The following is a 55,323-nucleotide window of genomic DNA, read 5'->3' on the forward strand; positions in this document are numbered from 1 at the left end:
ATCCGCACGCACACCGGTCCTTCATCGCCCACGAACGCATGCCGTAACGCACGGCATCGCGCACGGCCGGCAGCCACGCCCGCCACCTCGCGCGTCACGCTTCACCGACTTTCCGCTCACGGCGACGCCGCCCGTCGCCGCGGCGTCGCACACCCTGAATTTTCGACAACAACCCCGGAGACAACCATGAAGCACTTCACCCCGACGTTCAAGCAAGGCATCGCGGCCGCCCTCCTCTGCATCGCGACCGCGACCTCGCACGCGGCTGACCTGCTCGACACCGTCAAGCAGGCCGGTGTGCTGAAGATCGCGCTGGAGGGCACCTACCCGCCGTTCGACTACCGCAATGCCGACGGCCAGCTCGAAGGCTTCGACGTCGACGTCGCGAAGGCGGTTGCCGCTCGTCTCGGCGTGAAGCCGCAGTTCGTGACGACCGAATGGAGCGGGATTCTTGCCGGCCTGCAGGCCGGAAAGTTCGACGTGATCGTCAACCAGGTCGCGATCACACCGTCGCGCCAGCAGGCGCTCGACTTCAGCGCGCCGTACGTGTATTCATCCGCGCAGCTGCTGCAACGGCAAAACGATGCGCGCGCATTCAAGTCGCTCGACGAACTGAAGGGCAAGAAGGTCGGCGTGACGATGGGCAGCAACTACGTCGATCTGGTCAAGACCGTGCCCGCGATCGACCTGCAGGTCTACCCCGGTACGCCGGAAAACCTGCGTGACCTCGCGGCCGGCCGGATCGACGCGGCGGTCAACGATCGCCTGATGCTCAGCTACCTGATCAAGAACTCGCACCTGCCGCTGCGCCCGGGCTCCGTGCTCCCGGGCGGCGAGGACCGGATGGGCATCCCGTTCCGCAAGGGCAATCCGAAATTCGCGAAGGCCATCGACGATGCAGTGGCATCGCTGCAGCAGGACGGCACGCTGAAGAAGATCTCGATGCAGTGGTTCGGCGCGGACACGACCAAGCCGGTGACGCAATAACGCAGCCCGCCCCGCGCCCGCGCGCACGGAATGCACGAACGCGCGGGCGGTCCGGCACACAATCAGGAGACACGCAATGGAAGCACTCCAACTGGTCGTACATACGCTGCCCGTGATGGTCAAGGGCGCCATGCTCACGCTGAAGTTCGCCGTCGCGTCGATGGCACTGGGTCTCGTCGTCGGGCTCGTGATCGCGATCATGCGCATCGGCAGCAACCGGCTTGCCGCCAGCCTCGCGCAGGGCTACGTGAGCCTGATGCGCGGCACCCCGCTGCTCGTGCAGATGTTCGTCGTCTACTACGGGCTGCCCGATCTCGGCATCACGCTCGATCCGACGACGGCCGGCATCTTCACGCTGACGCTCAACGCAGGCGCCTATCTGTCCGAGAGCATGCGCGGCGCGATTCTCGGCATCGGCCGCGGGCAATGGGCGGCCGCCCACAGTCTCGGTCTCACGCACGTGCAGACGCTGCGTTACGTCGTCTGCCCGCAAGCGCTGCGCCTCGCGGTGCCGAGTCTCGGCAACACGCTGATCAGCCTGATCAAGGACACGTCGCTGGTCTCCGTGATCACCGTCACCGAATTGCTGCGCTCGACGCAGGAGGTGATCGCCGCGACGTTCCAGCCGCTGCCGCTCTATCTCGCCGCCGCCGCGATCTACTGGGTGCTGAGCACGCTGCTCACGCGGCTGCAGGGTCGCGTCGAGACGCGCCTCGCGCTGCCGTCCACGCATTGAACGCGCACCCGACCTTCACATGAACTCCATCGACGGACAGAACATGATTACGCTCGACAACGTATCGAAATGGTATGGCAAGCACCAGGTGCTCTCGGCATGCAGCGCGGCAGTCTCGAAGGGCGAAGTGGTCGTCGTGTGCGGGCCGTCGGGCTCCGGAAAATCGACGCTGATCAAGACGATCAACGGTCTCGAACCATTCCAGAAAGGCAGCATCACCGTCGACGGTACGCGGCTCGGCGATCCCGCCGCGAAGCTTGCGCAATTGCGCGCCCGCGTCGGCATGGTGTTCCAGCATTTCGAGCTGTTTCCGCACCTGTCGATCACCGACAACCTGACGCTTGCGCAGATCAAGGTACTCGGCCGCCGCAAGGACGAGGCCGTCGAGAACGGCATGAAGCTGCTCGACCGTGTCGGCCTGAAAGCGCACGCACACAAGTATCCGGGGCAGTTGTCCGGCGGGCAGCAACAGCGCGTCGCGATCGCGCGCGCCCTGTCGATGAACCCGGTCGCGATGCTGTTCGACGAGCCGACTTCCGCGCTCGATCCCGAGATGATCAACGAGGTGCTCGACGTGATGGTCGAGCTCGCGCGCGACGGCATGACGATGGTCTGCGTGACGCATGAAATGGGCTTTGCGCGGAAGGTCGCGCATCGCGTGATCTTCATGGACCAGGGCGCGGTGGTCGAGGACGCGGCCAGCGACCGGTTCTTCGCGGCGCCGCATTCCGAACGCGCGCGCGACTTCCTCGACAAGATCCTGCATTGACCGCGCGACGGCCGCCCCGCCTCGATTGATCGACACTCAAAGGAGACATCTTGAACCACCTGCATTCGTCCGACACCGTTCTCGCCCATGAAGGCCGCTCGCACGGCCAGCCCGGCTCGCCGGTCAACCCGCCGGTCTATCGCCAGTCGACGCTGCTCTTTCACGGCACCGACGCGCTCGACGCCGTGCGCGGCACGCCGCTCGCGTACGGGCGTCATGGCAGCCCGACCACGCGCGCACTCGAGAAAGCGCTCGCCCGGCTCGAAGGCGCGCACGCCGCCTTGCTGACGCCGAGCGGCCTGAGTGCGATCACGACCGCACTGCTCGCGGTGCTGAATCCGGGCGACCATCTGCTGATGGCCGACTCGGTGTATGACCCGACCCGTTCGTTCTGCGACGAAACGCTGGCGCGCCTCGGCATCGCGACGACTTACTACGATCCGACGATCGGCGCGGACATCGCGTCGCTGATGCGGCCGAACACGCGCGCGGTATTCGCCGAATCGCCGGGCTCGCTGACCTTCGAAGTGCAGGATATTCCGGCCATCTGCCAGGTCGCGCACCGGCACGGCGCGGTCGTGCTGCTCGACAACACATGGGGCACGCCGCTGAATTTCCGCTCGTTTTCGCATGGCGTCGACGTGTCGATTCACGCCGCGACCAAGTACATCGCCGGGCACTCGGACGTGCTGATGGGGGCGATTCTGACGACCGAGGCGCTCGCGCCGAAAGTCACGCGCTTCTACCGGCAGCTCGGCATGACCGTCAGCGGCGACGACGCGTATCTCGCGCTGCGCGGCCTGCGTACGCTGTCGGTCCGGCTCGAACGGCATCAGCGCAACGCGCACGTGTTGACCGAGTGGTTGTCGCAGCAGCCGGAAGTCGCGCGGATCCTGTATCCGGCACGCCCCGGCGACGCCGGCCATGCGCTGTGGCAGCGCGATTTCACGGGCGCGTGCGGGCTGTTCGGTGTGGTGCTGCATCCGCAAGCCGACGAGGCCGTGCGCGCCCTGCTCGACGGCATGACGTGCTTTGGCATGGGGTATAGCTGGGGCGGCTTCGAAAGCCTGATCATCCCGTCCAATCCGGCGCGCCACCGCACCGCCACCCAATGGGCTGCGACCGGCCCGCTGCTGAGGATTCATGCGGGGCTCGAGCATCCCGACGACATGATTGCCGACCTGGCCGCCGGCTTCGCGAGAATGCGCGCCGCCGCGCTCGCGGAAGCGTGAAATCCGGCGACGTCACGTACCCCCCCACATCACGTTTTTTTCGACGTTTTTCCCTCTGTCATAGCGAGACCATCATGAAAGACACACTGTTCATTCTCCGCCCGGGCTTCTTCAAGGACTCCGAAGGTCCGTTCTACTGCGGCGATTCCGTTTCCGTCGAAGGGCTGCTGAGTTTCTATCCGCAGTTGCGCGACGCCGTCGACGTCGAATACATCGACGCCCCGCGTCCGCGCCAGCCGATCGTCACACTGATCGGTGCGGACAACCAGTCGGCCCCCGTGCTCGTGCTCGGCGACGGACAGGTGCCGGACGACGACACCCTTGCGATTCGGGAGCACAACGGCAGGCGCTTCATCGATTCGCCTGCCGATATCCGGCGGTACCTGTCGGCGCAATACGGCGTGGCGCACGTCGCCTGAGCGCAGCAATACGTGCGGTCGAGCGGCCGCACGGAACGGGGCGCGCGATGCGCGGCCCGTTTTCCGTCCCGCCGCCGGCCGCGCGCTACTTCACCGCCACGCGCACGTCGGCGCCCGCCGCGCGCCACGCCTTCAGCAACGCCGCGCGCCGCCGCGGATAGCGCACGTCCAGCGGTTCGAGCCCGACGATGCGATCCGTCCGGAAATGCCGGAAATCGTTCGGGCCTTCACACCATGCCGCCAGAATCCGCACGTCATTGAAATAGCCGAGCGCGAACGGCCACACGATCCGTTCGTCGGTCGCTTTCCGGCCCTCGCCCGTGTAGCGGATCCTGAGCTTGCCTTCGGTTCGGATTGCCGCGCGCACGACACTCATGTCGATGGTTTCCCGATCCACGATCGTGCGCGGGCCGACGAGCAGTGTCGTGCACTCCATCTCGCGGCGCAATTCGGCGGGCAGCACCGCGGAGATCTTCGCGAACGCATCGGCAGCAGCCGTCGTGAGCTGCGCATCCGCGAACTTCCCGACCCAGCGAAAGCCGAGCATCAGCGCTTCCAGTTCCGTTTGCGAAAACATCAGCGGCGGCAGCATGAACCCGGCGCGCAGCACATAGCCGACACCCGGCTCGCCATCGATGTCCGCCCCTTGCGCCTGCAGCGACGCGATATCGCGATAGACCGTACGGAGGCTGACGCCGAGTTCCCCGGCCAGCACGCGGCCGCTCACCGGGCGGCGGTAGCGCCGCAGCACCTGCAGCAGCGAGAGCAATCGTTCGGCACGCGTCATCGTTCCATGCTGCCACTTTCTGACAGCATCCATTCATAGAATGGGACGCATCTTAATCGATCCCAGGACGGCTCCGCATGACTTCCCCGAATCTCGTTCTTCTGTATGTCGAGGACCCCGCGCGCAGCGCGCAGTTCTACGAGCGCCTGTTCCAGCGTTCGCCCGTCGCGGTGTTTCCTACCTATGCGGCATTCACATTCGACAACGGGCTGCATCTGGGCCTGTGGTCGACCAGCGCGCGCGATTTCGTATCGGGCGGCGCCGGCCACCGCTCGGAGCTGGCCTTCATGGTCGACGACGACCGCGAAGTCCGGCGCCTGTACGAAGCGTGGCAGGCACTCGGCGTGCCGTTCGAGCAAGCGCCCATGACGGCGGTATTCGGCCTGACGTTCGTCGCGCTCGACCCGGACGGCCACCGCTTGCGCGTATGCACGCCGGACGACTGAGCGCGAGCGTGCCGACCTTCGACGGGTCGCGCCCGCGGCCCGTCGAAGGCGTGTGCGTCAGCTCGCACGCTGCGCGGGCACTATTTTCGAGAAATATTTCGCGCCCGCCACGCAGCCGACCACGACGACCGTCACCACCACCATCGATGGCGGCACCGTCTCGTGCAGCAGCCCGGCCGCCAGCAGCAAGCCGAAGAACGGCTGCAGCAGCTGCAACTGGCCGACGCCCGCGATCCCGCCGAGCGCCAGCCCGCGATACCAGAACACGAAGCCGATCAGCATGCTGAACAGCGACACGTACGCGAGGCCCCACAGCGCGGCGGCATCGACGCCGTCGAACGACGCGGGCCAGGTGAGCCACGTGAGCGGCAGCATCAACGGCAGCGACAGCACGAGCGCCCACGAGATCACCTGCCACCCGCCGAGCTCACGCGACAGGCGTGCGCCTTCCGCGTAACCGAGCCCGCATGCGACGATCGCGGCGAGCATCAGCGCATCGCCGACCACCGACGCTTCGCCACCGTTGCGCAGCGCAAACGCGGCCACCGCGCCACTGCCGATGATCGAGAAGATCCAGAACGGCAGCCGCGGCCGTTCGCCGCCGCGCCATACGCCGAACAGCGCGGTCGCGAGCGGCAGCAACCCGACGAACACGATCGCATGCGCGGAGGTCACGTGTTTCAGCGCAAGCGCCGTCAGCAACGGAAAGCCGATCACGACCCCGAGCGCGACGATGGCCAGCGACACGGCCTCGGCGCGCGTCGGCCGCCGCTGCTTCAGCACGACGAGCAGCAACAGGCCGAGCGCGCCGGCGATCGTCGCGCGCGCAAAGGTGAGGAACAGCGGGTCGAGCCCCTGCACCGCGATACGCGTCGCGGGCAGCGAGCCACTGAAGATGATCACGCCCAGCAAGCCGCTGAGCCATCCGTCGGTCGTCTTTTGCACGGGAAATCCTGAACGGGGTAAGTGGATGACCGATGATCCGCCGCCCGCGAAAAGCGCGTAAGCTACAGCCCAATACAATTCGGACAAACTGTACTGGACAACTGGCCGTACAGTTCATTCTTCGCCATGAGCCAGGCCACCCCGCTTCCCGTTCCGCCCACCCCGTCGCGCACACGCGTGGAAACCGTGATGGATACCTTGCGCGCACGAATCGCGAGCCGCGCACTCGTGCCCGGTGCGCGCGTGCCGTCGATCCGGATGATGGCGGACGCGCTCGGCGTGTCGAAATCGACCGTCGTCGATGCATACGAGCGGCTCGCGAGCGAAGGCGTGCTCGTCGCGCGCCGCGGCTCGGGTTTCTACGTGTCGGGGCACGCGCCGCCGCTCGCGCTCGCCGATCTCGGCCCGCAGCTCGATCGCGGGCTCGATCCGCTGTGGCTGTCGCGCCAGTCGCTCGAGGCGGCGCCGACGTCCATCAAGCCCGGTTGCGGTTGGCTGCCGCCGTCGTGGCTGCCGGACGAGAGCCTGCGCCGCGCGCTGCGCGCCGCGTCGCGCGACGAATCCGACGCGCTGACCGACTACGCGACGCCGCTCGGCCTGCCCGCGATGCGCCAGCAGCTCGCCTGGCGGCTCGCGCAGCACGGCGTCCAGGCCGAACCCGCGCAGATCATGCTGACCGACGGTGGCTCGCATGCGCTCGATCTCGTCTGCCGCCTGCTGCTGGAGCCGGGCGACACGGTCGTGCTCGACGATCCGTGCTACTTCAACTTCCAGGCGCTGCTGCGCGCGCACCGTGCGCGGATCGTCAGCGTCCCGTACACGCCGAACGGCCCCGATCTCGCGCGCTTCGAGCAGGTGCTCGCCGAGCACCGGCCGCGCCTGTACATCACCAACGCGGCGCTGCACAACCCGACCGGCGCGACACTCTCGGCGCCCGTCGCGCACCGGCTGCTGACGCTCGCGGCCGAGCATGGCCTGCTGATCGTCGAGGACGACATCTTCGCGGATTTCGAGAGCACGCCGGCCCCGCGTCTCGCGGCCTTCGACGGGCTGTCGCGCGTCGTGTCGATCGGCAGCTTCTCGAAGACGCTGTCGGCCGCGATCCGCTGCGGCTATGTCGCCGCGCGCCCGGAATGGATCGAGGCACTCGTCGACCTGAAGCTCGCGACGTCGTTCGGCCATGCGCAGATCGGCGCGAACGTCGTACACCGGCTGCTCGTCGACGGCACGTATCGGCGCCACGTCGACAGTCTGCGCGCGCGCCTCGCGGATGCGATGGGCGAAACGCTCCGACGCCTCACGCGCGCCGGGCTCCGGATCTGGACGGAGCCGCGCGGCGGCCTGTTCGTGTGGGCGGCGTTGCCCGACGGGCTCGACGCCGCGCGCGTCGCGCGCCATGCGCTCGATCACGATGTGGTACTCGCGCCTGGCAACGTGTTCAGCGCATCGCACAGCGCGACGTCGTACCTGCGCTTCAATGTGTCGCGCTGCAAGGGGCCGGCGGTGTTCGATGCGCTGGCGCGGGCGATGGAGGCGGTGCGGGCGGCGGACACGACCGCGCACGTGCTCGCCCGCGAATCGTGACGGCAGGCGAGCGCGCTAGCTACCGGCCGCCACGATCTCCGCGACGAAATCGACGAACGCCCGCACCTTCGCGGGCGGCAGGTGGCGCGACGGATAGTACGCGAACAGCGGGAACGCCTCGCCGCGCCAATCCGCGAGCAGCTCGACGAGCCGCCCCTGCTCGATCAGCCCCGCGACCCCGCTCGCCTTGAAGCGTGCAATCCCGACGCCGGCCAGGCATGCGCCGAGCATCGTGCCGGCCTCGTTGACGAGCAGCCTGCCTGTCGTCTTCACCGGCACGCGCTTGCGGCCGAGCTGATACACCCATTCAAGCGGCTGGCCGGTCAGCGTGTTGCGCATCTGGATGCACGCGTGGCCGACGAGGTCGGCAGGCGCTTCGGGACGCCCGTGCCGTTTCACATACGCGGGCGCGGCAACCGTCACCGCCCGTGTCTCCAGCAGCTTGCGCGCCACCAGCGACGACGATGGCGGCTCGCCGAACCGTACCGCGACGTCGAATCCTTCCGCGACCAGATCGCCGAGTTGCTCGCGCGCCGCCAGTTCGAGCGACAGATCGGGATGACGCGCCAGGAACGCGGGGAGATGCGGCGCCAGCACCCGCCGTGAAAAATACGCGTCGACATTCACGCGCAGCCTGCCGCGCACGGCCGCGGCCGAACCGGCAGCCAGCGTGACCGCGTCGCCGATGCCGGCGAGCAGCGGGCCGATGTCCTCGTACAGGCGACGCCCTTCGTCCGTCAGCGTGACCGACCGCGTCGTGCGATCGAGCAGCCGCACACCGACGCGCGCCTCCAGCCGGCCCACGGCCCGGCTGACACCGGACGGCGACAGGCCGAGCGCGTCGGCCGCGCGCGCGAAGCTGCCGCTTTCGACGATCGCGGCGAGCACGCCCACGTTCGCCAGGATCCGCCCGTCGATGCTCATGATTTCACTCATGACAAAAGATCACCAATCAAATGACATGGATTCGATTCCATCAGGAATCACTGGTCCCTATCATGCAACCCGATGCATCGCGACGGCAAGCCCGGTCGTGACACGCCGATCCGGCGCCCAATCGTTCCGGCAGGCGTCTTCTCCACTTCTCGATGAGGATTTCGAACCATGTACGCCATTACCGGCATCACTGGACAGGTCGGCGGCGCGCTCGCCCGGACGTTACTCACCGCCGGCCGGCCCGTACGGGCCGTCGCGCGCGACGCCAATCGCGCCGCGCCGTGGGCCGCGCGCGGCTGCGACGTCGCACTCGCCGATATGGCCGACACCGCCGCGCTGACGACGGCCTTCGCGAACACGGCCGGCGTATTCGTGCTGCTGCCGCCTTACTTCGATCCGTCGCCCGGATTCCCCGAGACGCGCGCGGTAATCGACGCCGTCGGCGCGGCGTTGCGCGCCGCGCGGCCGCGCAAGGTCGTCTGCCTGTCGACGGTCGGCGCGCAGGCGACGCAGATGAATCTGTTGACGCAATTGACGATGATCGAGCAGGCGTTCGGCGACCTGCCGATGCCCGTCGCGTTCCTGCGTCCCGCATGGTTCCTCGAAAACGCCGCATGGGACGTCGCGACCGCGCGCGACGCCGGCGTGATCCACAGCTTTCTCCAGCCGCTCGACCGGCCGGTGCCGATGGTCGCCACCGAAGACGTCGGCCGCACGGCGGCGGCGCTGCTGCAGGATGAATGGTCCGGCGCACGCGTCGTCGAACTCGAAGGGCCGGGGCGCGTCAGCCCGAACGACCTCGCCGCCGCGTTCGCCCGCGTGCTCGAGCGCCCCGTGCAAGCCGAAGCCGTCCCGCGTGACACGTGGGCCGGCCTGTTCGATGCGCAGCGGATGCGCTACCCCGAACCGCGCATGCGCATGCTCGACGGCTTCAATGAAGGCTGGATCGACTTCGCGTCGGCGCCTGCGGAGGTCCTGAAGGGGGACATCGATGCAGACGCCGTGCTGCGCACGCTCGTCACACGCGCCGCCTGAGCGCGAACGAGGCGGCGGGATGCCCCGCCGCTTGTGTCACACCTCCCCCGCGTGCGCCCTCGCCCGCACTTCCGCAAACGACGTATCGACGAGCAACCGTCCCGTATCGAACACCGTTACCAGCGCTTCCTCCCATTCGCCTTCCAGCATCCGGTCGTCCCACGCGGCGGGCAGCGTCGTCGTCCGATACTCACCGGTGCGGAAACTGCGCAGCAGCGTGAGCCGTCCCTTCTTCGAGCGCTTGCCCTGATCGGTGACCGGATCCTTGCGGACGTCGTGCCACACGCCGCCACGCCGGATCGCCGAGCACTTCATCGCGAAGCGCTGCGTATCGCGGTTCACCTGCTGCAGCAACCCGCCGCCCATGCCGAACACGACGTTGCCGGCCGCATAGCCCGCGTCGTCGAGCGCTGCCAGAATCGCTTCGATCGACAGTTCGTCGACGCCGTCGCCCTGGATCACGCGCACGCGATTCAACACGCGCCGCCCCTTGCCGTTCAAGGTCGAGCCGAACGATGCGTCGAGCGCACGCACGGTCTGCAGCACGATCGCCACCGGGTCGCCCGAATCGGGCCGCACGACCAGCGTCGCGCCCGAATCGAGTACGGCCTGCCGAAGCTCGCCGCCCCACAGATCGAGTGCGGCAAACAGATCGTAGGAGTCCGACACGACCGACACGATCGCTCCGGGCAGCCCAAAGCGGCGAATCATGTTCCGGTACGCATCGGCTTCGTGCTCACGCCCCCACGATGTAATCGTGCTGTGCTCGGCCGCCGGCACCGAGTATGCGGCCATCGGCTCGCGATAGAAGCGGTTCGCGGCCAGTACGCCGAGCACCGTGTCCGAACCCATGAAGTTCACGAGATGCGCGGCACCGCCGATCGCGGCCGATTCCGCGCTCGACACGCCGCGCGCGCCGAAGTCGTGCAGCTTGAACGGCAGTTGCGCAAGATCGTCGTCGGTCTTTTCGAGGAAGTGGCGGATCGTCTGCCGCAGGTGCCAGCTGCGCGTCGCGACCGTCACCGGATACCACACGCGCAGCAGCATCGTCTCGAGATACGACGCGAGCCAGAATACCTGCGGGTCTTCGCATTCGACCGTCATCAGCACGTTGTGCACCGGCACGACCGAGCCCTCGGGCACCGCGCGGATCTTCACCGGCAGGTAGCCGTCGTAGCGATCGACGATGGTGCGCCACCCCGCTTCGTTGAACGGCTCGCCGTGCACCGTGAAGAAATCGCGCGCCTCGTCGATCATCGCGTGCGTGATCGGCTTGCACAGATATTCCTTCAGCAGCATCTGCAGGCCGAAGAACACCGTGCGGTCGTAGCGGCCGCCGCGCGATTCGACGTACGAGAACATCGCCGATGCGTCGGGCGGATATTGCAGGAAGTGGGAAGCCTTGTACGAATCCGTGTTGAGGATCGGATTGGCGAGAACCGCGGCAAAGCCGCCGAGATCGTGTTGCATGGCTAGAGCTCCTCTAGGCCGTTGAAGTGCCGCCGCGTCTGTCGCGGCGGACCGTCATGCGGGGAATCAGCGAATCACAGCTTCCCCAGGAAGTGATACGCGATGTCGAAGTGATCCTCGAACATCACGTTGCGCATCTGCGCGAATTCGTTGAGCGGCACCCAGCGTGCCTTGTCGGCGTCGTCGCTGCCCTTCACGCGCGGCAGTTCGCCGGTCGGGAAGTTGAACAGGCACGCGTGCGTGATCGTGCGGCCGCGCAGCGAACGCGCCGGGTGATCGAACACCTGGCGATCCTTGATCGAGCCGCGCAGCACGGGCTCCGGCAGCTTCAGCCCGGTCTCCTCGCGCAGCTCGCGGATACAGGCCGCGTCGAGCCGCTCGTCCTGGTTCACGAACCCGCCCGGCAGCGCCCACAGGCCGCGGCCCGGTTCGCTGCGGCGGCGCACGAGCAGGATATGGCCCGAGTGCACGACCACCGCGTCGACCGTCACGAACGTGACGGGATACGGGGCGGCCGCCCACGCCTTGCGATACGCGGCGATGAATTCGGCTTCCGACTTCAGCTGCGCGAATTCCGGCTGCGTGCGGAAACGCTCGAGCCAGCCGAACACGGGTTCCGGCACGGCCCATTGCACGAAGCTGTTGGGGCGTTCGGCGAAATACTGGTCGCGGATCTCGGTGGCGGAAATGTCTTCCGTCGCGTCGACGTCGACGAGCTCCCATTGCGGGAACATCCGCAGGTAATACGACGTGGCGTCCTTCTCGTGGCCGATCAGCCCGACCTTGCGCTGCGCGATGTCGCCGAGCGCGGACGCGACGGCGTCCTGCACCCAGCGCACCCAGTCGCCGTCGTTGTAGGTCGAATCCTGCAACGGCGCGATCGTGACGCGGTCGCGCTCGGACGCGTCGAGCAGCGAAGCCAGCATCTGGCGGCGCTCGTCGAACGAGAACGGATCCTTGTTGGTGCGGGGCTTGTCGGTCGATCCGATCAGCACGCACACGCGCTCGGCCCGGCTCAGTGCCGACTTCAGCACATTCAGGTGACCACGATGCGGAGGCTGGAAACGACCAATGAAAACGAGCGCGTCGAAGCGCCGGTTCTGTTGCGTACTCATGAGGCTCCCTCAAGAGATTGAAACGCTTCGGGTCTTTCCCGAAGGGTTGAATCGAATCCTAGGGGAAATCCCGGAATGCGTCAATCGAGCCCATGCTCGACTTGACGAAGTCTGAAGAAATGCACGGCGTGGGCGGGGTACACTCGATTTCATCCCAATCCGCGCCATTGCGCCCGCCATCATGAGGATCTCAGTCAGCCGGACCGTCGGCGTCGATCGCAGACGCCTCTTCACGTGGTCGCAGGATTACGCGCGGCGGCTCGTGTGGGACAGCTTCCTCACCGACGCCTATCTGCTCGACGGCATGACGGCCGACGTCGGCGTCGACGCGTTCTGCCGCAGCCAGTCGGGCGCGACGATGGTGTCGCGCTACATCTCGTACCGTCCGCCGCAGGTCGCCGCCGTCGAAATGGTCGACGGGCCGAAAGTGCTCGAACGCTTCAGCGGCAGCTGGAACTTCACCGAGCGCACACCCGGCACGACCGAGGTGAAATTCACGTACCACTTCCGCGCCCAGCCGGCCTGGCTGCGCTGGCTGCTCGAACCGCTGATCGGCGCGTTCTATCTCGTGCAGACGCGCCGGCGCCTCGATTCGTTCAAGCGCTGGGCCGAAGCCGAAGCACTGCCGCGCTGACCGGCGGCCCCGGGCCGCATGGCCCGGCGTGTCCGCGCCATCTCCTCCCGAAAGTGTTCGAACACGCCACCGCCGCGCCATCGGGCATTCCCCGCGCATTTGCCAGATTCGCCGAACCCGGGGAAACTACGGGCGACCGCCATCCCGACGGCATGCCCCGACCGAGAGAACGGGGCACTCTCCCTGAAACGGCTTCGACACGAACCTAATCCGATGAGCCTGATATCCCGATTCTTTGGCCGCAAGGAAGCACCCGAAAACTCCGTCGAGCTGATCGCGGCACCCGACATCGAGAATCCGCTGAGCGTGACGGTCGTCTTCGACGGCCCGCTGAAAGTCGATATCGCCGCGCTGACGGCGGCGCTGCGCGCGTACCACCCGAGCATGAAGCAGGCGCGCGTCGAAACCGAGCCGACGCTGGAGCACGTATTCGGGCTCGCCGGCTGGGGCAACCACGTCGTCCAGCTGGTCGGCTTCGACGCGCCCTATCCGTCCGAAGCACTGGAAGCGTGCGTCGCGCCGGCCCACTACGGGCAGGACCTGAAGCAGCAGGTGCGCGCGAGCCGCAGCCACGTGATCCTCTACTACGCCGGGCACGAAGCGAATCCGCTCGAACAGTATGTCGCGCTGGCGGCCATCGCCGGTGCGCTGGCGGAACAGAACGGCCTCGCGGTGCTGAACGAGCACGCGCACACGTCGCTGCCGGCCGGCGTCTTCAATGCGAAGGAACTCGGCGACGAAAGCCTCGAAGTGCTGCGGGATTTCCCGCTGAACCTGTTCTTCTGCGGCTTCGTGAAATACGAAGTCGAAGGCACCAACGGCGTGTGGATGCGCACCTATGGCGCCGACGTGTTCGGCCTGCCCGATTTCGCCGCGCTCGCTGAAGGCCATCACGAAGGCGAACGCTACTCGGGCATCTTCAACGACGTGATGCACTACCTGCTGGAAAGCGGCGCGCGGATGCATGCGGGCGAAACGATGCAGATCGGCGCGGAAACGTTCATGAAGCTGCGCGAGCCGCTCGAGCACGAGTACTACCTGCAGGGGCCGGCACCGGTGCTGGTGGCCGAGCTGATCTCGGCGGACCAGATCAATCGCTGAGCGGCCCCCGTCACACCGCTTCGCACCGTGATGCACGGCGCGCGGGTTCGACGCTTCGCGAACCGCGTGCGCTGCTGCGTCACCTGACGGCGGCGTGACAGCCCCCGCTCGAACCCGATGAGGAGCCACCCGTGTTCGGTATTCGCCTGGGTCTCACGCTGGCCGCCATCGGCCTCTCGTTGTCGGCCCACGCCGACAGCATCGACTGCACACGGGAGAAGACGCGCACCGATCGCCTGATCTGCGCCGACACGGCGCTCTTGTCGGCCGACAGCGCATTGTCGAGCGCGTACGACGACGCAGTCGGCATCGCCGCCGACCAGCAGGCCGTGATCCGTTCGCAACGCGCGTGGCTCGTGCAGCGCGATGCCTGCACCGACGCCGCCTGCCTCGCCGCTGCCTACCGCGACCGTACCGAGGCGCTCAAGCAGGTGAAGCATGCTGGCTGGAAAACCTATCGCGACCCGGTGCTCGGCGTCTCGTTCGAATACCTCGCGAACCGGCAGGTGAAGAAGCCCTGCCCCGCAATCGGCGGCGACCGCTGCATCGCGATCGTCGGCCGCAACATGACCTACAGCACCGACCTCATCGCGTTCAAGATCGTCGACGGCGCGCTGGAGGCGGTCGCGGAGAAGGAAGCGGGATTCGAGAAGCGGGACGACGGCAAGTGGGTGACGTCATACGGCTCCGGCATCGCACAGGAAGTCGAGCGGATCTCCGGTGCCGGCTGGCGCGGCATGCAAGCGACGATCATGTGCCGCATCAACGATCCGAAAACCGGCTTCTACTCGGCGGCCGGCGAATGCTATTGGGCCGTGCTGAGCAACGGCAAGCGCGCGGTCGTCGCGACTACGCAGGGCTTCGTCGGCACCGACGACGCGACGTTGCACAGCGTGTCGTCGTTCCGGTTCGACCGTTAGCGGGAACGTCGCGACGTGCGATCGCCCGGGCATGAATCGACGTGCGATGCGTCATCGCAACGACGCCTCGGCAGCCTGTCGCCAACATCCGCAAGGGCAAAAGCGCACTGCCTGGCCCGATCCGCAACGGTCGCTCCACCAGCCGCGCCGTGCGAACCGCATCCGCACTAACGTGCGCCGTCCCCGCGCAACGGGAACGTTTCCGCGCCCGCATCGCGGCGCAACGTGACCTCCGTACCGGTCAGCCATCCTGACGATTTCAGGATCGGGCGCGCCACCGCATACAGCCGGTCGGCGCTGGCGCCATACAGGTACAGGTAACCGTCGTTGCCGTCGCGATGCAGTTCGGTCTCGCCCAGTTCGCCAGCCCCTGCCTGCTTCACCGCGCGATCCAGCCGTTGCTCCAGCGCGTGAAGGCGCGCGTTGTCCTTCTCGTAGTAATCGAAGTGAACCATCACGACCGGCCCGGGCGGCTTCGGCGGCGGTGGCATTGCCGGCGAGCAGCACCCAGCCAAGCCACGTAGCGAATCGGATTCTGTTACGCATATCGATAAAGGAAGTGAATCGCCCGCTCACGTCGACGCACCGCCGCGCGCAACCTGCTGCCGGACTTGCGCCTGCGTGCCGAGCGCGGCGGCGATCGCATCGACTGCATCGGCCGCGCGCGCCGCGCCGCACATGAATGCGTCGACGGCCGCGAAGCGATGCTCGGGCCACGTGTGGATCGTGATGTGCGACTCGGCGAGCAACACGACGCCCGTCACGCCGTGCTCGCCGCCGAAATGATGGAAATGCGCGCCGATCACGCGCGCGCCCGCCTGCTGCGCCGCTTCGGTGAGAAGCGCCTCGAGCCGAGCGGCGTCGCGCAGCAGCGCGGCGTCGATCCCGGCCAGGTCGGCCAGCACGTGCGAACCGAACGTCGCGCGCGGTGGCACGATCCCGTCGCGCGCGGTCATTTGTGCGACCCGTACGACGAGTAGCCGCTGCGGGCCGACGAACTGCCCCAGCCGCTGCCGCCTGAACCGCTGCCGCCGATCGACGCGCAGCTGAACAGCGTGACGACGATCAGGCCATAGATGCCGTAGAGGATGTACCGGATCACGCGTTGCCTCCGTCCGATGCAAAACTCTTCCACAGCCATTCAGGCAGCCACAGCACCAGCAGGCCGACCAGCACGTAGACGGAGCGGCCGCTGAACGAAAACAGCGAGCCCATGTTCAGGATCACGAGCAGCGCACTGAATACGAGCGGCAGCGGCGCGAAACTGTGCGGGCCTTTCCGGCCGAACAGGCCCGTCGACGCGGTGGTGGCGGTGGCCGCCGCCGCGGCCGTCGCGAGCGCCGGCGTGCCGAAGCGTTCGGCAAGCGTGCTGCCCGACAGCGGCCGCGCGCGCGACCAGACGATCTCCGCGTCGCTGCGCTCACGCGTCAGCTTGTCCTTCTGCCAGCCGTAGTCGATGATCGACGTGCGATCGCCGACCTGCACGCGCCAGTTGAACGCACCGACCACGTAGACGACCTCCGAGTCGTATTGCTCGCGCAGGCGGTAGGTCTTGCCGCCGTCGGTCACATCGGCATCGCTGCCGATCGTCGGCCATTGGTCAAGCACCTGCACGCGCTCCCAGCGCCCTTCGCTCTGTACGAGCCACAGAAACCCGCGCTTCGGGTTCAGCAGCAGGTATTCGTCCCACGTCTCTTCGTCGTCCGGCACGCGGCAACGCATCATCCCGATCACCGTGTACTTCACGCCGTCGAATGTGCCGATCGCGCCGAGCTCCAGCGCCCCCTTCACCGCTTCGAGCTTGCGCTGCGCCGCGAACACGGTCTGCTGCTCGGCCGTGCACTGCACGCCCGCGTGGCAACTGCCGCACACCACGTAGTCGGCGACGTTCGGCGCATACGACAGCGGCGCGCCACAGCTCGGGCACGCGAACGGCACCATCTCCGCCCCGCGCTTCTCGCGCGTATCGTGTTCGGTATCGCGCAACCCGGTGAACGCGAGCGCATCGAATTCGAGCGCTTCGCCCGTATAGACGGCCGGGCTCCCGCCGTTCGAATCGGCGTCGGAATAGTCGTAGGTTGCGAATGCGTTGCCGGTGCGCAGGTCGACGACGCGCGCCTCCCAGCCGGCATCGACGCGGAACGGCAGCTCGCCGTCGCCGCCCGTGCAGTGCGCGGTGCGCACGTCCGACACGAGAAACGCGCGGCCGCCGTGGTCGATCCGCATGCCCGGTTCCAGCGTGCCGAACGCCGGCCACGCGCCGCCGGACGCATCGTCGGGCTCGCGCACCGTGACCGCATACTGGCCCGACGCATCCGACAGCCAGCCGAACGCGCCGTCGTCGAACACGACATACCACTCGCTCCATGCGCCGGCGTCGTAGGTCATCTGGATGCGCCCGAGCACCGTGAACGCTCGCTTGCCGTAGCGCCCGGCCGTGCCGATCTGGATCGGTGACGCGTCGTCGAGCACCGTGGCCAGTTCGCCGATGCGTTCGACGTCGGTGCCGCGCTTGAGCAGCGTGCTGCGGCAGAACGCGCAGACGGCCATCACCGCCGCCGCCGAGCGAAACTCGACCGGCGCGCCGCACTGGGGGCACGAGGTACTGAACATGCGCGACGCTTACCGGGTGAGCTTCGCGAGGATCTCGGCCTTCGCGCGCGAATATTCGTCTTCGGTCACGAGGCCCTTGTCGAACAACGCCTTCAACTGTTCGAGGCGCTGCACGTAATCGGTCCCTTCCGCCGGCGCGGCAGGCTGCGCGGCGGCCACCGGCGCCGCGGCGGGCGCAGGCGGTGCAGCCGGCGCCGGTTGCGCGGCACCCGCGATCTGGCCAGCCATTGCCTGCCCGATTACCGCCCCGGCGGCGAGCCCCGCGCCGACGCCGGCGATGCCACCCGGGTTCTGCGCCGCGAGCGGAATCGCCTGCGCGGTCTGGTATTGCGTAGCCCGCGCGAGATCGCCGGCCATTCCCGCGCTGATCCGCAGGTCGAGCGCCTTCTGCAGTTCGGCCGGCAGCGACACGCTCTCGACCGCGAACGCGTCGAGCGCGAGGCCGTAGCGCGTGAACACCGGCACCAGCGCCTCGGCGACGCGCTGCGACAGCAGCGACTGGTTCGCCGCCATGTCGACGAACGGCACGTCGGCCGAGCCGAACGTCGTGCTCATCGCGGTGACGACCAGGTTGCGCAGCTGCTGTTCGAGATCGTCGACCGTGTACTGCGCGCGCGTGCCGCTGACCTCGCGATAGAACGCGCCCGCATCGACGATCCGGTACGAGTAGATGCCGAACGCGCGCACCTGCACGAAGCCGAACTCGCGGTCGCGGATCGTCAGCGGCTGCGCGGTGCCCCAACGGCGGCCAAGCTGCAGCCGCGTGCTGAAGAAATAGACGTCCGACTTGAAAGGCGACTGAAAGAGTTTGTCCCAGTTCTTCAGGTACGTGAGCACCGGCAGCGTGTTCGTTTCCAGCGTGTACAACCCTGCCTGGAAGATGTCGGCGACCTTGCCTTCGTTCACGAAGATCGCGACCTGCGTTTCGCGCACGGTCAGCTTGCCGCCGTACCGGATTTCCATGTCTTCCATCGGATAGCGCCAGGCCAGCACGCCGTCGGTGTCTTCGGTCCATTGCAGGACGTCGACGAACTGCTTGCGGATAAACGATCCCAGACTCATGTCGGTCTCCTCGAAACGCGTGGCGCGTCAGGTCAGGCAGGCGGCATTGATGATGCCGACGACGAGCGACGCGGTGCCCATCAGGCCGCCCATCGCGACGTTGCGATCTTCGATTGCATGATTCATGCCGGGCATCAGGCGTGTGAGCGCCGCATAGGTAATCAGTTGCACGGCCATCGCGCCGACGGCCCAGATCACGACTTCGCCGAGCGTGGAATTGTGCGCGATGCTGGATGCGAGCGTCAGGCAGAAGCCGATCAGCGCGCCGCCGAACGACAGCGTCGCGGCCGCGTTGCCGTCGCGGATCAGCGCCAGTTCGTCGAACGGGGTGACCTTCAGGTACACTGCCGCGAACACAAGAAGCAGCACGAACGCCGACAGTAAATGAACCGCATAGAGATAGGCACTATTCATTCTTTCCCTCGGATTTTGTGCTCGGTTCGCCGCCCCGTCGCCGGCCGGCCCGCGCAGGGCCAGCAGACAAAATTCCGCGCCAGTATATCCACATTGCCGACCGCTGCACAACGGACGCACCATGCTGCATAAGCGCGCGCTCGTCCTGTCGATTCTCGTGCTCGCGTCATGCGGGCTCGGCTACGAACTGATCAGCAGCGCGCTGTCCAGCTACCTGCTCGGCGATTCGATCCTGCAGTTCTCGTCGGTGATCGGCTGCTACCTGTTTGCGATGGGGATCGGCTCGTGGCTCGCGAAGTTCATCGAGGACGACGACGTGCTCGACCGCTTCGTCGATATCGAGCTGCTCGTCGGCCTGCTCGGTGGTGTGTCGGCCGCGCTGCTGTTCGCGGTGTTCGCTTGGCTCGCAGCGCCGTTCCGCGCGGCGCTCTATGCGTTGGTGCTGGCGCTCGGCATGCTGATCGGGATGGAGATCCCGCTCGTGATGCGCGCGTTCCAGCAGCGCCGCCAGGCGTTCCGCCATACCGTCAGCGAAGTGCTGACCTTCGACTATCTCGGCTCGCTCGCCGTGTCGCTGATCTTCCCGCTGGTGCTCGCGCCGCGGCTCGGCCTGCTGCGCACCAGCTTCCTGTTCGGGCTCCTGAACGCCTTCGTCGCGCTGTGGACGACGCACCTGTTCCGCGACGAGATCCGCAACGTGCGCGGCAAGCTGATGCGTGCGTCGCTCGTGATCGGGCTGCTCATCGCCGGCTTCGCGCTTTCGGATCGCATCACGCACTGGGCCGAACACGGCGTGTACGGCGACGAGACGATCTATTCGGAAACGACGCCGTACCAGCGCATCGTGCTCACGCAGTGGCACGACGACATGCGGCTGTACCTGAACGGCAACCTGCAGTTCTCGTCGCGCGATGAGCATCGCTATCACGAAGCGCTGATCCACCCGACGATCGAGGCGCTGCCGTGGGCGAAGCGCGTGCTCGTGCTCGGCGGCGGCGACGGCCTCGCGGTGCGCGAGCTGCTCAAGCACCGCAACCTCGAACAGATCACGCTCGTCGATCTCGATCCCGCGATGACGAAGCTGTTTTCCACGTCCGCGCCGCTCGTCAAGCTGAACCAGGGTTCGCTGAAGGACCCGCGCGTGCACGTGATCAACGACGACGCGGTGCGCTGGCTCGAATCGAACGCCGACGTGTACGACGCGATCGTCGTCGACTTCCCCGACCCGACCAACTTCGGGCTCGGCCGGCTGTATTCGGTGCCCGTGTTTCGGCTGCTCGCGCGCCACCTGTCGGAGAACGGCTATGCGGTGATCCAGTCGACGTCGCCGTACTTCGCGCCGCACGCGTACTGGACCATCATCGCGACGCTGCACGAGGCCGGGCTCAACACGTGGCCGTACCACTGCTACGTGCCGTCGTTCGGCGACTGGGGGTTCGTGATTGCCGGCAAGCGCCGCGACTTCACGGTGCCGACGCACTACTCGGTGCCCACGCGCTGGCTCGACGCGCAGACGGCCGTCGAGATGTTCCACTTCCCGGCCGACATGCCGGCGCTGCCGATGTCGCCGAACGAACTCAACGACCAGCCGCTCGTGCGCCGTTTCGACGACGACTGGAAACACGTGCTGCGCTGATGGACCGCCGCACGTTCCTCGTCGCGTCGGCGGCCGCGTCGCTCGCCGCCTGCGGGCGCACCGGCTGGGTCGAGACGACGCCGCAGGTCGGCTACCCCGGCATGCGCGAAGGCCATGCGCTGCGCGACCACGCGACGCTGCCGCCGCCTTCCGGCACGCTCGAGACCGACGTCGCGATCCTCGGCGCGGGTGCCGCCGGCCTGTCGTGCGCGTGGCAGCTCGCGCGCGCGGGGCACAAGCGCTTCACGGTGCTCGCGGGCCCCGAATTCGGCGGCAACGCGGCCGGCGGCCGCTTCGGCGATCTCGGCTATCCGAAAGGCGCGCACTACCTGCCGCTGCCGTCGCTCGAATCCACGCATCTGCGCGACATGCTCGCCGATCTCGGCGTGATCGAATCGGCGCCGTTCTCCGCACGCCCGGTGTATGACCAGCGCGTGCTCGTCCATGCGCCCGACGAACGGCTCTTCATCGCCGGACAGTGGCAGGACGGCATCGTGCCGACGGCCGGCCTCGGCACCGACGAGCTCGCGCAACAGTCACGCTTCTTCGCGTACACGGACACGCTGCGCACCGCACGCGGCGCCGACGGCCGCAAGGTGTTCTGCATCCCGATCGCGGAATCGTCGCGCGACCCGCGCTGGCGTGCGCTCGACCGGCGCTCGTTCCGCCAGTGGCTGCTCGACGAGGGTTACACCGCGAAGGCCCTGCACTGGTACCTGAACTATTGCTGCCGCGACGACTACGGCGCCGGGTACGAGCACGTGTCCGCGTGGGCCGGCCTGCACTATTTCTCGTCGCGCGGCGGCCACGCGGGCGACGCGAGCGACGGCGCGGTGCTGACCTGGCCCGACGGGCTGCACACGATGGTGACGAAGCTCACCGATTCGATCACCGCGCGCACCGGCTCGAACGCGTGGTCGCGCGACGGCTTCGCGGTGCGTGCGACCGAACGCGCGGGCGGCGTCGACGTGCTGTGTGCGCGCATCGGCAACGACGGCGCGCTGTCGACGTTCACGCTGAAGGCGCGGCGCGTCGTCTGCGCGATGCCGTTGTTCGTCGCGGCGCGCGTGTTTCCGCAGCTTGGCGCGTACGGCTTCGACTCCGCGCGCGACCTGCCGCCACGCGCGCCGTGGCTCGTGTCCAACTTCCTGCTCGACGGCATGCCGCCCGAAGCAGCGGGCGTGCCGCTCGCGTGGGACAACGTCGTCTACGACGGCGCGGGGCTCGGCTATGTCGTGTCGACGCACCAGCTGATCCGCATGTCGCCGCCGACGCGCTCGGTGTTCTCCGCGTACCAGGCGTTGAGCATGCAGTCGCCGGACGACACGCGCCGCTGGCTCGCGCAGGCGAAGCCCGATGCGTTGCGCGAACAGGCGGCGATCGACCTGCAGGCCGTCTACGGGCGTGAACTGTGGAAACACGCGACGGCGCTCGAGATCACCGTGCGCGGTCACGCCATGGCGACGCCCGACGTCGGCTTCCTGAGCCGGCCAGGCCTGCTCGCGCTGCGCGATGCCGACGGCCCCGTCGTGTTCGCGCATGCGGACCTGTCCGGGCTGTCGCTGTTCGAGGAAGCGTCGTACTGGGGCATGCTCGCCGCCCGGCGCGTGCTGGCCTGACGGTCGTCGTCCGTCATTGCGGCGGCGCCGCCACCCGCTATAATCGCGCGACATTCCGACTGCATTGAGCAGGCCGACGGTGCCGCGCGGTCCGACGCGCCGTATGCCCTCCTCGACAACAACAATGACGAACCGAACCATCCGACGCCTTCGCCCGTTCGCGCGCGCCGCCGCGCGCGTGCTCGCCTGCGCCCCGCTGCTCGGCACGCCGCTGGCACTGCATGCGGCCGACACCGCCGCCCCCGCCGCCGGGCGCTACATCGTCGTCGACACCGGCCATACGCCGGCGCACCCGGGCTCCACCGGCGCAAGCGGCCGCGTCGAATACCTGTACAACCTCGACCTGTCCGCGGCGGTCGCGGAGAAACTCGCCGCGCACGGCGACCGCGTGCTGCGCACGTCGGCCGACGGCCGCGAGATCGCGCTCGACCAGCGCTCGACGCAGGCGCCCGACGCGAACCTGTTCGTGTCGATCCATCACGACTCGATGCAGCAGCAGTTCATCGACGCGGGCCGGCAGCGCGAATTCCGCGGTTTCTCGGTGTTCGTGTCGGAACGCAATCCGCACTATGCGGAAAGCCTGCGTTGCGCGAAGGCGATCGCCGAGCGGCTGGTGGCGGCCGGCGAACGGCCGTCGCTGTATCACGCGCAGCCGATCCGCGGCGAGAATCGCCCGCTGATCGACCCGCAGCTCGGCATCCACCGCTTCGACGATCTCGTCGTGCTGCGCACGGCGCCGATTCCGGCCGTGCTCGTCGAAGCCGGCGTGATCGTCAATCCGGACGAGGAAGCGCGGCTTGCGCGTCGCGAGACAATCCAGAAGCTGTCCACCGCGATCGCGGGCGGGATCGACGCGTGCACGGCGCCGCAATAAACGACGACAAAGCCCGTCGGGCCCAACGGTTTTCACCCAGTCAGGAGCATCACCATGAAAATGAAGAATCTGCTCGCATCCTGCGCGCTGCTCGCGCTTGCCGTTCCGTTCGCCGCGCACGCGGCTGGCTGTGCAAAGCCGCACAGCGCGTTCGACCAGGTGTACTGCAGCAGCACGCAGTTCTCGCAAACCGACCGTGACCTCAACGACGAGTACGGCCGCCTGCGCAAGCAACTGAGCAGCGACCAGCAGGCGACGCTGAAGGCCGGCCAGCTCGCGTGGCTGAAGCAGCGCGACGCGCAGTGCAGCGAGACGCGCAACAACGGCTACCTCGTGGATCTCCAGTGCGCGACCGACATGACGCAGTCGCGGCTGTCGTTCCTGCGCGAGCGTGAACGCGAGTGCACGAGCACCGGTTGCGTGCCGTCGAAACTCGGCGACTAAGGGCTTCGCGCGTGCCGCGCCGCGAAGCGTTTCGCGACGCGGCACTTCTTGCCCTTGCGATCCCTGCGCTTCGGCACCGCGAAAGGAGCGGCGATGCGACATGAATTCTCTGAAGTCCTCAACGATCTGGTCGACTATTTTCTCGTCGGCGATCTCCTGCTGCTGAAGCGCTTCAAGGAACGGCACGCGCTGCCGGACGACGTCGCGACGGCGTTCACGACGAGCGACAGCGGCGACCGCGCCGTGCTGGAAGGCGTCGTCATTCCGCTAGCCGGCATCGAGAACCATCCGTACACGGTGATCTTCACGCTGGATGACGCAACACCCGAATTGTTGAAAACGGGAAGCCGCCTGCAGCATCGGCGCGGCGGGTACGTGCTGCGCGTCGAACATCGTTCGATCATGCTCTACACGTGGCGGATTCTCGAACGCTTCAACGACGCAACGATCAACGCATTGCTCGCGCGTTACCGTGAGCCGGGCAGGCCCGTGATCGAGATCGACAACGGCTGGTATGAGGTCGACATCCTTGGCGGAGAAGTCCCGCGCAACGGCTGGTTCGAGCCTGCGTTCGAATTCGTGCTGAAGAAAACTGCCGCACCGGGCGACGCATCGCAGGTGGATATCAACTACCGCTTTTCGATCGACGGCAGCCTGGATCCGGTGGCATGAATCCGGCCGCAACGCGTGACGACTTCATGGCTTCTTGATGCGTACTCAGCCAGCCCCGTTTCGATGGCTCCCCGGAAGCGGATGTTCCCCTTCCGCGTTGGTCAGACTGCGATCGGCATTTCCGCGCCCGGACACGCCGATGGGCGAAGCGTGGTTCATGGGTGAATCGCGCCGGCTGTTCGCCGAGTTGCAACGCGATCTGCAATCGATCGACGTCGCGGAGCTCGACACGCCGCTCGAAGAAATCGTCGTCGGCACGCTCTCGTTCGGCCCGAGCGACGAATGGCAGCGGTGGTACCACTACTTGCTGGCGCACCTGACCCCGCGCAGCCACGACGGGCAGCACCACGCGCTGCTGGAATGGTTGATCACGGGGTTCGTTTCGCAGCACCCCGACGGCATATCGCCCGAACCGTACCCGGGGTTCCGCCGCGACGTGCTCGACACGCTCGGGCAATGCCTGATGGATGCCCGATGCTGGCCATCGGGCGCACTCGATACGGCCGCGTGCTTCAACCACGCTCACGAACCATCATCCGTTACCGGCGACTGGTTCAATGCGAGCGGAAAATTTTCGTCGTCGATGTTCCTGTGCATCAAATACCTGGAAACGCCGGACATTCACGCGTGGCTGACATCGGTGCTGGGCATCGACGATCCACGCTGGCGCGCGCAGCTCATGCTCTGGTGTGTCGGTGCGAACGACCTGCTCTCGGGTCGTATCCGGCATCCGTCGGCATTCAGCCGCACCGACTACCCGCGAATCGACTGGCAGGGGTCCCGCTGCCTGACCGGCTCGCCCGGCCGCAACGCCGCAGCGTGTGACTTCATTCATCCCGCGCAGCGCGAAGCAGTAGTCGACACGTTACGATCGTTCATGACCGAGGCCACGTTTCTCGCGTGGCTCCAGTCGCTTTGCCAGTACGAGCGCATCGAAAGCGAACTGGGCGATCTGCCGTACCGGTTCTATTCGCTTTACGGCGCCGACTATCGCCCCTGATGAACATCGACATCCGCCCTGCCACGCCCGCCGATGCCCCGGCCATCGCCGCCATCCACGTCGCATCGTGGCAGGCCACCTATCCGGGCATCATGCCGGCCCCGTTCCTCGCCGGCCTGTCGGTCGAGAAGCGCACCGCTTCGTGGCGTCACGCGCTCGAAGCAGGACGGCCGCGTGTCGCGCTCGCGTTGTCGGAAGGAGAGGCGACAGGCTGGATCGCCTACGGCCCGACGCGCGACACCGACAAGGATCGCACCTGGGGCGAAATCGAAGCGATCTACCTGCATCCAGCGCATTGCGGGCAAGGCGTCGGCGCGGCACTGGTCGACCATGCCTGCGATGCGCTGCATGACACAGGCCATGAGTGGGTGTCGCTCTGGGTGCTGGTCAAGAACCGTCGCGCACGGGCGTTCTATGAACGCGAAGGCTTCGTCGCCGAAGACGACATCAAGACGTTCGAGATCGACGGTGCGTCCATCGACGAAGTGCGCTACTGGCGTGCATTGCCGAAGCGATCGTCATGACGGCATCGCCCCCGCCGCCGCCAAACGCGCCTGCATCAACTGCAGCAGCTCGCGAATCTTCGCGTTGACGGAATTGCGGCTCGAATAGGCGGCCAGCAGTTCGAGCGGCGCCGGCGTCATCTCCAGCGGCACGCGCACCAGCCGCCCGGCGGCCAGCTCCGCCGCGCACCCGCGTTCGACGAGAATCGCGAAGCCGATCCCGTTCACCGCCGCCAGCCCCGCCATCTCGCCGCTGTTGACGCGATAGCGGCTCGCGACCGGAATCTTGTGGACCCGCCCGTCACCGTCGGCGAACTGCCACGGCAGCCCTTTCAGCGTGCTCAACGTCGTGATGCACGGCAGTTGCCTGAGCTGCTCCGTCCGGGTCGGCATGCCCGTGCGTTCGATCAGCGAAGGCGCAGCCACGACGACACTCGGCAAGCTCACGAGCGGCCGGACGACGAACGTGCTGTCGTCCAGCTTGCCGCGATTGACGATGATCGACAGGTCGATATCGTCGCGCAACGTCGAGACGCCCGCGAGGCTCGTATCGCAATCGATTTCGACACGCGGATGGCGGCCCGCAAATTCCGCGATGATCGGCCCGAGCATGCGCGGTCCGATTTCACCGGGCACGCAGAGCTTCAGCACGCCGCGCAACTCCGTCTGCTGCGCGGTCAGTTCGAACTCGGCGAGCGTCAGCGCATCGAGCATCGGCTTCGCGCGCTCGTGCAGCAGGCGCCCGGCCTCCGTCATGCGCAGGTGCCGCGTGCTGCGCTCCAGCAGACGCACGCCGAGCCTCGACTCCAGTTGCGCCACATGGCGGCTCACGTTGGAACCGGGTATCGACAGCACGCGCGCGGCAGCGGCAAAGCTGCCTTCGTCGACGACCGACACGAACACGCGCACCGCGTTCAGATCCAGCTTGCTACGCATCATTATCCCGTTTCAGGTATCAAAGCTCGCCGTTTTTCACGGCTTATCCCGTTCGAGACCGTAATTTACGATGCGGATCCAGTCAAGGCGTGGCCGCCGACGCAGCAACCCGCGCCGACGCGAGCACGCACACGAACCTACGGGAGCATCACCATGGATATCGCCATTCTCGGCGCCGGCGTGGCCGGCATGAGTACCGCGCTTGCGCTGGCCGGGCGGGGGCACCGGATACGGCTCTACGAACGCAGGCCGTCCGAGACGACGATGGGCGCGGGCGTCGTGTTATGGCCGAATGCCGGCTTCGTGCTCGATCAACTCGGCCTCCTGCCGGATATCGTCACGGTCAGCGGCCACCTGCGCGCGATGCGGTGCATGGACCTTGACGGCACCCCGTTCAAACTCGCCGATATCCGCGCACTCGATCAACGCATGGGCTTCCCGACGCGCTCGATCCTGCGGCGCGACCTGCAGGCCGTGCTGGCTCGGCACGTCGCCGCGCACGACATCGAAGTCTGCTTCGGCCACTGCGCGACGGCCATCGATACCGGCACCGACGGCCGCGCGATCGTTCGCTTCGACAACGGCGCGACGATCGCCCCCGATCTCGTGATCGGTGCGGACGGCCGCATGAACTCCGTCGCGCGACGCCATGTGGTCGGCGACGCCACCCCCGTCTATCAGGGCTTCGTCAACTGGATCGGCGTGGCGCAGAGCGATGTGCCGCTCGTCGACGAAGTGTCGATATTCGACTACTGGGGCCAGCGCGAGCGATTCGGTATCGTCGCCGTGGACCCGCATCGCATGTACTGGGCGGCGGCCCGGGCCGAGGCCGAAATCGACGATAGTGACGACGACGACGCGGCGCCGGACGATCCGGGCCCGCTGCTGGAACGGCTCTTCGACGGCTGGCCGGCGCCCATCGCGGACGTGATGCGCGCGACGCCGCCGGGCACGATCGCGAAGATCCGCGTGCACGATCTCGATCCGGTGGACGTGTGGCACCGCGGCAATGTGCTGTTGATCGGCGATGCCGCGCACGCGCCGCTCCCCACCTCCGGCCAGGGCGCATGCCAGGCGCTCGAGGACGCGTGGCATCTCGCCCGTTGCCTCGACGAACACGGGAACGGAAATGGCAACGTCCGCGACCTCGACGCTGCGCTCGTAGCGTTCACGCTGCGGCGCAGCCCGAAAACGGCGGCCATCACGCTGCGCGCCCGCGACTTCGCTCACCGGCTGTTCACCACCGACACGCACGAAGCCGCGCGGCAGGCCGATCCGGTCGCCGAAATCGAAGCGCTCGCGTGCGCGTGGGGAGCGGGCCTGCCGATGATGCAGGCGCGGGACCGATAAGAGCCCGAAGTATTACGCAACGGCGCGATCAGTCTGCATCGTCGCCGCACACCGCAGCCGGTACCCGCGTCAAAGGGTGCCGGATCGCGTCTTGCATCGAATCGAAACGCGCCCGATATTCCGGCGCCAGATTGGCAACGCGATAACCGTGTTGCAACAACACCTGCACGAGTACCGGTGTCTCGACATACACCGCCCGCTCGAGCGGTGCGATACGATTCTGTGCAGCCGTGCCATCCCTCGGCATCTTCGCGGATTCGACGAGCCACGCCTCTGCGCCCTTGCGAGCGATTTCCGGCGGATTCGCGTAGGTCCACTTCGCGAACTGATACCAGACCTCGTCCACCTCGTCGGCGGTATGGAGCGTGACGCCCGCGTTGGCCAGCCAGCCGACCGATGCGATTGCAGCGCCCGCGGCCGCGCTCGCATACAGGCTCTCGAAGCGGCTGTCGCCTTGCAGATGCTGCGGATCGACACCCAGCGCAACGAGCTGGTTCATCAGTGCGATCGCCCCGCTCATCGCGGCGCCGTGCAGCGCGGCGCTCCGCTCGTCGGGGCCCCACAACGGCAGGAACTGAGCCGTGATCGCCGGCACGTTTCGAAAACCGACGCGCAGCGCGATGTCGGGCGGCATCACATAAGCCACTCCGTCCTTGCAGAATGTCTCCGGATCGCTCCTGTCCAGGCGTACCTCGCTTGCATGCCTGACGCCTTCGAGCGTGACCGCGAGGCTGCGCGGCGCGGTCTTGCGGATCGCCTCGCTCACCCATGTCGCGCGATCGCAATCGTCGGCACAGTCGGCGAACGCCTGCCGAAACGCGACTGCATCGTCGGTGCGCAATGCGGCCGTCATGCGGGCATTGTCGTCATTGATCTGCTGACCGCGGGCCGCCTCCCGAGGGTCTGGATGATGGCGTTGGTAATCGTCGATCTTGAACGTGGCAATCAGCGCTACGGCCAGAACCCACAGCAGCACCTGTAGCCAGAACGCCCACGCAAATCGCGGTGCACGCCATGGCTTGCGACTCACTGCGTAAGCCAGCAGCACGACGGCGACCACGGCATACACGGCGATACCGACCTCGCTGAGGAAGATCAGCGCACCCATGAACACGATGACCGACAGGTCGCGATCGACCCGCGACACGCAGACCACGGCGGCTGCCAGCAGCGCCCAGAGCGGAATGCCGGACACCCACAGCAAGACGGCCGGGAGACGCGGCGTGGCGGCCGGTGGCCCGGCATGCACACTCACGACTTCATCGACGCGCGTGGACGGCGGTTCGGCATCTCGGTGATCGGTCGTCACGGGGCCCTCTCTTTTTGGTTATCGAGCGAAGCCGGAATCCGAATGTGCACATCCGCTGCGCTTCGGGGCAACCGGTCGCCCGCGGCGGAACCGGAACCGGCCGCCGTGCAGGTCGCAGCTTAACAAACACGCAACCGCGCAGGAACCGCTGCCCCGTTACCGATCACAAAAACCACCGATACTCCCGCGCGCCGATCTCATTGCGGAAATCCAGCTCCTCCTGCCGCTTGTTCTCGCAATACACCATCACGAACTCGCTGCCGAGCCCTTCGCGCACGGCCGCGTGATCCTGCATCGCCGCGACGGCCGACAGCATCTCCTTCGGGAAATCGATCCCGCTGCCGCGATCCTCGTTGAGCGGCGCGATCGGCTCGATCCTCGCATCGAGCCCGTGCTCCATCCCGGTGAGGATCGCCGCGAGCACCAGATACGGGTTCGCGTCCGCACTCGCGAGCCGGTGCTCGATCCGCAGGTTGCGCGCATCCGACTCGGGAATCCGGATGCATGCATCGCGATCCTCGAAGCCCCAGCTCGCGCGGCTCGCCGCGTTCACCATCGAACCGTAACGCCGGAACGCGTTGTGATTCGGCGCGAACACGGGCATGCAATGCGGCAGCAGCGCGAGGCATCCGGCCACCGCGTGCCGCAGCGGCCGCTGTCCGTCCGCCGCCAGCAGGTTGTGCCCCGCATCGTCGTAGAGGCTCACGTGCACGTGCATCCCGCTGCCCGGCGCATGCAGGTACGGCTTGCCCATGAAGCTCGCGCGATAGCCGTGCTGCAACGCAACGCCGCGCGTGCTGCGGCAGAACATCGCCGACCAGTCGGCCGCGCGCAGCCCGTCGTCGCAATGGCCGAAGTTGATCTCGAACTGGCCCGGCCCGAGCTCGGCGGTGATCACGGTCGCGTCGACCCCCTGCTGGCAGGCGACGTCGACCATCTCGTGCAGCACGTCGGAGAAGCGCGACAGCCGCTCGATATGCATGTTCGGCTGATCGTCGCGATCGTCGGACAGGCGGTCGCGCGGATACTTCGGCATCCCCTCGTCGAGCTGCGCGTCGAACAGGTAGAACTCGAGCTCGAACGCGACGACCGGCCGGATGCCGCGCCGTGCGAGCCGCTTCAGCACGCGCGCGAGCACCTCGCGCGGCTCGAACTCGACCGGCGCGTCGGTGCCGTCCGTCGTGATCAGCATCTGGCCGAGCGGCTGCTTCTCCCAGGTCACCGGCTTCAGCGTGCCGGGGATCAGCCGGCGCACGGCGTCCGGGTCGCCGTCGTTGAAACAGTAGTCGCCGATCTTGTAGAGCCCGCCCTGCGTGCCGAGCAGGATGCAGTTCTGCGGCAGCTTCAGCAGCGAGCCGGCCGCCACCTTTTCGAGCGCGTCGATCGGGTAGCGCTTGCCGTAGAAATGTCCGGGCAGGTCGAGGCAGATCAGGTCGACATAACGGATCTCGGGGTGTGCCTGCCGGAATGCGCGGACTTCATCGACCAGCGCGGGAACGACGTCAGCCATGTCTCATCCTTTCCATGTCTTGTATGGCGGTGCCGCAGCGCGGCGAACCGGATTCACGCGGCACGCCGGACCGCGCGCGCCGCATTTAAATCAGTACTGCAAATAGGCTGCGTGGCGCGGCGGCCTGCAACACCGCCCGCCCCGCCGACAACTCAGGTGAATACCCAGATCACGCGCGTCGGCGCGTCGGTCAGGTTGGCATAGCGAAAGCGCTTGTGCGCGGGAAGCTGGAATGCGTCGTTCGGGCCGAGCGTGACGGGCATATCGTCGCCATCGATCCAGATCGTCAGTTCTCCTTCGAGCACGAAACCGCCTTGCTCGTCGCTGTCGTCGACAGGCCGCTCGCCGCTGCTCGCGCCCGGCGCGAGATGGCTTTCGAGGATCGAGAAGCGCGAACGCATGTTCGGCGACACGAGGATGTCGGTAATGCCGGCCGCGTAATACACGGTGCGCCGCTCGTCGGGCCGCGTGACCCACGGCACGCTGCGCGGCTTGCTCAGGCTGTAGAAATAGGTGGTCGGCACGCCGAGCGCCTCGCCGATCGCGGTGAGATCCGCCACCGTCGGGCGCGACAGCCCGCGCTCGACCTGCGACAGAAAGCCGACCGAGCGGCCGATTCGTTCCGCGAGATCGTTGAGCGTGACCTTGCGATGCTTGCGCAGGTCGCGGATCAGGATCGCCAGGCTTTCTATCTCTTCCTGTTCATTCATGGTGTATTCCGGTGCAGTCAGACGGTATCGCGCAAACGGTACCAGGCCTTGCCGATCGCTTCCAGCGGCGCGGCGAGCCGGTCGCCGCCGGGGAAGCGCGGATTGCGGATGCGCTGGTACTGCGCGAGCAGGCGTTCGTCGCCGAGCACCGCATCGGCGACCGCGCGCGCACCCGCGAGCGTCGGCAGCACGCCGTGCCCCGAGAACCCCTGCAGCCAGAAACGCTGCCCGTGGCGGCCGATGTCCGGCGTGCGGCGCATGCTGATGTCGATATGGCCGCCCCACGCGTAATCGAGCGGCACGCCGGCCAGTTGCGGGAACACGCGTTCGAGGTGCGGGCGCGTGGCCGCCGCGATATCGGCCGGAATGCCGCCGAGATACGTGCAGCCGCCGCCGAACAGCAGCCGGTTGTCGGGGCTCAGGCGGAAATAGTCGGGTACGAACTGGTTGTCGATCACGCAACTGTTCTGCGGCAGCAACTTACGGGCGACGTCGGGCGCGAGCGGCGCGGTGGCGACCTGGTACGTGCCGACCGGCAGCAGCCGGCGCGCGAGATCGCGATCGAGCCGGTCGACATACGCGTTGCAGGCCAGCACGAGCACGTCCGCGCGCACTTCGCCGCGCGCCGTGCGGGCAATGTGGCCGCCGGCCGTCTCGCGGCAGTCGAGCACGCGGCTCTGCTCGAAGATGCGGCCGCCCGCGCGCTCGATCGTCTGCGCGAGGCCGAGCGCGAGCTTCAGCGGATTCAGGTGGCCGGCCTCCGGATCGTGCAGCGCCGCGAGATAGCGCGCGCCGCCGATCCATTCGGGCATCTCGTCACGGCCGATCACGCGCAGCCGGTCGTAGCCCCAGCGCTCGGCCGCCTCGTCGCGGGCCTGTTCGAGCATCGCGATGCGCCGCGGCCGCACCGCCGCCCACAGGCTGCCGGGCCGGTAGTCGATATCGAAACCGTGCCGAACGGGCAGTTCGCGCACCTCGGCCGCGGCCCAGCGCATGCTGTCCCACAGCAGGCGCGCACCGTCGCGGCCAAGCGAATCCTCGAGCGGCTGCATGTCGCACGACCAGCCGAGCAGCGCCTGTCCGCCGTTGCGGCCCGACGCGGCCCACGCGACACGGCTCGCTTCGAGCACGACGACGCGCTTGCCGGCGAGCGCCAGGCGCAACGCCGTATGCAGCCCGCTGAAACCCGCGCCGACGACGAGCACGTCGGCGTCGATGCGTTCGTCCAGTTCCGGACGATGCGGGATCGGCGCCGGGTAGGTGCCGGCGTAGTAGCTTGCGACGTGACGGTCGGACTGCGCGAACATGCGGACTCCCGTGAAATTCTCGCCAAGAAATTTCATGAAAAATTAGCACGGCAATTTCACGGAGGCAAGCGAGCAAAAAAAAGGCGCATCCGACTGATGAATCAACGCTGCGTCGTTAGTCTGGTTAGCTGAAGATTCGCTGCCCTGGCAGCCCCGGCCAGCGTCGAAATGGATTGTCACGACAGCCGCGAAGATCGATGGCGTCCTGGTCTGGCGGGTTCGTGCTTCCCTCCTCGATCGCCGTAGTCGGCCGGCCTGCCGCCAGCCGCACGCACCTGCCTGGCCTAGGGTGCAGAAACCGGAAACCTCGGCTCGACCTGTGCGCTCGCCCGTGGCATGAGGCGCGCCGGATCGGCCGATACACGACACGCGTTGCACGTGAACCGCACCGGCCCGGTGAATATTCCTGCCATCCACTCGGACGAAATTTTTACGCTTGTAAAAATTTTGGACTGAGAGAATGACGCGCAGAAACAGAGCGTCACCCCTCCAAGCACGGCCCCCGTAACCCCTTTCAGACCCAACCCAATCGCTGACGGGAGACAAGATGCCCACGAACCGGGATGCAAGCCCGATGGACGAATCGGATCACGGAGAATTCTCGCTGAGCGAAGTCCCGCTCGAGAAACGCACCGGATTTCTGTCCATCACGATGGTGTTGTTGAGTTTCACGTTCTTCACGGGAACGATGTTTGCCGGCGGCAAGATCGGTGTCGCCTTCGACGTCGTCAGCATGATCCAGATCGCCGTCATCGGAAACCTGTTGCTCGCCGCCTATGCGGCATCGCTTGCGCTGATCGCCGCCCGCAGCGGCCTGAATGCGGTACTGATGGGGCGATTCTGCTTCGGGGAAGTTGGCAGCAAGCTGTCCGATTTCCTGCTCGGCTTCGCCGAACTCGGCTGGTACGCATGGGGCACCGCGACGGTGGCGATCGTATTGGTCAAGCTGCTGGGTTGGCCGCCCTCCGTTACCACGCCGTTGATGGTCCTCTTCGGCTTCGGATTTTCCATCACGGCCATCATCGGCTATCGCGGCATGGATGTGCTGTCGCGCGTCTCCGTGCCGTTGATGTTCGTGCTTCTGATGACGTCGATGTGGATCGCCACCCGCGATATCGGCGGGTGGGCCGGCCTCACGCATATCGCGCAGTCTCATCCGATGCCGTTCTCGGCCGCCGTGACCATGGTCATCGGCACCTTTGCCAGCGGCGCGACCCAGGCAACCAACTGGACCCGCCTCGCACGCAGCGCGCGCAGCGCCGTCTCGGCCAGCATGATCGGATTCTTCGCGGGCAACGGCCTGATGATCATCGCGGGCGCATACTGCGCAATCGTCTATCAGCAAGCCGACATCGTCGAGGTGATGATGCTGCAGGGCCTGTCGATCGCGGCGGTCGTGATGCTGTGCCTCAATCTCTGGACCATCCAGGGGCCGACGATGTACAACGTGGCGGCCGCCGGATGCCATCTGCTGCGCACCGAACGGCGCCGCACGCTCGTACTCGTGGGCGCGGCGATCGGCATCGTGCTCGCGGTCGGCGGGATGTACGAGTTGCTGATTCCGTTCCTGGTGCTGCTCGGCTCGATCATTCCGCCGGTCGGCGGCGTGATCATGGCGGACTACTGGTACCGCCATCGCGGGCAATACCCGTCGCTTGCCGCCGCTCGCCTTCCGCGCTTCAACCTGGTCGGCCTGGCCGCGTATGCAATCGGCGCCGGACTCGCCTATACATCGCCGTGGATCGCGCCGATCGTCGGCATCGCGGCGTCCGCCGCCGCCTACATCGTGCTGCTGCAGATCGCCCGCGCGTTCACGCGCGCGCCGTCCGTTCAGGGTGAATGATTCCGCTGCGCCCTCCCGCTCCCCAAAACCACAGGAATCCTCATGAAAATCATCAACGCCAGATTGCGCGGCCGTAGCGGCCTCTTCACGATCGACATCGATGCGGGCACGATTCGCGGCATCGACGTCCAGCCGTCGCCGCTGACGTCTCAAGGGGACGACGTCATCGATGCGGGCAGCAATCTCGTCATCCCGCCGCTGGTCGAGCCACATATCCACCTGGATGCGACGCTGACCGCGGGCGAACCCGAGTGGAACATGAGCGGCACGCTGTTCGAAGGGATCGAGCGGTGGGGCCAGCGCAAGGCCACCATTACCCATGAGGATACGAAAGCCCGCGCCCACACCACGATCGGGATGTTGCGCGACAACGGCATCCAGCACGTGCGCACGCACGTGGACGTCACCGATCACACGCTTGCCGCGTTGCAGGCGATGCTCGAGGTCAGGGACGAAGCGCGCGATCTCATCGATCTGCAGATCGTCGCCTTCCCTCAGGAAGGCATCGAGTCGTTCGAGAACGGACGTGCACTGATGGAGCGCGCGATCGACATGGGGGCCGACGTCGTTGGCGGCATTCCGCATTTCGAGAACACGCGCGACCAGGGCGTGAGCTCCATCAAGTTCCTGATGGAACTCGCGGAGCGCAAGGACTGCCTCGTCGACGTTCATTGCGACGAAACCGACGATCCGCAATCGCGCTTCCTGGAAGTGCTTGCCGAGGAAGCGCGGGTTCGCGGGATGGGCACGCGCGTCACCGCCAGCCACACGACCGCAATGGGTTCCTACGACAACGCCTACTGCTCGAAGCTTTTCCGGTTGCTGAAGCGGTCGGAAATCCATTTTGTTTCGTGTCCGACCGAAAGCATCCACCTGCAGGGGCGTTTCGACACCTTCCCGAAACGACGCGGCATTACGCGTGTCGCGGAACTCGATCGCGCCGGCATCAACGTGTGCTTCGGACAGGATTCGATCAAGGATCCGTGGTACCCCATCGGCAACGGCAACATCCTGCGCATCCTCGACGTCGGCTTGCACGTGTGCCACATGCTCGGCTACGAAGACCTGCAGCGATGCCTCGACTTCGTGACGGAGCACAGCGCCCATGCGATGTCCCTGGGCGATCGCTATGGCATCGCGGTCGGCCGGCCGGCCAATCTGCTGATCCTCGACGCGGATAGCGACTATGAAGTGGTTCGCACCCAGGCCAAGGTGCGATTGTCGCTCCGTGCCGGGAAGGTCATCATGCAGCGCGCGCCTGAACGCATCACCTATCCTGAAGCAGGCCCGCGTTGAGCGGGCGACGACGCTGGTCCGACATGCTGGAGGACGCATCGTGACGCACCCGTCCGAGCCGACTGCAGGAACGCCCGGCCGGCCTCATGGCCGGCGCGAAGCGCTGCGAGACACTCTCGAGGCGGCCATTCTCGCCGCTGCCGAAGAATCGTTTTCCGTTTACGGATTCGAGGGGAGTTCCGTTGCGACCATCGCAGCGGCCGCCGGCCTGTCGAAGCAGAACCTGATGTACTACTTCCCCACGAAGCTGGCGCTCTATCAACGCGTGCTGGACGACGTGTTGCGGGACTGGCTCGGCAGGATGCGGGAGTTTGCGGCGCCCGATCACGAGCCCGCGGAGGCCATGTCGGCCTATATCCGGGCCAAACTCGAATTCTCCAGAAATCGCCCGCATGGATCGCGGGTTTTTGCGCTGGAGATCATCGGTGGGGCCAAGACCTACGGAAAGGAAATCCGCAAACAGCTGATTCCGGTGTTGCGCGACGACATCCGGGTGCTCGAACGCTGGATCGAGGAAGGCAAGGTCAGGCAGGTCAATGCCGAGCACCTGTTCTTCCTGATCTGGGCAGCCACGCAGGCGTATGCGGATTTCGCCCCCCAGATGCTGCTGGTGCTCGGCAAGCGTGCACTGGGAAACGACGATTTCGACGCGGCTTACCGCACGATCTCGGATCTGGTGCTCAACGCACTGATCACCGGCGACCGAAAGACGGATTGACCGCTTGACCGTCTCCGTCGCCGTTCATGCACGGCACCCCGGCGCCGTCGTCGACACGCGCCGGGGAACCGCTGGTCAGTCGTGCTTGTAGCGCTTCTTGTTCTTGTACTTGTTGCCGTGGTGATGATCGTTGGAACGCGAGTTGTTGCGCGACACGTGGCCGCCCAGTGCCGCGCCCGCGCCGCCGCCCACGGCAGCGCCCACGAGCCCGCCGGCCGTGCCGCCCATCGCGTTGCCCGCAGCGGCGCCTGCGCCGCCGCCCAGTGCGCCGCCGACAATCGCGCCCGTGCGTTCGCGTTTGTTCGACGTCACCGCACCGCCCGCACCACCACCCACTGCCCCGCCGATCACGGTGCCCGTGCTGCCGCCAATCGCGTTGCCGACCGCCGCGCCGGCAACGCCACCCAGCGCGCCGCCCAGTGCGTTGCTCGTGTCGCCTGCCACGGCGGGCAGCGACACCACCGCCGCCGCACCGACCACCACCGCCATTCCTGCCAATTTCTTCAGCATCTGTCTGCCCTCTCCGCATTGCGAGATATCGATGGGCGAATCTAGCACCTTTCCGGAAGGCCCATCGTAATGAAGCGTTAAATCGGGCATTGTTCTGGCCGGAGCGCGCGTTTTGGCGGATTCAGGTGGCCGGCTTCCGGATCGTGAAACCGCGCGAGATAGCGCGCGCCGCCCGGCCATTCCGGCATCTCGCCATGGCCGATCACGCGCAGCCGATCGTAGCCCCGGCGTTCGGCCCCGCCTCGTCGCGAGCCTGCTCGAGCATCGCGAACTGCCCGCGCGGCACGGTTTCAACCTCGACTACCGGCCCGGCGCCCTGTGTGCGGCCATGCGCGGATCCATTTCCCAGCGATCCGCAACCCGCTTGCGCCGGCGCGCAGGATCGCGGCCTAGCTCGAAGCATCCGAGAACGCGCCGGAGTTCGTGATGCGATATCGAAGAAAATCAAGCAACGCATGCACTTTGCGTGAGTGGCGGCGATTCGGAAGATAGGCGGCATAAACGCAGACGGTCTGTTCGAGCGGGTTGACCGAGTAGTCTTCGAAAAGACGCGTGAGCCGCCCCGCCACCACATCCTCTTCGACGAGCCATTGGGGAAGCAGTGCAATGCCAAACCCGCTGATCACGGCCTCGCGCAGCACGTCCGAGTTGTTCACCGAAAGTCTGCCATCGATCTCGACATGCTCGGTGCTGCCTGCGCGCGTGAACGACCAACGCTGCAAAGCTGCTTGGTACGCAAAACGCAGGCATTGATGGTGTCGCAGATCTTCCGGTGAAGCGGGCACCCCGTTGCTTTCCAGATAGCCATGACTCGCGACAACATAGCGATGATGTTCCGCCAGGCGATTGACGATCAGATTCGGCTGGTTTGCAGGTGTGCCGATGCGTACCGCAACGTCAATTCGCTCGGCAGCCAGATCGAGGGTCGAATCCGAAAGCACCAGGTCCAGGGAAACGCGGGGATGCTGCTGCAGGAAGCTTGTTATGTGCGGCCCCAGGCACAGGCGCCCGAAAGTCACCGGCATGGAAACACGCAGCGGCCCAACTGCGTCGACACCCGTGTCGGACACACTCCCGTCGGCTTCGTCGAGGTCGGACAGCACCCGCGTGATCTGCTCCAGATACGCGGAACCGGCATCCGTCAAAGTCACTTGACGCGTCGTGCGAGTCAGCAACGCGCTTCCAAGCGACTTCTCCAACGCGTCCATCAGACGGGTCACCGACGAAGTGGCCACCCCCATGCGGCGCGCGGCCTTTGAAAAGCCCCCCGTTTCCGCGACGTCGATGAATGCCCGCAACGCAAGAAGCTTGTCCACGCCATGTCCTTTATCTTTGCACTCACCGCAACGCTGGATTGCAATTGCTTCATATTCACTAAATCTGACGCAAAGCTTAAAGTGCTTACACCGTCAACGCAAGGAGCCTTCAAATGAATCCGCTCGAAATCCAGGTCACGTACGACTTCATCTGTCCGTGGTGCTGGATCGGCCATGAACATCTCAAGGCAGCGCTCCGGGAGGCCGACCTGGCCGTCGCACCGACCGTCAAGTACCTTCCGTATGAACTCAATCCGACCATGCCCAAGGACGGAATCGATCGAAAAGCCTATCGCAGCGCCAAATTCGGAAGCTGGGCACGTTCGCAGGCAATGGATGCCGACGTCACGCTGGCGGGCAAACGTGCCGGTGTCGAATTCAACTACGACCGCGTCGCGGTTACGCCCAACACGCGGCTTGCCCATCGCCTGATGTTCCTTGCTCAGTCCAAGGGGGATGCAGCCAGGACCGAAGCACTCTTCGAGGCAGTTTTCTCTGCCTATTTTTCCGAAGGGCGGAACATCGGCACGGCCGAGGTTCTGGCAAGCCTCGCGGAAGGTACGGGTTTCGACGCGGACGAAGTGCGCAGTTTCCTGGCGACGAACGACGGCGAGCGCGAAGTCGTTGCCGACGAACTGCGGGCCGGGGCCACCGGCATCCGGTCGGTGCCGACCATTCATGTCGGCGGCGTTCCGGTGAGCGGTGCACAACCGGTTTCGGTACTCGCCCAGGTGCTTCGGACTGCCACCGGCGACAACACGGCCAAAGACGCAGTCTGAATCGACACCTGCAGTTGAACGCAAGCTACTGGTTTGGAGAGATTCATGGTCGCCCCCACAAAAAACAGGCCTCGCGCACTGATCATCGGCGGCTCGCTCGGCGGGCTCTTTACTGCAACGACGCTGCAAGCCGCGGGTTGGGACATCGACATCTTCGAGCGCTCCCCGAATGAACTGGACAGCCGAGGCGGCGGAATCGTGTTGCAGGCCGACGTCCTGTCGGCGTTTCATTTCGCCGGCATTCAGACGGGCACCGCGCTCGGCGTGCAGTCGGGCGACCGCATCTATCTGGACCGCGCCGATCGTGTCATTCAGCGCAGCTTCATGCCGCAGACCCAAACGTCGTGGAACATGCTCTACGGCACGATGAAGGCGCACCTGCCCGCGCAGGTCTTTCATCCGGGCGAGCACTTCATCCGCTTCGAACAGAACGGCGACCGGATTACTGCCTACTTCGCCAGCGGCCGCGTTGAAACCGGCGATCTGCTCGTCGGCGCCGACGGCGCACGCTCCGCAGTCCGCGAGCAGGTCTCTGCCGGCCTTTCACCCAATTACGCCGGATATGTCGCGTGGCGTGGTCTCGTGCCTGAAACGGCGCTCCCGGCAAGCGCCGCGGAGGTTCTCGACGGAACCTTTGCCTTCCAGCAAGGCCCCGGTCACCTGATGCTCGAATATCTTGTCCCGGGCGAAGACCTTTCGACTCGGAAAGGTCAGCGACGCTGGAACTGGGTGTGGTACCGGAAGGTTGCCCATGGCGAAGCGCTCACGGCTCTGCTGACCGACCGCTCGGGGATTCGCCATTCGTTCTCGCTGCCTCCGGGCGCACCGAAGGACGAAGACCTCGCTCGCCTGACACAGGCGTCGAAGGAACTTCTCGCGCCGACTTTCCAGACGTTGGTTGAAGCGACCCGGGAACCGTTCGTCCAGGCCATCCTGGATCTGCAGGTGAAGCAGATGGTGTACGGTCGCGCGATCCTGCTGGGCGACGCCGCCTTTGTGCCGCGCCCTCATACCGCGGGCAGCACCGCCAAGGCAGCCGCCAACGCATTGGCGTTGGCCCAGGCGCTGCATTCCGCGGATGCCGGCATCGATGAGGCGCTGTCGCGGTGGCAGGCCGGACAATTGCATCAAGGCATCGGCATGACCGAATGGGGAATGAACATCGGCGACCGGATCATGGGCATCCCGCGCAGCAATGTCGTCCTGAAGGGCGCTTGATCCAGCCACCGCGTCATCCGTCGCCGACCCAGCCCGGCCCGGCAGCCGATTGCGTCGTCGATTCCGTCGATCTCCGTCCGCGACTTCACCGACCGGGGCATTTCCCCCAATCGCGCAACTTGAGTGCGCCGGACTCATTGCGCAGGCAGCACAGCATCGCGCGGCCGTCTGTGTCTTTTTCCGCGGACGGTCGCGGACGATAATGGACACGTCATTCCCACAGCACGACGACACGCGCCGCGAGGATCGACGCACACCGCAACCGCGCAAGGAGGTAAGCCGGCATGACGACGCCATTCAGGCTGGGCGACCACGTCCGCTGGAATTCGGAGGCCGGCTACGTGACCGGCACGATCATCGCGATCCACACCGCGGATTTCGACTACAAGGGCCACCGCCATCGTGCGTCGCCCGACGATCCGCAGTACGAGATCAAGAGCGACCGCACCGACCACATCGCCGCGCACCGCGGCCGCGTGCTCGAGCGCATCGCGGACAAGGACGACGCATGACGCTCCCGTTCTACACGATCGGCCACTCGAACCGCACGCTCGACGAATTCGTCGGAATGCTCGACGCGGTCGATATCGCGCTGCTCGCGGATATCCGCAAGATGACACGCTCGCGCACCCATCCGCAATTCAACGAAGCGACGCTGCCGGACGCACTGGCTGCAACCGGCATCGCCTACGTGCACATCGCCGAGCTCGGCGGCCTGCGCGGCAAGTCGCACGACGTGCCCGACGACGTCAACGATTTCTGGACCAACCAGAGCTTTCACCGCTACGCCGATTACGCGCTGTCACCCGGGTTTCGCGACGGCCTCGACCGGCTGATCGCAGACGGGCATCGGCAGCGCTGCGCGATCATGTGTTCGGAAGCGGTATGGTGGCGCTGCCACCGGCGCATCGTGTCCGACTACCTGATCGCACGCGGCGAAACGGTGCTGCACATCATGGGCCGCAATCGCGTGGAACCCGCGCGCCTCACGGCGGGCGCGGTCGTCCGGCCCGACGGCTCGATCGTCTATCCGGACGTCGAAAGCGGCACCGCCACGCCGGAAGCCGGCACGCCGCCGCACGCGTGACGTTGCACCCATGACGTCGCTCGCGCGGCCGTGCACCCGCGCCGGCTTCCGACCATCGCGATCTGCATTATCATCGGGCCTCCACCGCGCCTGCCCGCTTCCGGCAAGCGGGGCTCGCCACCTCGCCCGTTGCACCCCATGCTCACTCTCGTCATCGTCGCCGGCCTGTGGGCCGGACTGCAGAACGCCCTCGCGGGCGGCGGCTCGTTCGTCACGCTGCCCGCTCTGATCGTGTCGGGCATGTCGCCGCTCGCGGCGAACATCACGTCGACGGTCGCGCTGTTTCCCGCGCAGGTCACGACCGGCTGGGCGAGCCGCAACATGGTGCGCGGCGTGGGCAAGCTGTCGTTTCGCACACTGTTCTTCATCAGCGTGGTCGGCGGTGCGCTCGGCGGGCTGCTGTTGCTGAAAACTCCGTCGTCGATCTTCTCGCGCCTCGTGCCGTGGCTCGTGCTGTTCGCGACGGTCGTGTTCGCGTGGGGCAGCTTTTTCCGCAAGCCAAGCGAAGGCACGGGCCACCTCGGCACCGTCCCCGCTGCGATCTCGCAGTTCATGATCGCGATCTACGGCGGCTACTTCGGCGGCGGGCTCGGCTTCCTGATGATGGCCGTGCTGACGATGGCCGGCCTGTCGCCGCGCCACGCGATGTCGACGAAGAACGCGCTCGCGGGCGTGATGAACGCATCGGCCGTCGTGCTGTTCCTGACGTCGCCGCATCTGCACTGGGGCTCGGCATTGGCACTCGGCGGCGGCGCGATCGTCGGCGGGCTGCTCGGCACGTGGGCGCTGCAACGCGTGAACGAACGCATCCTGCGGATCGGGATCGTCTGCATCGGCGCAGTGCTGACCGTCGGGTTGTTCGTCAAGCCGATCTGATGCACGCCCCTTGCCGCTACCGCTGCGGCAATTGATGAGCAAACCGCAAGACGTCTTTCGCATATCTCGTTTGCCGTGACGGCGGTGTCCGCCCACAATCCGGAGTTGCCGTCGTCATCGCCCTCTCGCGGGCACCGACCGGCACCTCGCGGCCGCCATTCCGATTCACCGCCGGCGGTCCGGCACATCGCGTCACACACGCTCCCTCGCCATCGACGCCCTTTGCGGCGGCAGCACGCCTGCCGACACGCCGCCCGATGCGTTCCCGGCCGACAGGCCAACAATAACTAGAGGTAGGAGATGCAGAACAACTCGTTGAGGCAAAGCCTCAAGCAACGGCACATCACGATGATCGCGCTTGGCGGCGTGATCGGCGCGGGCCTGTTCGTCGGCTCCGGCGCCATCATCGCGACCGCCGGCCCTGCGGCGATCCTGTCGTACCTGATCGGCGGCGTGATCGTCACGCTGGTCATGTTCATGCTCGGCGAAATGGCCTCCCGCAATCCCGACAGCGGGTCGTTCTCCACCTACGCGAGCAGCTATCTCGGCGAATGGGCCGGCTTCGCGGTCGGCTGGCTGTACTGGTTCAAGTCGATGATGACGATCACCGTCGAGGCGATCCTGCTCGGTGCGATCCTCCACGATTTCCTGCCGTGGCTGCCCGTGTGGGGCGGCGCGCTGTTCATGCTCGTCACGCTGATCGCGAGCAACGCATACTCGGTGCGATCGTTCGGCGAAGCCGAATACTGGCTGTCGTTCGCGAAGGTCACGACGATCATCATCTTCATGGCACTCGGCGCATCGATCCTGCTCGGCTTCCAGCCGCGCATTCCCGCACCGGGGCTCGTGAATCTCACGGATCACGGCGGTTTCATGCCGAACGGCATTTCTCCCGTGCTCGCCGGCGTGATGGTCGTGATCTTCTCGCTCGGCGGCAGCGAAATCGCGGCCGTTGCGGCGGGTGAATCCGAAAACCCGAGCAAGAACGTGATCCGCGCGATTAAGAGCGTGATCGTGCGCGTGATGGTGTTCTACGTCGGCTCGGTGTCGATCCTGATCCTGTGCATGCCGTGGACGGACAAGGCCAACCTGAAATCGCCGTACGTGTCGCTGTTCAACATGGCAGGCTTCACGAGCGCGGCCATCGCGATGAAGCTCGTGCTGTTCGTGTCGTTCATGTCGGTGATGAATTCGTTCCTGTTCTCGAACTCGCGCATGCTGTTCTCGCTCAGCCAGCGCGGCCACGCGCCCGCGATGTTCGGCCGGACCAACGCGAAAGGCGTGCCGATGAACGCGCTCGTGCTGTGCCTGGCGATCTGCGTGTCGATCCTCGGCATTCACTTCGTGAGCGGCGGCGACCTGTTCCTGATGCTCGCGAAGAGCAGCGGCGCGTTCGTGATGATCGTGTGGATCTTCATCATCGTCGCGCACTTCGCGATGCGCCGACAGGAGAAGCACGCACCACGCGATCCGCAGGCGTTCCGCGCGTGGTTTTATCCGGTGTCGAACTGGGTCGCGCTGCTGGCGCTGGTCGCCGTGCTCGGCTCGCAGGCGTTCAACCCGGATTCGCGCTTCCAGTTCTGGTTCACGGTTTTGACGGCGCTGGCGATCGTCGCGGCGTATTTCCTGCGCCGCAAACCGGCACAACTCGGGGACACGGCCGGCGCGAAGCTGCGCTGACCGTTGCCCTCGGCGAGCGAGCGGCGCGCCGGCCGGCCGCCGCTCAATCGCTCAATCGCTCAATCGATCAACCTCTCGGCCGCTCAGCCGAACGGCCGCACGCCGATCAGCCAGCCGTGCAGGAACAGCGCGAAGACGGCCCACACGACGAGCCCGGCCACGATCGCCACGGCGTCGCCCGACAGCTTGCCCGCCGGATAGCGGACGCCATCGCGGCGGTCACGCGCGCGCCACACGACGAAATCGACGAGCGACCACACGAAGAAGGCACCGAACAGCACGACGGCGTGCAGCGTGCCGTTCGCGAGCAGGTGCGCGATCGCCCACACCGCCACGCCGGCCACCATCGGATGGCCGACAAGCGTCTTGATGCGGTTGCCGGGCACGTAGGAGGCCGCGATCAGCACGAAGGCGATCGCGGTCAGCATGCCGGTGAGGTGGCGCACGCCGATGGGCGACACCCACAGCAGCGTCGCGCCCTGGCGCGCCATGCCGTACCCCCAGATGATCAGCACGAAACCGATGATCGACGCGATCGCATAGGGGCCCTTCCAGCGTTTCTCGCCGATCCGCGCAATCGTCGCCGACCGCCAGCCGTCCGCGACGATCCGGATCGAGTGCACACCGAGGAAGATCGCTAAACCGAGAATCAGGACGAGCATCGGCTGTCTCCGTCTGGAATGATGAATGGGGAAGCGTTCCGCACGGCGTACGATGCGCCGTTCGCGGGGCCGGCGGCGAGGCCGGCGCGGGTCGCGCCAGGCACGGGCGCAACCCGCGCCGATCATAAACGCCGAGGCCGCCGTTGTGAAGCACGAGGGATGTGCGGTGCGGCAAGCAGGAGGGTTTTGCACACCGGTGCGGGCGCGCCGCCGGGTGTCACGCGCCGCGCGCGATGCGAATCGGCCGGCGTTCGAGATCGAAAGAAAGGAAAACGAAATGCGCGAAGCTGTCGCTTCGCTCGATCGGTATCAAGTTTGCTTGCGTTTCACCGGTGGTTTCGGTGCCGGCTTTGCTATCGGTTTCGCTGGCGACTTTGCTGCCGGTTTCGTTGCCGGTTTTGCTGCCGGTTTTGCTGCCGGTTTCGCCACTGGTTTGGCCGCTGGTTTGGCCGCTGGTTTGGCCGCTGGTTTGGCCGCTGGTTTGGCCGCTGGTTTGGCCGCTGGTTTGGCCACTGGTTTCGCCACTGGTTTCGCCACTGGTTTCGCCACTGGTTTCGCCACTGGTTTCGCCACTGGTTTCGCTGCCAGTTTCACCGCTGGCTTCGCCGCCGGTTTTGTTGCCGGTTTCGCCGCTGGCTTCGCTGCCGGTTTCCCAATCCGCGTCCCCGCCGCCTTCCCTTCCGCCACCGGCTTCGCCACCGCCCTCGCCTTGCGCTTCGGCGGCCCCGCCAGCAACGCCGCGCGATACGCGCTGCGGCACCAGTCGAACAACGCGCCGGCGTCCTCGAGCACGTCGGCCGGCGTTTCGTAATAGCCGTCGAGCGAAACCGTGCGCGTGGGCCGCTCGTACGAGAACGACCCCATCCCCGCCGCAACGAACGCCGGACGGTTCACGTCGTCGACGCGCAGGAACAGCGACCCGCGCGACATGAAGCCGAACATCACGCCGTCGAGCCGCATCGCCGCACCGCTGAAGAACCGCACGACCGTGACGTTGCCGAGCGGCGCGAGCTGATACGCGATCTCCTCGCCGTGCGCCTTCTCCGACTGCCAGCTCATGCGCGCCCCGTGCAGCGCTGCGTCCACGCATCGAGCGCCGCGTCGTCGAAGCCGACCGCCGCCGCGCTCTCGCAAATCTGCCGCCACGTCGCGCGGTCGACCGGAATGCCGCCGGCACCGCGCGCCGCGCGGCTGGCCTCTTCCGGCTCGCCCGGCACCTGCACCGGCGCGTCGCCGGCCTGCGGCGACGCCTTCGCCCATGCGACGAACGCATCGGCTTCGCGCTCGGCATCGGCCGCATCGAACGCGTTCGGATCGATCAGCACCGACAGCATCCCGTTGACGATCGCGCTCGTCTTCTGCAGCGTGTCGCCGTAGGTCGTATGCCCGCCGACGAGCGCGCCGCCGAAAATCTCGCACATCGCCGCCAGCGCATAGCCTTTGTGCAGCCCGAACGGCAGCAGCGCGCCGAACGGCTGCTCGTGCATCACGGCCGGATCGTCGGTCGGCTGGCCGTGATGGTCGATCAGCGACCCGGCCGGCACGCGCTTGCCCTGGTTGTACGCGACGCGCGTCTTGCCGTACGCGATCGCGCTCGTCGCGAAATCGAGCAGCAGCGGCGGTCTGCCCGCACGCGGATACGCGGCGCAGAACGGGTTCGTGCCGAAGCGCGGATCGGTGCCGTGCAGCGGCGCGACCAGCAGGTCGCCCGGCACGTTGACGAAGTGGAACGACACGAGCCCCGAGCGCGCGCACTGCTCGGCCCAGTGCCCGATGCGACCAAGGTGATGCACGTCGCGCAGCCCGATCGCGCAGATGCCCATGCGTCGTGCGCGCTCGATCCCCTCGACCATCGCCTCGAACGCGATCACCTGGCCGAAGCCGCACCCGCCATCGATCGTCAGCACCGCACCGCCGTCGCGGACGATCGACGCGTGCCCGTTCAACTGCAACTGCCCTTCCCGCCACGACGCGACGTAGTTCGGAATCATCCCGATCCCGTGCGAATCGTGGCCCGCGAGATTCGCGCCGACAAGATGATCGGCAACGAGTCTTGCCTCGCGCTCGCTGCTGCCCGCCCGTTCCCAGAGTGCCGCGACGAACGCATGCAGCGGTTCGGCGCGCATGCGCAGCGGTTCGGTATCGGGCGTCGGCAGTGCGGTCATCGGCAAGGCTCCGTCAGGTCGGGTTGGGCAGTTGTCACGCTCAGCGCGCGGTTGCGATCACGTCCGCGACCGCCGCCGTCAGCTTCTTCGCGTACGGCACATGCAGGAACTCGTTCGGGCCGTGCGCGTTCGACTTCGGCCCGAGCACGCCGCACACCATGAACTGCGCGGACGGGAAACCTTCCTGCAGCACATTCATCAGCGGGATCGTGCCGCCGAGGCCCATGTACGCGCAGTCGGCGCCGAAGTGGCGGCGCGACGCCGCATCGAGCGACGACGCGAGCCACGGCGCGAGATCCGGTGCGCTCCAGCCGGTCGCGGCACCCGCGTCCGGCTTGAACGTGACCTTCGCGTTGTACGGCGGATCGAGTTCGAGCAGTTCCTTCAGCTGCTGCACGGCCTGCGCGGCGTCGACGAGCGGCGGCAGGCGCAGCGACAGCTTGAACGCGGTGCGCGGACGCAGCACGTTGCCCGCATCGGCGAGCGCCGGCAGGCCGGCCGCGCCGGTGACCGATAGCGACGGACGCCACGTCGAATTCAACAGCGCCTCGCGCGGATCGGTCGTAGTCGGCAGCACCGGCTTGCCGTCCGCGCCGCACGCCCACGGCAGCCCCTTCCACACGGCGTCGCCGAGGATCGACGCGGCCGCGTCGGCTTCGCGCACGCGGCTGTCGGGAATCTCGCAATGGAACACGCCCGGCAGCAGGTTGCCGTTCTTCGCGTCTTCGAGGCGCTCGAACAGCTGGCGCATCACGCGGAAGCTCGACGGCGCGATGCCGCCGAACACGCCCGAGTGCACGCCTTCCTCGAGCACCTCGACCTGCAGGTCGCCGGACACGAGCCCGCGCAGCGACGTGGTGAGCCACATCTGGTCGTAGTTGCCGGCGCCCGAATCGAGGCACACGACGAGCGACACCTGGCCGAGCCGGTCGCGCAGCGCGTCGACGTACGGCAGCAGGTCGTAGCTGCCCGATTCCTCGCAGGTCTCGATCAGGCCGACGCAGCGCGGCCGCTCGATGCCCTGCTCGTCGAGCGCGCCGAGCGCGGCGAGGCTCGCGTAGATCGCATAGCCGTCGTCCGCGCCGCCGCGGCCGTACAGCTTGCCGTTCTCGTACTTCGGCGTCCACGGGCCGAGGTCCGCGCGCCAGCCGTCGAATTCGGGCTGCTTGTCGAGGTGGCCGTACAGCAGGATCGTGTCGGTGCTGCCCGAACGCGTGGCGGGCGATTCGAAGAAGATCACCGGCGTGCGGCCGGCCAAGCGCACGATCTCGAGCTTCAGGCCCTTCACGGGTTGCCGCTCGGCCCACTGCGCGGCATCGGTGACCACCCGCTCGAGATAGCCGCGCTTCGCCCAGTCGGGGTCGAATGCGGGGCTCTTCGCGGGGATCGCGATGTAGTCGGTCAGCGCGTGGAGGATTTCATCGTTCCACTTGCGCTCGATGAAGGTAACGAGCTTGTCATGGTCGAGGACGGGGGTAGTGTCGACGGAGGTCATGGTGGGGGTGCCTGGATCGGGCTGACGAAAACCCAGATCATACGCCGATGCACCCGCGCCGGCGCCCCCTTCCCGGTCGTTCAGACCGCCTGCGGGAACGCGTCGCGCAGCCCTGCCGCGCACGCCAGCGCGTCGCGCCACAGCTGCCGCGTCAGTTCGCCCGCCTCCTCCTCACGCGCGAGCGCCGCAGCCTCGCCCGACCACAGCAGCGAGAAGTCGTCACGGCCTTGCCGCTCGAACGCACCGCGCAGCGGATCGACCGCGGCCGTCGCGAGCGGAAACGCCGGCGCGAGCGCGCTCATCGGCCCCTGCTCGCGCATGAAGCGGGTCAGCAGCCCGCGCGCGGGGCGGCCCGTGTACAGGTTGGTCATGCGCGTGCCGTCGTCGCGCGCGGCACGCACCGCCGCGCGATGCTGCGCCGAGCGGCCGGCCTGCGGCGTCAGCAGGTAGCCGGTGCCGATCTGCACCGCGCGCGCGCCGAGCGCGAACGCAGCCGCGATGCCCCGCCCGTCGGCGATCGCGCCGGCCGCGATCACCGGTGCGCGCACTGCATCGACGATCTGCGGCAGCAACGCGAACAGGCCCGGTTGCGCGTGAATGTCGTCGGTCAGGAACATCCCCCGATGACCGCCGGCCTCCGCGCCCTGCGCGACGATCGCGTTGACGCCGCGCGCATCCAGCCAGCGCGCCTCCTCGACGGTCGTCGCGGACGACACGACCTGCGCGCCCGTGCGCCGCACGCGATCGAGCAGCGTGTCGTCCGGCAACCCGAAATGGAAGCTCACGACTGCCGGCCGCAATTCCTCGACAACCGCGCACATCGCATCGTCGAATGGCGCGCGGCCGGGGCCGCCCTTCACGTCGGCCGGATCGAGCGCGGCTTCCGCGTAGTAGCCGGCGAGCGCAGCACGCCAGCGCGCATCGACCTCGGCGTCGGGCGCCGGCGGCGTATGGCAGAAGAAGTTCACGTTGAACGGTGCGGGCGTGCGGGCGCGGATCGCCGCGATCTCGTCGCGCAGTTGCTGCGGGCCAAGCGCCGCGCACGCGAGCGAGCCGAGCCCGCCGGCTTCGCACACCGCGATCGCAAGCGGGCTCAGCGAACCGACCATCGGGGCCTGGATCAGCGGCAAACGGGAAGGCAGCATCGTCATCGGAATCGTCCTTGGAGAAGTAGCGAATGTCACAAAAAAAGCACGTTACAAGGCGGTCTTGCGAAGAGGCCGGGTGCGTCTCGCCTCTTCGGTCAACGACGCCCCTGACCGCATCATCGGGCCTGCCATTGCGTTCGCCGCACCACGGCGCGATCGCGCCGGCCGGTTGCATGGCCCGCAGAATCTCCCGACGTTCATTCCATAAACGCCGGAAAACATCGCCGCGACCGCGTCAGCCCGCGTCAGCCCGCGTCCGGCTCGGGTACGCACGCGGCGGCCTCGATGCGAAACAGCAGCCGGTCGTCGAGCGCATCCCAGATATCGACCACGCCGCGCCCGCCCTTCGGCAGGCCGGCAAACACTGGACGCCCGTCGAGCCAGCCGGCCTGGCTCTTGAACCACTGGCGCTCGCACCAGCCGCCGCGATACAACGCGAGCCGCTTGCCGCTGCCGACCTCGAACTCGCGCAACACGAATCTCGCATCGCGCGTCAGCACGCGGGCGCCGTCGTCGGAAAACGCGCAAGGGAAGCCGTTGTCCGCCCCCGGCCATTCCCAATCGGCTTCGCCCTCCGTACGCACCGTCAACGCCGCGTCCCGTGCGAACGCACGGCGACGCCGGCCGGCGCTCACCGCGAACGGCGCATCCTGGAAGCGCTGGTCGGCCATGTCGTAATCGAGCACGTCGAGCGTGCCGCCGTCGGTGAGCGGCACACGGTAGAGCCGGTTGCGAATGCGCACCCACGCTTCGCGCGCGTCGGGCGACAGGTGGACCCGCTCCAGATCGTCGTACCGGCTTTCGGCGCGCCAGCACACGTCCGCCGCGCCGCTCGCGGCGTCGACCCGGTAGAGCGCCGTGTTGTCCCAGTACGCGACAATCAGCGTCGACAGCGCCGCATCGACCGATGCGCTCACCGGCACGTTGCGCAGCCCGTCCGTGATCGTCGCCTCCGCTTCGTCCGGCACGAACGGACGCGGCAGTTCGAACGACGCGACCACCCGTCGCTGCGCCAGATCCCAGATGTCGCAGAATCCTTCGCCGGCCACGACGAGGCGCAGCTCACCCGTCGCGTCGCGCGTCCATTCGAGCACGCACGCGTGACGAGCCGCAACCGTCCCGGCGAGCGGCGCTTGCGACGACGCATGCGCCGATACCGATTCGGGCGCCGGGCCGGCAGCGACCTGCGCGCCCGCTTCGGGCGCCACGTAATCCGGCGGCACGTAGTCGGGCATCGGCGCCCGGTGCCGCACGCGCCACGCAGCAAGCCATGCCTGATACACATAGCGGCGGCGGCCGTCCGTGCCGATATCCGGCTGCTCGAGGTGAAAGCCGGCCGGATCGACGCCCGGCAGCGGCACGAGTTCGGCACCGTGGTAATAGACGTAGACCCGCGCACGGTCCCGGGCGAAATACTCGGAGAGGAACGCGAGCGTCGCGCCATCGACACCGCGCCGATACGGCTGGTTGCCCTGCAGCAACCGCCCCTGCCCGTCGCGCAGGAAGTCGGGCCCGACGACTTCGGCGGTCGCGGCATCGAACCGGGCCTTCACTTCCTTGCCGAAATAGAACAACCGGCCGCCATCGCGCAGGTAGTCGTCGCCGACGGTTTCGATCCGGGCGGGATCGATGCCACGCTTGCGCACCAGCATGCACAGCACGCCATTGCGATCCTTCGCGTAGGTATCGTTCAGGACTTCGAATGTCTTGCCGTCGACCTTCGCGGCTTCCGCATGACCGTGCCACTGCTTCCGAAAGCAATGGTCGCCGGCCTGATACCACGGCCCGGACAGATGTCGCCACCGCGCAGGATCGCCCGGAAGCGGGCCGCCGTCGAGAAAGCCGGTGTGATACTCCGCGTACGAGTAGAGTCGCGACCGGTCGGCGATGAACGAATCGCCGAGCCACCGGACCGTCGCAGCATCCGGTTCGAGCAGCGGCAGGTCTTGAAAATACACCTGGTTGCCGACTACCCGATACCCGCCGCCGAGTTCCCGCGCCGGCGTATCCGCCATGGCCTGCCCGACCAGCGTGTGCCACCAGTAGCCTTGCAAGTCGGGACGCGCGGCAAAAAACGGCGACCAGTCGCGCTCCCACTTCTCACGCGGGCCGGGATCGGCCGCGTGCCCGTATTGGTACGGCCGCACACGGTCGGTCGCGAGATCCTGCGCCACGTCGTCCGCGCTGACGAAGCTCGCCGCATCGGCGCCTTCGAGTTCCCGCCCGCCATACCAGACCCGCTGCGCATCGACCAGATACGCGCCGACCCACCGCAGCGTCGCGGGATCCGCGCCGCGCTTGCGCTTGCCGTAGTGATACAGGTAGCGGTCGTCGTGCCCCCATGCATCGTTCAGCAACCGGAAGCGCGCAGGCGACGCGCCGGCCAGCTTGCGGTTCTGGAAGTAGACATGGTTCGCGTCGACGGCATGCGATTCGTCCAGCCGTCGAAACGTCGCGGCGTCGACGTCGAGCACGGTGAAGCGCAACCACGTGAACGTGCGCGCGTAGGCGCGCACGCCGTCCGTCGCCAGATACTGGGACAACGGCCGGAAGCCGTCGATCACGATGCCTTCGATGAGGTTGCCGTCGCGGTCCCGCAACGGTTCGTCATGGCAATACACGTGCGCGTCATCGCGCATGAAGCCGAAGCCGAGGTTCTCTCTGAGTGTCATGTTGTTGTTTGATTCCGCTTTCGTCCGGAATGCCCCGGTCAGGCGATGCGCCACCGGGTACGAAAGCCGCCACCGTGCGGATGCACGGCGCTCAAGCGTCCTGCAATCTTACGTCACGATCCATCCCGCGCCGGTACGCGGCCGGGCTCGTCGCCGCGACGCGCCGGAAATGCCGGCGCAGCGATTCCTCGGAACCGAACCCCGCGCGCGCCGCGACCTGCGCGAGCGACAGCGCGGGATGCGCTTCGAGCAGGTCCTTCGCGACGTTCACGCGTTCGCGAATCAGCCACGCGAGCGGCGACATTCCCGTCGCGTCCGCGAACTGACGCTGCAGCGTGCGCGTGCTCATCGCGGCCTGCGCGGCGAGCGATGCGAGCGTATGCGGCTCGGCCGCGTGCGCGCGCATCCAGTCGATCAGCTTCGCGAGCCGGTCGGTGCCGCCCGGCGCAACCGGGCGCGACACGAACTGCGCCTGGCCGCCGTCGCGATGCGGCGGCAGCACGAGGCGCTGCGCGACCCGGTTCGCGATCGCGCCGCCGTGATCGCGGCGCACGAGATGCAGCAGCATGTCGAGCCCCGCCGCCGATCCGGCCGAGGTGATCACCTGCCCTTCATCGACGTAAAGCGCATCGGGATTCACGTGCAGCGCCGGATAGCGCGCCTGCAGTTTCTCCGCATAGCGCCAGTGGGTCGTCACCGTGAGGCCATCGAGCACGCCGGCCGCCGCCAGCACGAACACGCCCGAGCAGATCGAGCAGAGCCGCGCGCCGCGGCGATGCGCGGCCCGCAGTTTCTTCAGCAACGGCTCCGGCGGCAGTTCGTCCGGATCGCGCCAGCCGGGAATCACGATGGTATCGGCGCGATCGAGCGTCGCGAGCCGGTACGGCGCGGCGACCGTGATGCCGCCCGCCGCGCGCACGGGCCCCGGCTCGCTCGCGCAGACCGCGAAGCGATACCAGTCGACCCCGAGCTCGGGGCGTTCGAGCGCGAACAGTTCGACCACGCAGCCGAATTCGAACGTGCAGAGGCGATCGTAGGCGAGCGCGACGACGAGATGATTGTGCATGGCGCGATGTTACCGGAACTTGTCGATCGCGCCACTGCCGCGAAGCGCGCCGAACCGCGATACTGCCCCTCATTCCACCGCGTTCCGTGCAACCTTCAGGAGAACCTGCCATGTCCTACGTTACCGACGTGCCCGCCGCCGACAGCCCCGCCGCCCTCGCGCATTTCGAGGCATCGCTGCGCTTCGAGACCGATTGCTGGGACGTGCACGACGCGCTCGCCTCGGGTGCGCCCGATTTCGTGCTGCTCGACGTGCGCGGCCCCGACCAGTTCGCCGCCGGCCACGTGCCCGGCGCGCGCAACCTGCCGCGCCGCAAGATCATCGAGAGCAAGCTCGCCGGCTATCAGGCCGGCACGCTGTTCGTCGTCTACTGCGCGGGCCCGCACTGCAACGGCGCCGCGCGTGCGGCAATCCAGCTTGCGCGCCTCGGCCGGCCGGTCAAGCTGATGATCGGCGGCGTGACGGGCTGGCTCGACGAAGGTTTCGCGTTGAGCAACGAAGTGCAGCCGGCGGACGCCGAAGCCGGCTGATCGTCATTAAAAACGCAACAATCAATTGCCTGTGTACGGCCTGCACGCAAACAAAAAAAGCGCGACAATCAGTCCCATTGCAGTTCGGATGGAGCAGCAACATGCAGAACGCAGTCCTGATTCAAGTGGCCGGTTCAGTGGCCGCGATCGCGATCTATTTTCTGCCGGCGGTCATTGCCGACCGGCGTGGCCGGCACGACAAGCTGACGGTCGCGATGTTCAACGCGCTGTTCGGGTGGACCGGCATCGGCTGGCTGATGACGCTGTACTGGGCCTGCCAGCCGAACCCGCGCACCGATGTCGCGCAGACGATCCTCGCCAAGCGCCGCGGCATCAGCATGCGGACCTTCTCGACCGGTCTCGTCGAGCGCGTGCAGCGCCGTGTAGCCGCCCAGGAGCAATGGGCGGAGAAGCAAGGCTGCCGTTAAGTCCCTCTTTCCCGTTCAACCTGCTGCGTCGAACTTCGGCATCCTGACGTTGGTCGACGCGCGGTAATCCCACCCCAGCCCGTCGTGCGGCACCCCGCCGCCCGCCCGCTGCCACGCCCCGAACGCACCCACCGTTACCGCCCGCGCGATCCGCTCGCCCGGACAACCATGCGGCCCCGTGCCGAAGCCGAAATTCGGCCCGGCTGCGCGGCCGGGCATGAATCGGTGCGGATCGCAGTGTACGGCCGGGTCGCGGTTGGCCGCGGCGAGCACGACGAGGATCGCGTCGCCGGCTTCGACGGTCACGCCTTCGATCGTCGTGCGCGATGCGACGAAGCGGCGCGTGTTCTGCACCGGTGAATCGAAGCGCCCGACTTCGGCGACGAATGCGTCGAGCGCGGCATCGTCCGGCACGACGTGCGCGGCGCCCGCTCCCGCCTCCCCGTTCCACGCCACCAGCGCATTGCCGAGCCACGCGGCGGTCGCCTCGCAGGTCTGCGACAGCAGTCCGACGAGATTCGCGACCATCGCGCCGCTCGCCTGCCAGCCCGACGCGCGGGCCGCCTGCTGCACCGCGGCGACGAGCGTGCCGTCGTGCGCGTGCGTCTGCGCGACACGCTCCGTCATCCGGTCGAGCAGTTGCCGCGCGGCGTCACTCGCGCGGGCCAGTGCCGCCGCGTCCGACAGCGGCGACAACGCGGCGACGAAATCGACGACCCGCGCCGCAATGTCGTCGAGCTGCGTCTCGTCGAAGCCGAG

At 67.0% G+C, this 55,323-nt stretch carries 56 protein-coding genes and 2 pseudogenes (1 of these 58 only partly in view); 30 read left to right on the forward strand and 28 right to left on the reverse strand.

The window, feature by feature from the left end; all coding sequences use genetic code 11:
- The first annotated feature begins 186 nt into the window (after positions 1 to 186).
- The 5 genes from LGN19_RS07120 to LGN19_RS07140 all read left to right on the forward strand — a co-directional run bounded on the left by LGN19_RS07120 (position 187) and on the right by LGN19_RS07140 (position 4,143).
- Positions 187 to 987, forward strand: a complete 801-nt coding sequence (locus LGN19_RS07120; RefSeq protein WP_122947658.1) for a transporter substrate-binding domain-containing protein — start codon at positions 187 to 189, stop codon at positions 985 to 987.
- Positions 988 to 1,063: 76 nt separating this feature from the next.
- Positions 1,064 to 1,723 carry an amino acid ABC transporter permease gene (locus LGN19_RS07125; RefSeq protein ID WP_011354443.1) on the forward strand — a complete coding sequence of 220 codons (660 nt, stop codon included), beginning with the start codon at positions 1,064 to 1,066 and terminating at the stop codon, positions 1,721 to 1,723.
- A gap of 43 nt (positions 1,724 to 1,766) precedes the next feature.
- Positions 1,767 to 2,492 carry an amino acid ABC transporter ATP-binding protein gene (locus LGN19_RS07130; RefSeq protein ID WP_043181353.1) on the forward strand — a complete coding sequence of 242 codons (726 nt, stop codon included), beginning with the start codon at positions 1,767 to 1,769 and terminating at the stop codon, positions 2,490 to 2,492.
- Positions 2,493 to 2,542: 50 nt separating this feature from the next.
- The gene (gene metC / locus LGN19_RS07135; protein WP_226213707.1) at positions 2,543 to 3,724 is read left to right on the forward strand and encodes a cystathionine beta-lyase; all 1,182 of its coding nucleotides are present in this window, start codon (positions 2,543 to 2,545) and stop codon (positions 3,722 to 3,724) included.
- Between the two features lie 74 nt (positions 3,725 to 3,798).
- Entirely contained in the window at positions 3,799 to 4,143 is a 345-nt protein-coding gene (locus LGN19_RS07140; RefSeq protein ID WP_122476409.1) for a DUF3088 domain-containing protein, read from the forward strand.
- 85 nt (positions 4,144 to 4,228) lie between these two features.
- Here the strand turns inward: LGN19_RS07140 and LGN19_RS07145 are convergent, their stop codons facing one another.
- Entirely contained in the window at positions 4,229 to 4,930 is a 702-nt protein-coding gene (locus LGN19_RS07145) for a helix-turn-helix transcriptional regulator (protein WP_226213708.1), read from the reverse strand.
- Between the two features lie 77 nt (positions 4,931 to 5,007).
- Between LGN19_RS07145 and LGN19_RS07150 the strand changes: the two genes are divergently transcribed.
- The gene (locus LGN19_RS07150) at positions 5,008 to 5,376 is read left to right on the forward strand and encodes a VOC family protein (RefSeq protein WP_122947661.1); all 369 of its coding nucleotides are present in this window, start codon (positions 5,008 to 5,010) and stop codon (positions 5,374 to 5,376) included.
- Positions 5,377 to 5,433: 57 nt separating this feature from the next.
- Here LGN19_RS07150 and LGN19_RS07155 read toward each other — a convergent pair whose 3' ends face one another.
- Positions 5,434 to 6,321, reverse strand: a complete 888-nt coding sequence (locus tag LGN19_RS07155) for a DMT family transporter (RefSeq protein WP_226213709.1) — start codon at positions 6,319 to 6,321, stop codon at positions 5,434 to 5,436.
- Between the two features lie 126 nt (positions 6,322 to 6,447).
- Between LGN19_RS07155 and LGN19_RS07160 the strand changes: the two genes are divergently transcribed.
- Entirely contained in the window at positions 6,448 to 7,905 is a 1,458-nt protein-coding gene (locus tag LGN19_RS07160; RefSeq protein WP_226213710.1) for a PLP-dependent aminotransferase family protein, read from the forward strand.
- A gap of 15 nt (positions 7,906 to 7,920) precedes the next feature.
- On the opposite strand, the gene LGN19_RS07165 is transcribed toward LGN19_RS07160, so the two are convergent.
- Positions 7,921 to 8,829 carry a LysR family transcriptional regulator gene (locus LGN19_RS07165; RefSeq protein WP_226213711.1) on the reverse strand — a complete coding sequence of 303 codons (909 nt, stop codon included), beginning with the start codon at positions 8,827 to 8,829 and terminating at the stop codon, positions 7,921 to 7,923.
- Between the two features lie 180 nt (positions 8,830 to 9,009).
- Between LGN19_RS07165 and LGN19_RS07170 the strand changes: the two genes are divergently transcribed.
- Positions 9,010 to 9,876, forward strand: coding sequence for an NmrA family NAD(P)-binding protein (locus LGN19_RS07170; RefSeq protein ID WP_226213712.1), 867 nt, complete (start codon positions 9,010 to 9,012; stop codon positions 9,874 to 9,876).
- Between the two features lie 36 nt (positions 9,877 to 9,912).
- Here the strand turns inward: LGN19_RS07170 and LGN19_RS07175 are convergent, their stop codons facing one another.
- Both LGN19_RS07175 and LGN19_RS07180 read right to left on the reverse strand, forming a co-directional pair.
- Complete coding sequence (locus LGN19_RS07175; RefSeq protein WP_226213713.1) at positions 9,913 to 11,346, reverse strand: nicotinate phosphoribosyltransferase; 1,434 nt, start codon at positions 11,344 to 11,346, stop codon at positions 9,913 to 9,915.
- Between the two features lie 74 nt (positions 11,347 to 11,420).
- Entirely contained in the window at positions 11,421 to 12,461 is a 1,041-nt protein-coding gene (locus LGN19_RS07180) for a bifunctional nicotinamide-nucleotide adenylyltransferase/Nudix hydroxylase (protein ID WP_226213714.1), read from the reverse strand.
- Between the two features lie 181 nt (positions 12,462 to 12,642).
- Here LGN19_RS07180 and LGN19_RS07185 point away from each other — a divergent pair, with 181 nt between their 5' ends.
- The 3 genes from LGN19_RS07185 (at position 12,643) to LGN19_RS07195 (ending at position 15,116) form a co-directional block, all read left to right on the forward strand.
- Complete coding sequence (locus LGN19_RS07185; protein ID WP_122947668.1) at positions 12,643 to 13,095, forward strand: type II toxin-antitoxin system RatA family toxin; 453 nt, start codon at positions 12,643 to 12,645, stop codon at positions 13,093 to 13,095.
- Between the two features lie 213 nt (positions 13,096 to 13,308).
- Positions 13,309 to 14,196 carry a DUF4261 domain-containing protein gene (locus LGN19_RS07190; RefSeq protein ID WP_122947669.1) on the forward strand — a complete coding sequence of 296 codons (888 nt, stop codon included), beginning with the start codon at positions 13,309 to 13,311 and terminating at the stop codon, positions 14,194 to 14,196.
- A 131-nt stretch (positions 14,197 to 14,327) separates the two neighbouring features.
- The gene (locus LGN19_RS07195; protein WP_226213715.1) at positions 14,328 to 15,116 is read left to right on the forward strand and encodes a lysozyme inhibitor LprI family protein; all 789 of its coding nucleotides are present in this window, start codon (positions 14,328 to 14,330) and stop codon (positions 15,114 to 15,116) included.
- Between the two features lie 167 nt (positions 15,117 to 15,283).
- Here the strand turns inward: LGN19_RS07195 and LGN19_RS07200 are convergent, their stop codons facing one another.
- The 6 genes from LGN19_RS07200 to LGN19_RS07225 form a co-directional block, all read right to left on the reverse strand.
- Positions 15,284 to 15,607 (reverse strand): hypothetical protein, encoded by a 324-nt coding sequence (locus LGN19_RS07200; RefSeq protein WP_226213716.1) that lies wholly within the window; start codon positions 15,605 to 15,607, stop codon positions 15,284 to 15,286.
- A gap of 81 nt (positions 15,608 to 15,688) precedes the next feature.
- Complete coding sequence (speD, locus tag LGN19_RS07205; protein WP_226213717.1) at positions 15,689 to 16,072, reverse strand: adenosylmethionine decarboxylase; 384 nt, start codon at positions 16,070 to 16,072, stop codon at positions 15,689 to 15,691.
- Positions 16,069 to 16,218 (reverse strand): hypothetical protein, encoded by a 150-nt coding sequence (locus LGN19_RS07210; protein ID WP_155291822.1) that lies wholly within the window; start codon positions 16,216 to 16,218, stop codon positions 16,069 to 16,071. The genes speD and LGN19_RS07210 overlap by 4 nt, the downstream gene beginning before the upstream one ends.
- Positions 16,215 to 17,729, reverse strand: coding sequence for a DUF4178 domain-containing protein (locus LGN19_RS07215; protein WP_226213718.1), 1,515 nt, complete (start codon positions 17,727 to 17,729; stop codon positions 16,215 to 16,217). The genes LGN19_RS07210 and LGN19_RS07215 overlap by 4 nt, the downstream gene beginning before the upstream one ends.
- Positions 17,730 to 17,738: 9 nt before the next feature.
- Positions 17,739 to 18,791: an SPFH domain-containing protein gene (locus LGN19_RS07220; RefSeq protein WP_122947673.1), complete on the reverse strand. Its 1,053-nt coding sequence runs from the start codon at positions 18,789 to 18,791 to the stop codon at positions 17,739 to 17,741.
- A 27-nt stretch (positions 18,792 to 18,818) separates the two neighbouring features.
- Positions 18,819 to 19,205 (reverse strand): DUF350 domain-containing protein, encoded by a 387-nt coding sequence (locus LGN19_RS07225; protein WP_011354425.1) that lies wholly within the window; start codon positions 19,203 to 19,205, stop codon positions 18,819 to 18,821.
- 121 nt (positions 19,206 to 19,326) lie between these two features.
- Here LGN19_RS07225 and LGN19_RS07230 point away from each other — a divergent pair, with 121 nt between their 5' ends.
- The 7 genes from LGN19_RS07230 to LGN19_RS07260 all read left to right on the forward strand — a co-directional run bounded on the left by LGN19_RS07230 (position 19,327) and on the right by LGN19_RS07260 (position 25,974).
- Positions 19,327 to 20,841 (forward strand): polyamine aminopropyltransferase, encoded by a 1,515-nt coding sequence (locus tag LGN19_RS07230; protein ID WP_226213719.1) that lies wholly within the window; start codon positions 19,327 to 19,329, stop codon positions 20,839 to 20,841.
- Complete coding sequence (locus LGN19_RS07235) at positions 20,841 to 22,460, forward strand: NAD(P)/FAD-dependent oxidoreductase (protein ID WP_226213720.1); 1,620 nt, start codon at positions 20,841 to 20,843, stop codon at positions 22,458 to 22,460. Before LGN19_RS07230 ends, LGN19_RS07235 begins: the two co-directional genes overlap by 1 nt.
- 124 nt (positions 22,461 to 22,584) lie before the next feature.
- Positions 22,585 to 23,334: an N-acetylmuramoyl-L-alanine amidase family protein gene (locus tag LGN19_RS07240; protein ID WP_226213721.1), complete on the forward strand. Its 750-nt coding sequence runs from the start codon at positions 22,585 to 22,587 to the stop codon at positions 23,332 to 23,334.
- 54 nt (positions 23,335 to 23,388) lie between these two features.
- Positions 23,389 to 23,778, forward strand: a complete 390-nt coding sequence (locus LGN19_RS07245; RefSeq protein WP_226213722.1) for a lysozyme inhibitor LprI family protein — start codon at positions 23,389 to 23,391, stop codon at positions 23,776 to 23,778.
- Between the two features lie 93 nt (positions 23,779 to 23,871).
- A complete protein-coding gene (locus LGN19_RS07250; protein WP_226213723.1) occupies positions 23,872 to 24,450 on the forward strand; it encodes a hypothetical protein in 579 nt (192 codons plus the stop codon).
- A 139-nt stretch (positions 24,451 to 24,589) separates the two neighbouring features.
- Positions 24,590 to 25,450, forward strand: coding sequence for a hypothetical protein (locus tag LGN19_RS07255; protein ID WP_226213725.1), 861 nt, complete (start codon positions 24,590 to 24,592; stop codon positions 25,448 to 25,450).
- Entirely contained in the window at positions 25,450 to 25,974 is a 525-nt protein-coding gene (locus tag LGN19_RS07260) for a GNAT family N-acetyltransferase (RefSeq protein WP_226213726.1), read from the forward strand. Before LGN19_RS07255 ends, LGN19_RS07260 begins: the two co-directional genes overlap by 1 nt.
- On the opposite strand, the gene LGN19_RS07265 is transcribed toward LGN19_RS07260, so the two are convergent.
- Positions 25,969 to 26,889, reverse strand: a complete 921-nt coding sequence (locus LGN19_RS07265) for a LysR family transcriptional regulator (RefSeq protein WP_174956087.1) — start codon at positions 26,887 to 26,889, stop codon at positions 25,969 to 25,971. The genes LGN19_RS07260 and LGN19_RS07265 overlap by 6 nt on opposite strands.
- A gap of 153 nt (positions 26,890 to 27,042) precedes the next feature.
- Between LGN19_RS07265 and LGN19_RS07270 the strand changes: the two genes are divergently transcribed.
- On the forward strand, positions 27,043 to 28,239 hold the full coding sequence (locus LGN19_RS07270; RefSeq protein WP_319000635.1) for an FAD-dependent oxidoreductase: 1,197 nt from the start codon (positions 27,043 to 27,045) through the stop codon (positions 28,237 to 28,239).
- Between the two features lie 28 nt (positions 28,240 to 28,267).
- Here the strand turns inward: LGN19_RS07270 and LGN19_RS07275 are convergent, their stop codons facing one another.
- The 4 genes from LGN19_RS07275 to LGN19_RS07290 form a co-directional block, all read right to left on the reverse strand.
- Positions 28,268 to 29,347 (reverse strand): hypothetical protein, encoded by a 1,080-nt coding sequence (locus LGN19_RS07275; protein ID WP_226213728.1) that lies wholly within the window; start codon positions 29,345 to 29,347, stop codon positions 28,268 to 28,270.
- A 364-nt stretch (positions 29,348 to 29,711) separates the two neighbouring features.
- Positions 29,712 to 31,058 carry a glutamine synthetase family protein gene (locus LGN19_RS07280; RefSeq protein ID WP_226213730.1) on the reverse strand — a complete coding sequence of 449 codons (1,347 nt, stop codon included), beginning with the start codon at positions 31,056 to 31,058 and terminating at the stop codon, positions 29,712 to 29,714.
- A 152-nt stretch (positions 31,059 to 31,210) separates the two neighbouring features.
- Positions 31,211 to 31,768 (reverse strand): helix-turn-helix domain-containing protein, encoded by a 558-nt coding sequence (locus LGN19_RS07285; RefSeq protein WP_122947682.1) that lies wholly within the window; start codon positions 31,766 to 31,768, stop codon positions 31,211 to 31,213.
- 17 nt (positions 31,769 to 31,785) lie between these two features.
- Entirely contained in the window at positions 31,786 to 33,075 is a 1,290-nt protein-coding gene (locus LGN19_RS07290; RefSeq protein WP_226213732.1) for an NAD(P)/FAD-dependent oxidoreductase, read from the reverse strand.
- 547 nt (positions 33,076 to 33,622) lie between these two features.
- Here LGN19_RS07290 and codB point away from each other — a divergent pair.
- The 3 genes from codB to LGN19_RS07305 are packed head-to-tail and all read left to right on the forward strand — an operon-like array spanning position 33,623 to position 36,932.
- Positions 33,623 to 34,918, forward strand: coding sequence for a cytosine permease (gene codB, locus LGN19_RS07295; RefSeq protein ID WP_413227197.1), 1,296 nt, complete (start codon positions 33,623 to 33,625; stop codon positions 34,916 to 34,918).
- Between the two features lie 42 nt (positions 34,919 to 34,960).
- Positions 34,961 to 36,214 (forward strand): cytosine deaminase, encoded by a 1,254-nt coding sequence (gene codA / locus LGN19_RS07300; protein ID WP_226213733.1) that lies wholly within the window; start codon positions 34,961 to 34,963, stop codon positions 36,212 to 36,214.
- Positions 36,215 to 36,254: 40 nt separating this feature from the next.
- Entirely contained in the window at positions 36,255 to 36,932 is a 678-nt protein-coding gene (locus LGN19_RS07305; protein WP_174955854.1) for a TetR/AcrR family transcriptional regulator, read from the forward strand.
- A gap of 75 nt (positions 36,933 to 37,007) precedes the next feature.
- On the opposite strand, the gene LGN19_RS07310 is transcribed toward LGN19_RS07305, so the two are convergent.
- The 3 genes and pseudogenes from LGN19_RS07310 to LGN19_RS07320 form a co-directional block, all read right to left on the reverse strand.
- Complete coding sequence (locus LGN19_RS07310) at positions 37,008 to 37,442, reverse strand: hypothetical protein (protein WP_122947685.1); 435 nt, start codon at positions 37,440 to 37,442, stop codon at positions 37,008 to 37,010.
- A gap of 101 nt (positions 37,443 to 37,543) precedes the next feature.
- A pseudogene (locus LGN19_RS07315) lies at positions 37,544 to 37,710 on the reverse strand (FAD-dependent oxidoreductase); the annotation flags it as partial.
- A gap of 121 nt (positions 37,711 to 37,831) precedes the next feature.
- The gene (locus LGN19_RS07320) at positions 37,832 to 38,758 is read right to left on the reverse strand and encodes a LysR family transcriptional regulator (RefSeq protein WP_226213734.1); all 927 of its coding nucleotides are present in this window, start codon (positions 38,756 to 38,758) and stop codon (positions 37,832 to 37,834) included.
- A 113-nt stretch (positions 38,759 to 38,871) separates the two neighbouring features.
- On the opposite strand from LGN19_RS07320, the gene LGN19_RS07325 reads away from it, so the two are divergent.
- The 6 genes from LGN19_RS07325 (at position 38,872) to LGN19_RS07350 (ending at position 44,398) form a co-directional block, all read left to right on the forward strand.
- Entirely contained in the window at positions 38,872 to 39,537 is a 666-nt protein-coding gene (locus LGN19_RS07325; protein ID WP_174955860.1) for a DsbA family oxidoreductase, read from the forward strand.
- A 45-nt stretch (positions 39,538 to 39,582) separates the two neighbouring features.
- On the forward strand, positions 39,583 to 40,755 hold the full coding sequence (locus LGN19_RS07330) for an FAD binding domain-containing protein (RefSeq protein ID WP_226213735.1): 1,173 nt from the start codon (positions 39,583 to 39,585) through the stop codon (positions 40,753 to 40,755).
- Positions 40,756 to 41,039: 284 nt separating this feature from the next.
- Positions 41,040 to 41,267: a DUF2945 domain-containing protein gene (locus LGN19_RS07335; RefSeq protein WP_122947688.1), complete on the forward strand. Its 228-nt coding sequence runs from the start codon at positions 41,040 to 41,042 to the stop codon at positions 41,265 to 41,267.
- Positions 41,264 to 41,842, forward strand: coding sequence for a DUF488 family protein (locus LGN19_RS07340; protein WP_226213736.1), 579 nt, complete (start codon positions 41,264 to 41,266; stop codon positions 41,840 to 41,842). The genes LGN19_RS07335 and LGN19_RS07340 overlap by 4 nt, the downstream gene beginning before the upstream one ends.
- A gap of 138 nt (positions 41,843 to 41,980) precedes the next feature.
- A complete protein-coding gene (locus LGN19_RS07345) occupies positions 41,981 to 42,718 on the forward strand; it encodes a sulfite exporter TauE/SafE family protein (protein ID WP_122947690.1) in 738 nt (245 codons plus the stop codon).
- Positions 42,719 to 43,018: 300 nt separating this feature from the next.
- A complete protein-coding gene (locus tag LGN19_RS07350) occupies positions 43,019 to 44,398 on the forward strand; it encodes an amino acid permease (protein WP_122947691.1) in 1,380 nt (459 codons plus the stop codon).
- 83 nt (positions 44,399 to 44,481) lie between these two features.
- Here LGN19_RS07350 and LGN19_RS07355 read toward each other — a convergent pair whose 3' ends face one another.
- From LGN19_RS07355 to ftrA, 8 genes and pseudogenes are all read right to left on the reverse strand, one after another.
- Positions 44,482 to 45,060, reverse strand: coding sequence for an NnrU family protein (locus LGN19_RS07355; protein WP_226213737.1), 579 nt, complete (start codon positions 45,058 to 45,060; stop codon positions 44,482 to 44,484).
- Between the two features lie 217 nt (positions 45,061 to 45,277).
- Positions 45,278 to 45,820 (reverse strand): hypothetical protein, encoded by a 543-nt coding sequence (locus LGN19_RS07360; RefSeq protein ID WP_226214046.1) that lies wholly within the window; start codon positions 45,818 to 45,820, stop codon positions 45,278 to 45,280.
- Positions 45,821 to 45,855: 35 nt separating this feature from the next.
- Positions 45,856 to 46,119: pseudogene (locus LGN19_RS39755) on the reverse strand (TfoX/Sxy family protein); the annotation flags it as partial.
- On the reverse strand, positions 46,116 to 47,225 hold the full coding sequence (locus tag LGN19_RS07370; RefSeq protein ID WP_226213738.1) for a malate/lactate/ureidoglycolate dehydrogenase: 1,110 nt from the start codon (positions 47,223 to 47,225) through the stop codon (positions 46,116 to 46,118). The gene LGN19_RS07370 and the pseudogene LGN19_RS39755, both read right to left, overlap by 4 nt.
- 40 nt (positions 47,226 to 47,265) lie before the next feature.
- Positions 47,266 to 48,720: a M20 family metallopeptidase gene (locus LGN19_RS07375; RefSeq protein WP_226213740.1), complete on the reverse strand. Its 1,455-nt coding sequence runs from the start codon at positions 48,718 to 48,720 to the stop codon at positions 47,266 to 47,268.
- 80 nt (positions 48,721 to 48,800) lie between these two features.
- On the reverse strand, positions 48,801 to 49,871 hold the full coding sequence (locus LGN19_RS07380; RefSeq protein ID WP_226213743.1) for an NAD(P)H-dependent flavin oxidoreductase: 1,071 nt from the start codon (positions 49,869 to 49,871) through the stop codon (positions 48,801 to 48,803).
- Between the two features lie 242 nt (positions 49,872 to 50,113).
- Positions 50,114 to 52,540: a DKNYY domain-containing protein gene (locus tag LGN19_RS07385; protein WP_226213744.1), complete on the reverse strand. Its 2,427-nt coding sequence runs from the start codon at positions 52,538 to 52,540 to the stop codon at positions 50,114 to 50,116.
- Positions 52,541 to 52,631: 91 nt separating this feature from the next.
- Complete coding sequence (ftrA, locus tag LGN19_RS07390) at positions 52,632 to 53,606, reverse strand: transcriptional regulator FtrA (RefSeq protein ID WP_226213746.1); 975 nt, start codon at positions 53,604 to 53,606, stop codon at positions 52,632 to 52,634.
- A gap of 110 nt (positions 53,607 to 53,716) precedes the next feature.
- On the opposite strand from ftrA, the gene LGN19_RS07395 reads away from it, so the two are divergent.
- On the forward strand, positions 53,717 to 54,136 hold the full coding sequence (locus tag LGN19_RS07395) for a rhodanese-like domain-containing protein (protein ID WP_226213748.1): 420 nt from the start codon (positions 53,717 to 53,719) through the stop codon (positions 54,134 to 54,136).
- Between the two features lie 101 nt (positions 54,137 to 54,237).
- Positions 54,238 to 54,564, forward strand: coding sequence for a superinfection immunity protein (locus LGN19_RS07400; RefSeq protein ID WP_011354384.1), 327 nt, complete (start codon positions 54,238 to 54,240; stop codon positions 54,562 to 54,564).
- A gap of 15 nt (positions 54,565 to 54,579) precedes the next feature.
- On the opposite strand, the gene LGN19_RS07405 is transcribed toward LGN19_RS07400, so the two are convergent.
- A protein-coding gene (locus LGN19_RS07405; RefSeq protein ID WP_226213750.1) for a cytochrome P450 crosses the window boundary here: on the reverse strand, positions 54,580 to 55,323 show its 3' portion. 432 nt of this gene lie beyond the right edge of the window; only the last 744 of its 1,176 coding nucleotides appear in the window; its start codon lies off the right edge, out of view; it ends in the stop codon at positions 54,580 to 54,582.

Origin of the sequence: Burkholderia sp. AU30198, from assembly GCF_020419825.1 — a bacterium.
In the GTDB taxonomy this organism is placed as follows: Bacteria; Pseudomonadota; Gammaproteobacteria; order Burkholderiales; family Burkholderiaceae; genus Burkholderia.

Excerpts from the sequence above, each read along its gene's own strand:
- LGN19_RS07120 (WP_122947658.1), top strand. The coding sequence starts at position 187 with ATGAAGCACTTCACCCCGACGTTCAAGCAAGGCATCGCGGCCGCCCTC.
- LGN19_RS07125 (WP_011354443.1), top strand. The coding sequence starts at position 1,064 with ATGGAAGCACTCCAACTGGTCGTACATACGCTGCCCGTGATGGTCAAG.
- LGN19_RS07130 (WP_043181353.1), top strand. The coding sequence starts at position 1,767 with ATGATTACGCTCGACAACGTATCGAAATGGTATGGCAAGCACCAGGTG.
- LGN19_RS07140 (WP_122476409.1), top strand. The coding sequence starts at position 3,799 with ATGAAAGACACACTGTTCATTCTCCGCCCGGGCTTCTTCAAGGACTCC.
- LGN19_RS07145 (WP_226213708.1), bottom strand. The coding sequence starts at position 4,930 with ATGACGCGTGCCGAACGATTGCTCTCGCTGCTGCAGGTGCTGCGGCGC.
- LGN19_RS07150 (WP_122947661.1), top strand. The coding sequence starts at position 5,008 with ATGACTTCCCCGAATCTCGTTCTTCTGTATGTCGAGGACCCCGCGCGC.
- LGN19_RS07160 (WP_226213710.1), top strand. The coding sequence starts at position 6,448 with ATGAGCCAGGCCACCCCGCTTCCCGTTCCGCCCACCCCGTCGCGCACA.
- LGN19_RS07165 (WP_226213711.1), bottom strand. The coding sequence starts at position 8,829 with ATGAGCATCGACGGGCGGATCCTGGCGAACGTGGGCGTGCTCGCCGCG.
- LGN19_RS07170 (WP_226213712.1), top strand. The coding sequence starts at position 9,010 with ATGTACGCCATTACCGGCATCACTGGACAGGTCGGCGGCGCGCTCGCC.
- LGN19_RS07175 (WP_226213713.1), bottom strand. The coding sequence starts at position 11,346 with ATGCAACACGATCTCGGCGGCTTTGCCGCGGTTCTCGCCAATCCGATC.
- LGN19_RS07180 (WP_226213714.1), bottom strand. The coding sequence starts at position 12,461 with ATGAGTACGCAACAGAACCGGCGCTTCGACGCGCTCGTTTTCATTGGT.
- LGN19_RS07185 (WP_122947668.1), top strand. The coding sequence starts at position 12,643 with ATGAGGATCTCAGTCAGCCGGACCGTCGGCGTCGATCGCAGACGCCTC.
- LGN19_RS07190 (WP_122947669.1), top strand. The coding sequence starts at position 13,309 with ATGAGCCTGATATCCCGATTCTTTGGCCGCAAGGAAGCACCCGAAAAC.
- LGN19_RS07200 (WP_226213716.1), bottom strand. The coding sequence starts at position 15,607 with ATGCCACCGCCGCCGAAGCCGCCCGGGCCGGTCGTGATGGTTCACTTC.
- speD (WP_226213717.1), bottom strand. The coding sequence starts at position 16,072 with ATGACCGCGCGCGACGGGATCGTGCCACCGCGCGCGACGTTCGGTTCG.
- LGN19_RS07215 (WP_226213718.1), bottom strand. The coding sequence starts at position 17,729 with ATGTTCAGTACCTCGTGCCCCCAGTGCGGCGCGCCGGTCGAGTTTCGC.
- LGN19_RS07220 (WP_122947673.1), bottom strand. The coding sequence starts at position 18,791 with ATGAGTCTGGGATCGTTTATCCGCAAGCAGTTCGTCGACGTCCTGCAA.
- LGN19_RS07225 (WP_011354425.1), bottom strand. The coding sequence starts at position 19,205 with ATGAATAGTGCCTATCTCTATGCGGTTCATTTACTGTCGGCGTTCGTG.
- LGN19_RS07230 (WP_226213719.1), top strand. The coding sequence starts at position 19,327 with ATGCTGCATAAGCGCGCGCTCGTCCTGTCGATTCTCGTGCTCGCGTCA.
- LGN19_RS07235 (WP_226213720.1), top strand. The coding sequence starts at position 20,841 with ATGGACCGCCGCACGTTCCTCGTCGCGTCGGCGGCCGCGTCGCTCGCC.
- LGN19_RS07240 (WP_226213721.1), top strand. The coding sequence starts at position 22,585 with ATGACGAACCGAACCATCCGACGCCTTCGCCCGTTCGCGCGCGCCGCC.
- LGN19_RS07245 (WP_226213722.1), top strand. The coding sequence starts at position 23,389 with ATGAAAATGAAGAATCTGCTCGCATCCTGCGCGCTGCTCGCGCTTGCC.
- LGN19_RS07250 (WP_226213723.1), top strand. The coding sequence starts at position 23,872 with ATGCGACATGAATTCTCTGAAGTCCTCAACGATCTGGTCGACTATTTT.
- LGN19_RS07255 (WP_226213725.1), top strand. The coding sequence starts at position 24,590 with ATGGGCGAAGCGTGGTTCATGGGTGAATCGCGCCGGCTGTTCGCCGAG.
- LGN19_RS07260 (WP_226213726.1), top strand. The coding sequence starts at position 25,450 with ATGAACATCGACATCCGCCCTGCCACGCCCGCCGATGCCCCGGCCATC.
- LGN19_RS07265 (WP_174956087.1), bottom strand. The coding sequence starts at position 26,889 with ATGCGTAGCAAGCTGGATCTGAACGCGGTGCGCGTGTTCGTGTCGGTC.
- LGN19_RS07270 (WP_319000635.1), top strand. The coding sequence starts at position 27,043 with ATGGATATCGCCATTCTCGGCGCCGGCGTGGCCGGCATGAGTACCGCG.
- LGN19_RS07275 (WP_226213728.1), bottom strand. The coding sequence starts at position 29,347 with ATGGGTGCGCTGATCTTCCTCAGCGAGGTCGGTATCGCCGTGTATGCC.
- LGN19_RS07280 (WP_226213730.1), bottom strand. The coding sequence starts at position 31,058 with ATGGCTGACGTCGTTCCCGCGCTGGTCGATGAAGTCCGCGCATTCCGG.
- LGN19_RS07285 (WP_122947682.1), bottom strand. The coding sequence starts at position 31,768 with ATGAATGAACAGGAAGAGATAGAAAGCCTGGCGATCCTGATCCGCGAC.
- LGN19_RS07290 (WP_226213732.1), bottom strand. The coding sequence starts at position 33,075 with ATGTTCGCGCAGTCCGACCGTCACGTCGCAAGCTACTACGCCGGCACC.
- codB (WP_413227197.1), top strand. The coding sequence starts at position 33,623 with ATGCCCACGAACCGGGATGCAAGCCCGATGGACGAATCGGATCACGGA.
- codA (WP_226213733.1), top strand. The coding sequence starts at position 34,961 with ATGAAAATCATCAACGCCAGATTGCGCGGCCGTAGCGGCCTCTTCACG.
- LGN19_RS07310 (WP_122947685.1), bottom strand. The coding sequence starts at position 37,442 with ATGCTGAAGAAATTGGCAGGAATGGCGGTGGTGGTCGGTGCGGCGGCG.
- LGN19_RS07325 (WP_174955860.1), top strand. The coding sequence starts at position 38,872 with ATGAATCCGCTCGAAATCCAGGTCACGTACGACTTCATCTGTCCGTGG.
- LGN19_RS07330 (WP_226213735.1), top strand. The coding sequence starts at position 39,583 with ATGGTCGCCCCCACAAAAAACAGGCCTCGCGCACTGATCATCGGCGGC.
- LGN19_RS07335 (WP_122947688.1), top strand. The coding sequence starts at position 41,040 with ATGACGACGCCATTCAGGCTGGGCGACCACGTCCGCTGGAATTCGGAG.
- LGN19_RS07340 (WP_226213736.1), top strand. The coding sequence starts at position 41,264 with ATGACGCTCCCGTTCTACACGATCGGCCACTCGAACCGCACGCTCGAC.
- LGN19_RS07345 (WP_122947690.1), top strand. The coding sequence starts at position 41,981 with ATGCTCACTCTCGTCATCGTCGCCGGCCTGTGGGCCGGACTGCAGAAC.
- LGN19_RS07350 (WP_122947691.1), top strand. The coding sequence starts at position 43,019 with ATGCAGAACAACTCGTTGAGGCAAAGCCTCAAGCAACGGCACATCACG.
- LGN19_RS07355 (WP_226213737.1), bottom strand. The coding sequence starts at position 45,060 with ATGCTCGTCCTGATTCTCGGTTTAGCGATCTTCCTCGGTGTGCACTCG.
- LGN19_RS07370 (WP_226213738.1), bottom strand. The coding sequence starts at position 47,225 with ATGACCGCACTGCCGACGCCCGATACCGAACCGCTGCGCATGCGCGCC.
- LGN19_RS07375 (WP_226213740.1), bottom strand. The coding sequence starts at position 48,720 with ATGACCTCCGTCGACACTACCCCCGTCCTCGACCATGACAAGCTCGTT.
- LGN19_RS07380 (WP_226213743.1), bottom strand. The coding sequence starts at position 49,871 with ATGACGATGCTGCCTTCCCGTTTGCCGCTGATCCAGGCCCCGATGGTC.
- LGN19_RS07385 (WP_226213744.1), bottom strand. The coding sequence starts at position 52,540 with ATGACACTCAGAGAGAACCTCGGCTTCGGCTTCATGCGCGATGACGCG.
- ftrA (WP_226213746.1), bottom strand. The coding sequence starts at position 53,606 with ATGCACAATCATCTCGTCGTCGCGCTCGCCTACGATCGCCTCTGCACG.
- LGN19_RS07395 (WP_226213748.1), top strand. The coding sequence starts at position 53,717 with ATGTCCTACGTTACCGACGTGCCCGCCGCCGACAGCCCCGCCGCCCTC.
- LGN19_RS07400 (WP_011354384.1), top strand. The coding sequence starts at position 54,238 with ATGCAGAACGCAGTCCTGATTCAAGTGGCCGGTTCAGTGGCCGCGATC.